Annotated in this window: 45 protein-coding genes (1 of these 45 running past the window's edge); 19 read left to right on the forward strand and 26 right to left on the reverse strand. The window is 42.3% G+C overall.

All coding sequences use genetic code 11. The features are described 5' to 3' along the window. Positions 1-118: 118 nt before the first annotated feature. The 6 genes from KXD93_RS27280 to sucD all read right to left on the reverse strand — a co-directional run bounded on the left by KXD93_RS27280 (position 119) and on the right by sucD (position 6,646). Positions 119-592: a hypothetical protein gene (locus tag KXD93_RS27280; RefSeq protein ID WP_258140709.1), complete on the reverse strand. Its 474-nt coding sequence runs from the start codon at positions 590-592 to the stop codon at positions 119-121. A 119-nt stretch (positions 593-711) separates the two neighbouring features. Continuing rightward, on the reverse strand, positions 712-927 hold the full coding sequence (locus KXD93_RS27285; RefSeq protein ID WP_258140710.1) for a cysteine-rich CWC family protein: 216 nt from the start codon (positions 925-927) through the stop codon (positions 712-714). 113 nt (positions 928-1,040) lie between these two features. Beyond that, positions 1,041-3,413, reverse strand: coding sequence for a ribonucleoside-diphosphate reductase subunit alpha (locus KXD93_RS27290; RefSeq protein WP_258140711.1), 2,373 nt, complete (start codon positions 3,411-3,413; stop codon positions 1,041-1,043). Positions 3,414-3,517: 104 nt separating this feature from the next. Further along, positions 3,518-4,489: a ribonucleoside-diphosphate reductase small subunit gene (locus tag KXD93_RS27295; RefSeq protein WP_258140712.1), complete on the reverse strand. Its 972-nt coding sequence runs from the start codon at positions 4,487-4,489 to the stop codon at positions 3,518-3,520. 442 nt (positions 4,490-4,931) lie between these two features. Continuing rightward, positions 4,932-5,297, reverse strand: coding sequence for a methionine-R-sulfoxide reductase (locus tag KXD93_RS27300; protein ID WP_258140713.1), 366 nt, complete (start codon positions 5,295-5,297; stop codon positions 4,932-4,934). A gap of 476 nt (positions 5,298-5,773) precedes the next feature. Beyond that, complete coding sequence (sucD, locus tag KXD93_RS27305) at positions 5,774-6,646, reverse strand: succinate--CoA ligase subunit alpha (protein WP_258140714.1); 873 nt, start codon at positions 6,644-6,646, stop codon at positions 5,774-5,776. Between the two features lie 191 nt (positions 6,647-6,837). Here sucD and KXD93_RS27310 point away from each other — a divergent pair, with 191 nt between their 5' ends. Further along, the gene (locus tag KXD93_RS27310) at positions 6,838-7,842 is read left to right on the forward strand and encodes a hypothetical protein (RefSeq protein ID WP_258140715.1); all 1,005 of its coding nucleotides are present in this window, start codon (positions 6,838-6,840) and stop codon (positions 7,840-7,842) included. Between the two features lie 139 nt (positions 7,843-7,981). Here KXD93_RS27310 and dctA read toward each other — a convergent pair whose 3' ends face one another. The 3 genes from dctA to KXD93_RS27325 all read right to left on the reverse strand — a co-directional run bounded on the left by dctA (position 7,982) and on the right by KXD93_RS27325 (position 11,111). Continuing rightward, positions 7,982-9,232 carry a C4-dicarboxylate transporter DctA gene (gene dctA, locus KXD93_RS27315; RefSeq protein ID WP_258140716.1) on the reverse strand — a complete coding sequence of 417 codons (1,251 nt, stop codon included), beginning with the start codon at positions 9,230-9,232 and terminating at the stop codon, positions 7,982-7,984. A 126-nt stretch (positions 9,233-9,358) separates the two neighbouring features. After that, positions 9,359-10,138 (reverse strand): hypothetical protein, encoded by a 780-nt coding sequence (locus KXD93_RS27320; protein ID WP_258140717.1) that lies wholly within the window; start codon positions 10,136-10,138, stop codon positions 9,359-9,361. A 193-nt stretch (positions 10,139-10,331) separates the two neighbouring features. Further along, the gene (locus tag KXD93_RS27325; RefSeq protein ID WP_258140718.1) at positions 10,332-11,111 is read right to left on the reverse strand and encodes a hypothetical protein; all 780 of its coding nucleotides are present in this window, start codon (positions 11,109-11,111) and stop codon (positions 10,332-10,334) included. A gap of 342 nt (positions 11,112-11,453) precedes the next feature. On the opposite strand from KXD93_RS27325, the gene leuS reads away from it, so the two are divergent. The 3 genes from leuS to KXD93_RS27340 all read left to right on the forward strand — a co-directional run bounded on the left by leuS (position 11,454) and on the right by KXD93_RS27340 (position 17,938). Next, positions 11,454-14,258, forward strand: a complete 2,805-nt coding sequence (leuS, locus tag KXD93_RS27330; protein ID WP_258140719.1) for a leucine--tRNA ligase — start codon at positions 11,454-11,456, stop codon at positions 14,256-14,258. A gap of 200 nt (positions 14,259-14,458) precedes the next feature. Further along, complete coding sequence (locus KXD93_RS27335) at positions 14,459-16,954, forward strand: TonB-dependent receptor (protein WP_258140720.1); 2,496 nt, start codon at positions 14,459-14,461, stop codon at positions 16,952-16,954. Positions 16,955-17,074: 120 nt separating this feature from the next. After that, complete coding sequence (locus tag KXD93_RS27340) at positions 17,075-17,938, forward strand: ankyrin repeat domain-containing protein (protein ID WP_258140722.1); 864 nt, start codon at positions 17,075-17,077, stop codon at positions 17,936-17,938. Positions 17,939-17,956: 18 nt separating this feature from the next. On the opposite strand, the gene KXD93_RS27345 is transcribed toward KXD93_RS27340, so the two are convergent. Then, positions 17,957-19,756 (reverse strand): MutS-related protein, encoded by a 1,800-nt coding sequence (locus KXD93_RS27345; RefSeq protein ID WP_258140723.1) that lies wholly within the window; start codon positions 19,754-19,756, stop codon positions 17,957-17,959. Between the two features lie 180 nt (positions 19,757-19,936). Here KXD93_RS27345 and rlmH point away from each other — a divergent pair, with 180 nt between their 5' ends. From rlmH to KXD93_RS27365, 4 genes are all read left to right on the forward strand, one after another. Further along, entirely contained in the window at positions 19,937-20,410 is a 474-nt protein-coding gene (gene rlmH / locus KXD93_RS27350; protein WP_258140724.1) for a 23S rRNA (pseudouridine(1915)-N(3))-methyltransferase RlmH, read from the forward strand. Between the two features lie 117 nt (positions 20,411-20,527). Continuing rightward, on the forward strand, positions 20,528-21,454 hold the full coding sequence (locus KXD93_RS27355; RefSeq protein ID WP_258140725.1) for an aspartyl/asparaginyl beta-hydroxylase domain-containing protein: 927 nt from the start codon (positions 20,528-20,530) through the stop codon (positions 21,452-21,454). An 85-nt stretch (positions 21,455-21,539) separates the two neighbouring features. Continuing rightward, positions 21,540-22,460 carry a cation diffusion facilitator family transporter gene (locus KXD93_RS27360; RefSeq protein ID WP_258140726.1) on the forward strand — a complete coding sequence of 307 codons (921 nt, stop codon included), beginning with the start codon at positions 21,540-21,542 and terminating at the stop codon, positions 22,458-22,460. Positions 22,461-22,474: 14 nt separating this feature from the next. Continuing rightward, complete coding sequence (locus tag KXD93_RS27365; protein WP_258140728.1) at positions 22,475-22,930, forward strand: immunity 26/phosphotriesterase HocA family protein; 456 nt, start codon at positions 22,475-22,477, stop codon at positions 22,928-22,930. Between the two features lie 80 nt (positions 22,931-23,010). Here KXD93_RS27365 and KXD93_RS27370 read toward each other — a convergent pair whose 3' ends face one another. The 3 genes from KXD93_RS27370 to KXD93_RS27380 form a co-directional block, all read right to left on the reverse strand. Next, positions 23,011-23,535 (reverse strand): DUF5606 family protein, encoded by a 525-nt coding sequence (locus tag KXD93_RS27370; protein WP_258140730.1) that lies wholly within the window; start codon positions 23,533-23,535, stop codon positions 23,011-23,013. A 95-nt stretch (positions 23,536-23,630) separates the two neighbouring features. After that, positions 23,631-24,068 carry a peptidylprolyl isomerase gene (locus KXD93_RS27375; RefSeq protein ID WP_258140731.1) on the reverse strand — a complete coding sequence of 146 codons (438 nt, stop codon included), beginning with the start codon at positions 24,066-24,068 and terminating at the stop codon, positions 23,631-23,633. Positions 24,069-24,170: 102 nt separating this feature from the next. Continuing rightward, complete coding sequence (locus KXD93_RS27380; protein ID WP_258140732.1) at positions 24,171-24,857, reverse strand: hypothetical protein; 687 nt, start codon at positions 24,855-24,857, stop codon at positions 24,171-24,173. A 200-nt stretch (positions 24,858-25,057) separates the two neighbouring features. Between KXD93_RS27380 and KXD93_RS27385 the strand changes: the two genes are divergently transcribed. Beyond that, positions 25,058-26,239 carry an asparagine synthetase B gene (locus tag KXD93_RS27385; RefSeq protein WP_258140791.1) on the forward strand — a complete coding sequence of 394 codons (1,182 nt, stop codon included), beginning with the start codon at positions 25,058-25,060 and terminating at the stop codon, positions 26,237-26,239. Positions 26,240-26,488: 249 nt separating this feature from the next. Here KXD93_RS27385 and KXD93_RS27390 read toward each other — a convergent pair whose 3' ends face one another. The 6 genes from KXD93_RS27390 to KXD93_RS27415 all read right to left on the reverse strand — a co-directional run bounded on the left by KXD93_RS27390 (position 26,489) and on the right by KXD93_RS27415 (position 32,110). Next, positions 26,489-28,594, reverse strand: a complete 2,106-nt coding sequence (locus KXD93_RS27390) for a putative porin (RefSeq protein ID WP_258140733.1) — start codon at positions 28,592-28,594, stop codon at positions 26,489-26,491. After that, positions 28,594-29,406, reverse strand: a complete 813-nt coding sequence (locus KXD93_RS27395; RefSeq protein WP_258140734.1) for a purine-nucleoside phosphorylase — start codon at positions 29,404-29,406, stop codon at positions 28,594-28,596. Before KXD93_RS27395 ends, KXD93_RS27390 begins: the two co-directional genes overlap by 1 nt. Further along, positions 29,369-30,526: a tetraacyldisaccharide 4'-kinase gene (locus KXD93_RS27400; protein WP_258140735.1), complete on the reverse strand. Its 1,158-nt coding sequence runs from the start codon at positions 30,524-30,526 to the stop codon at positions 29,369-29,371. Before KXD93_RS27400 ends, KXD93_RS27395 begins: the two co-directional genes overlap by 38 nt. Positions 30,527-30,640: 114 nt before the next feature. Continuing rightward, entirely contained in the window at positions 30,641-31,009 is a 369-nt protein-coding gene (locus KXD93_RS27405; RefSeq protein WP_258140736.1) for a type II toxin-antitoxin system VapC family toxin, read from the reverse strand. Next, complete coding sequence (locus KXD93_RS27410) at positions 31,003-31,266, reverse strand: hypothetical protein (RefSeq protein WP_258140737.1); 264 nt, start codon at positions 31,264-31,266, stop codon at positions 31,003-31,005. Before KXD93_RS27410 ends, KXD93_RS27405 begins: the two co-directional genes overlap by 7 nt. Before the next feature lie 73 nt (positions 31,267-31,339). Then, the gene (locus KXD93_RS27415) at positions 31,340-32,110 is read right to left on the reverse strand and encodes a Type 1 glutamine amidotransferase-like domain-containing protein (protein WP_258140738.1); all 771 of its coding nucleotides are present in this window, start codon (positions 32,108-32,110) and stop codon (positions 31,340-31,342) included. Positions 32,111-32,370: 260 nt separating this feature from the next. Between KXD93_RS27415 and KXD93_RS27420 the strand changes: the two genes are divergently transcribed. The 3 genes from KXD93_RS27420 to KXD93_RS27430 all read left to right on the forward strand — a co-directional run bounded on the left by KXD93_RS27420 (position 32,371) and on the right by KXD93_RS27430 (position 34,835). Further along, positions 32,371-33,123: a hypothetical protein gene (locus tag KXD93_RS27420; RefSeq protein ID WP_258140739.1), complete on the forward strand. Its 753-nt coding sequence runs from the start codon at positions 32,371-32,373 to the stop codon at positions 33,121-33,123. Positions 33,124-33,254: 131 nt separating this feature from the next. Then, a complete protein-coding gene (locus tag KXD93_RS27425; protein WP_258140740.1) occupies positions 33,255-33,956 on the forward strand; it encodes a PspA/IM30 family protein in 702 nt (233 codons plus the stop codon). A 132-nt stretch (positions 33,957-34,088) separates the two neighbouring features. Beyond that, the gene (locus KXD93_RS27430; RefSeq protein WP_258140741.1) at positions 34,089-34,835 is read left to right on the forward strand and encodes a hypothetical protein; all 747 of its coding nucleotides are present in this window, start codon (positions 34,089-34,091) and stop codon (positions 34,833-34,835) included. Positions 34,836-34,996: 161 nt separating this feature from the next. Here KXD93_RS27430 and KXD93_RS27435 read toward each other — a convergent pair whose 3' ends face one another. The 4 genes from KXD93_RS27435 to KXD93_RS27450 all read right to left on the reverse strand — a co-directional run bounded on the left by KXD93_RS27435 (position 34,997) and on the right by KXD93_RS27450 (position 45,370). After that, a complete protein-coding gene (locus KXD93_RS27435) occupies positions 34,997-37,369 on the reverse strand; it encodes an ABC transporter permease (RefSeq protein WP_258140742.1) in 2,373 nt (790 codons plus the stop codon). Positions 37,370-37,507: 138 nt separating this feature from the next. Next, complete coding sequence (locus tag KXD93_RS27440; protein WP_258140743.1) at positions 37,508-39,940, reverse strand: ABC transporter permease; 2,433 nt, start codon at positions 39,938-39,940, stop codon at positions 37,508-37,510. Between the two features lie 86 nt (positions 39,941-40,026). Next, on the reverse strand, positions 40,027-42,456 hold the full coding sequence (locus KXD93_RS27445; protein ID WP_258140744.1) for an ABC transporter permease: 2,430 nt from the start codon (positions 42,454-42,456) through the stop codon (positions 40,027-40,029). Between the two features lie 478 nt (positions 42,457-42,934). Beyond that, complete coding sequence (locus KXD93_RS27450) at positions 42,935-45,370, reverse strand: ABC transporter permease (RefSeq protein WP_258140746.1); 2,436 nt, start codon at positions 45,368-45,370, stop codon at positions 42,935-42,937. Between the two features lie 258 nt (positions 45,371-45,628). Here KXD93_RS27450 and KXD93_RS27455 point away from each other — a divergent pair, with 258 nt between their 5' ends. Continuing rightward, positions 45,629-47,101: a serine hydrolase domain-containing protein gene (locus KXD93_RS27455; RefSeq protein ID WP_258140747.1), complete on the forward strand. Its 1,473-nt coding sequence runs from the start codon at positions 45,629-45,631 to the stop codon at positions 47,099-47,101. An 86-nt stretch (positions 47,102-47,187) separates the two neighbouring features. Continuing rightward, positions 47,188-48,096, forward strand: coding sequence for a serine hydrolase (locus tag KXD93_RS27460; protein WP_258140748.1), 909 nt, complete (start codon positions 47,188-47,190; stop codon positions 48,094-48,096). 86 nt (positions 48,097-48,182) lie between these two features. On the opposite strand, the gene KXD93_RS27465 is transcribed toward KXD93_RS27460, so the two are convergent. Beyond that, positions 48,183-48,533, reverse strand: coding sequence for an MmcQ/YjbR family DNA-binding protein (locus tag KXD93_RS27465; RefSeq protein WP_258140749.1), 351 nt, complete (start codon positions 48,531-48,533; stop codon positions 48,183-48,185). A 1-nt stretch (position 48,534) separates the two neighbouring features. Beyond that, complete coding sequence (locus KXD93_RS27470; RefSeq protein WP_258140750.1) at positions 48,535-49,668, reverse strand: acyltransferase family protein; 1,134 nt, start codon at positions 49,666-49,668, stop codon at positions 48,535-48,537. A gap of 125 nt (positions 49,669-49,793) precedes the next feature. Between KXD93_RS27470 and KXD93_RS27475 the strand changes: the two genes are divergently transcribed. The 4 genes from KXD93_RS27475 to KXD93_RS27490 all read left to right on the forward strand — a co-directional run bounded on the left by KXD93_RS27475 (position 49,794) and on the right by KXD93_RS27490 (position 53,843). Next, on the forward strand, positions 49,794-50,606 hold the full coding sequence (locus KXD93_RS27475; RefSeq protein WP_258140752.1) for an alpha/beta fold hydrolase: 813 nt from the start codon (positions 49,794-49,796) through the stop codon (positions 50,604-50,606). Positions 50,607-50,698: 92 nt separating this feature from the next. Then, complete coding sequence (locus tag KXD93_RS27480) at positions 50,699-51,913, forward strand: BamA/TamA family outer membrane protein (protein WP_258140754.1); 1,215 nt, start codon at positions 50,699-50,701, stop codon at positions 51,911-51,913. Between the two features lie 128 nt (positions 51,914-52,041). After that, a complete protein-coding gene (locus KXD93_RS27485) occupies positions 52,042-52,398 on the forward strand; it encodes a response regulator transcription factor (protein ID WP_258140756.1) in 357 nt (118 codons plus the stop codon). A gap of 1,085 nt (positions 52,399-53,483) precedes the next feature. Continuing rightward, a complete protein-coding gene (locus KXD93_RS27490) occupies positions 53,484-53,843 on the forward strand; it encodes a response regulator transcription factor (protein ID WP_258140757.1) in 360 nt (119 codons plus the stop codon). A 53-nt stretch (positions 53,844-53,896) separates the two neighbouring features. Here KXD93_RS27490 and KXD93_RS27495 read toward each other — a convergent pair whose 3' ends face one another. Next, entirely contained in the window at positions 53,897-55,024 is a 1,128-nt protein-coding gene (locus KXD93_RS27495; protein ID WP_258140758.1) for a hypothetical protein, read from the reverse strand. A gap of 256 nt (positions 55,025-55,280) precedes the next feature. Between KXD93_RS27495 and KXD93_RS27500 the strand changes: the two genes are divergently transcribed. After that, a protein-coding gene (locus tag KXD93_RS27500) for a tetratricopeptide repeat protein (protein ID WP_258140759.1) crosses the window boundary here: on the forward strand, positions 55,281-57,671 show its 5' portion. The gene runs 696 nt beyond the window's last position; only the first 2,391 of its 3,087 coding nucleotides appear in the window; its start codon is at positions 55,281-55,283; the stop codon falls past the right edge of the window.

The following is a 57,671-nucleotide window of genomic DNA, read 5'->3' on the forward strand; positions in this document are numbered from 1 at the left end:
CGTGTTTTTGCCTGCGTTAATCAAAATCGAGCATACGAAAATAATTATCATAAATTACTTGCATAGATCATAGAAATCGAAGTTTCGAAAACTTCGTAAGTTTTTCAGGAGAGGTCTCTTATTTTTTAGTGAAGGTAACCCGGTCGTTAAACTTGGCGTTAAGAATAGCTGATTCATCAAGCACAAAACTGGTGCCTGTTGCGTCCTTTACTATCCCATCCCACCAATTGTCGCCATTGGCCATATTGATCGTAAGTTCTTTTGATGTAGGATAGAACATCCAGGTACCGGTAAAATCACCATCACCCTGGCAAGTTGACTTTTTATAAACCATTATGTTAGGGTTATTAAAGGTAAACACGCCGGACGCAAGGCAGTCGACGGCTTTAGGTGTCCATGTTTTTCCGCTATCTGGTGTTGTTTCTACTTTGGTAATTGAAAATGTGCCGCTGATAGCGGGCGCAGGGGCTACGTTCGGGTCATCTGCAGATTTGCAGCCACTGAAAGTACCGAACATCATCAGTACAGCAAATATCACTACTACAGCAGCGCAGGTTTTGGTAAAAGCATTTCTCATAATTGGCGTTAACATATTTGTTCATTTAGGTCAGGTAAAGATAATACTTTGGTTTTAATTACCTTACGGAATGCACAGGCTTCTGTTTTTGGTAATTCCTATCTTACCAAAATGAAAAAAACCTTTTGCGGTGTTTACCTTACATCCGTCACCAACATCCCCCTATACTCCTGCTGCAACTCCAGCAAACATTTTGCACACATACAACCCTCGTAGTTCTCGGCAATGTATTGCACCTCATTTAAATTAAGCTGCACAATACTGCACTGGCACTTGGTGTAGGAGTTTGCCTTACATTCAATGCGGTCGCCGCAGCGGTCGCAGGGGATGATTTCGTGCTTGGTATTCATAACAGGCCTAAAATAAGCAGAGACGCAATAAATCGCGTCTCTGCTTTGTAATTATAATTTATCGTCTCAAAAAGACTCAAATCCGGGAACGCAAGTGCTGCGCTCCAATAGTATTATGCTGAACAGGTAACGCAACCTTCTTCCATCGAGCATGATGGACCTGCAGGCACGTCGTTGGCAATTTCTGCAACCACTTCCGGGATTACAGCGTCCATGTTTTTGCCACCCTGGTTTTCAACTGTAAATTTAACCGCTTGCGATGCTGCCTGTGTACGCAGGTAGTACATACCTGTTTTAAGGCCCTTCTTCCATGCGTAAAAGTGCATTGAAGTAAGTTTTGACGCATTTGGCGAGTTGATGAACAGGTTCAACGATTGCGACTGGCAGATATAAGCGCCACGATCGGCAGCCATATCAATAATGGTACGCATCTTTATTTCCCAAACAGTTTTGTAAAGTTCCTTGATCTCAGCAGGGATCTCTGCGATATCCTGGATCGATCCGTTTGCAGTGATGATCTTATCCTTCATGCTGCCGGTCCATAAACCAAGGTTTACAAGGTCGCGCAGTAAGTGTTTGTTAACGATCACAAACTCGCCGCTCAATACCCTGCGGGTATAAATGTTTGAGGTATATGGTTCAAAGCATTCGTTGTTACCAAGGATCTGTGATGTAGAAGCGGTTGGCATTGGCGCAACCAATAACGAGTTACGTACACCATGGTTCATTACATCTAAACGCAGGTTTTCCCAATCCCAACGGCCGCTTTCAGGTTTTACATCCCAAAGATCGAACTGGAACTTGCCTTGTGACAATGGAGAGCCCTTGAATGTTTCATAGGCACCATCTTTAATTGCAAGGTCCTTCGAAGCAGTCATTGAAGCAAAGTAGATAGTTTCAAAGATCTCTTTGTTCAATTTCTTAGCGCCTTCACTTTCGAATGGTAAACGCAGCATAATGAACGCATCCGCTAAACCTTGCACACCTAACCCGATTGGACGATGACGTAAGTTTGAATACTCTGCTTCTTTAATCGGGTAGTAGTTACCGTCGATGATCTTGTTAAGGTTTAAAGTAGCCTGGTAGGTTACTTCGTATAATTTATCATGATCAAACATGCCATCTCTAACAAAGCGTGGCAATGCCAATGAAGCAAGGTTACAAACAGCTACTTCGTCTTTAGATGTATATTCAATAATTTCGGTACAAAGGTTTGAGCTTTTTATAGTACCCAAATTCTGCTGGTTCGATTTTCCGTTGGCAGCATCCTTGTATAACAGGTAAGGGGTACCGGTTTCTACCTGGGCATCAAGTACAGCGAACCAAAGTTCCTGTGCCTTCACCACCTTGCGGGCGCGGCCTTCCTTTTCGTATTTCTTGTATAGTTTTTCGAAATCCTTACCCCAGCAATCAGCTAGTCCAGGTGCTTCGTGCGGACAGAATAAGCTCCAATCCTCATTAGCTTCTACACGCTGCATAAACAGGTCAGATACCCAAAGTGCATAGAACAAATCGCGGGCGCGCATTTCTTCCTTACCATGGTTTTTACGCAGGTCAAGGAATTCAAATATATCAGCATGCCACGGCTCAAGGTAGATAGCGAAAGCACCTTTACGCTTGCCGCCACCCTGGTCAACATAACGGGCTGTATCATTAAATACACGCAGCATTGGGATAATACCGTTGCTGGTACCGTTTGTACCGCTGATGTATGAGCCTGTAGCCCTTACATTGTGGATACTCAAGCCTATACCACCAGCACTTTGTGAGATCTTGGCAGTTTGTTTTAATGTATCGTAAATTCCGTCGATACTGTCATCCTGCATGGTCAACAAGAAACATGACGACATTTGTGGTTTCGGTGTACCGGCGTTAAATAAGGTCGGGGTTGCATGAGTGAACCAGCGCTCGCTCATCAGGTGGTAAGTTTTGATAGCGCTTTCCACATCTTCTTTGTGGATTCCTACGGATACACGCATAAATAAATGCTGCGGGCGCTCGGCAATTTTGCCATCAAGCTTTAACAGGTATGATTTTTCAAGGGTTTTGAAACCGAAGTAATCAAAGCCGAAGTCACGGTCATAAATAATGCTGCTGTCTAAAAGCTCGGCATTTTTTTCAATTACTTCCCAAACATCGTCGGCAAGTAAAGAGGCATCCTTACCTGTTTTAGGGTCAACATAGTTATGCAATAAGCGCATAGTTTCTGAAAACGACTTGATGGTATTTTTATGCAGGTTTGATACTGCAATCCGCGAAGCCAGCAAAGCATAGTCAGGATGCTTGGTGGTTAATGAAGCTGCTGTTTCTGCAGCCAGGTTATCCAACTCAGATGTTGTTACGCCATCAAATAAACCTTCAATAACCTTCTTTGCCACATCAATCGGGTCAACCAATTGAAACCCGTAACACAACTTTTCAATGCGTGCTGTAATCTTGTCAAATTTTACCGATTCTTTTTTTCCGTCTCTTTTTATTACAAACATGTTTGACCCCCTTTTTACTCCCTGCCACCGGCAGAACTATTATTTTAATATTTAACCCTTGATATTTCTAACTAATTTCTGATTTCCAGTCTCTTTTTAACTAACTAAAAATCCTCGTCTAACGAAAACGCCTTGCTTTCCTGCGAATTTAACACGCCGCTTTTTTGGTAATCTCCTACCCTTTTTTCGAAGAAGTTGGTTTTCCCTTGCAGTGAGATCATTTCCATAAAGTCGAACGGATTTGATGCACCGTAAACTTTATCGTAACCCAATTCGCCAAGCCACCTGTCGGCCACAAATTCAATGTACTGGCTCATCATTTTGGCATTCATACCAATCAGGTTAACCGGCAGCGCATCGGTAATAAATTCCTTTTCTATTTCAACCGCATCGGTGATGATCGCGGTTGCCGCTTCCTTCGAAAGCTTGTTTTCCAGCATTTTGTAAAGCAGGCAGGCAAATTCGCAATGCATACCTTCATCACGCGAAATCAACTCGTTGCTGAATGTTAAGCCCGGCATTAAACCACGTTTCTTTAACCAAAATATTGAGCAGAAGCTTCCGGAGAAGAAAATACCTTCAACAGCTGCAAAAGCTATCAAACGCTCGGCAAATGTCCCGTTGTTTATCCACCTTAATGCCCACTCTGCCTTTTTACCCACACATGGTATGGTATCAATAGCATGGAACAGACGGTCCTTTTCAGCCGGATCCTTTATATAAGTATCTATCAGCAGTGCATAAGTTTCTGAATGGATGTTTTCCATCATTATCTGGAAGCCATAAAAACAGCGTGCCTCAGGCAATTGCACTTCGCTCATGAAGTTAACGGCCAGATTCTCGTTAACTATGCCATCACTTGCCGCGAAGAACGCCAGCACGTGCGATACAAAGAAACGCTCGCCATCGTTCATGTTTTCCCAGTGTTTCATATCATCACTAAGATCTATCTCCTCGGCGGTCCAGAAACTGGCCTCACACTTCTTGTACATTTCCCAAATTGCGGGATACTTGATAGGGAGAATAACAAAGCGGTCCTTGTTCTCTCTTAGCAATAATTCTGTTTCCTGTTCCATGCGCTCCTTTTATTTTTTATTAGCCCTCGGGCTATCTCTTCAAAACATTTTAATGCGTTGGCGTTAGCCGACAACAATACCATAGCGTTAGTTTTTGCTGTGTGATAAATGGTGTTTACCACTTCTAACTACTTAAATATCAACCTCACCAGTCCCTGCCAAACTATTTTAACCTTAGTATATCAAACCACGTTTTTGCGTGGTTTTCTTTTGTCATTACCGACTAGGACATCAGCAATAACACATAGCGTTGAATGAACTTATAATCAAATATAGGGTATGCTGTTTTATGATGATAATCTAAGTTTTTAACACCCGCTATAAGTTATACACAAAAGATAACTTAACATTAACATTGGACGTTTTTGGGTGCATAAAAGCTGTTAAAATCGGGTGTTAAAAACTATTTCAACACCCGCTAAAAAACTTTTTTTTGAACTGATTAGTCTGCCTTTGGAACAAATTTCATCGACACCGAATTTACACAATGGCGCGTATTTTTCGGAGTAAGGTATTCGCCTTCGAAAACGTGGCCCAAATGAGCGCCGCAGTTGGCACAAACTATTTCCACACGGCGACCATCGGCATCTGGCACGCGTTTTACCGCGCCCGGGATCTCATCGTCAAAACTTGGCCAGCCGCAATGTGATTCAAATTTTGTTTCGGATGTATAAAGCGGTGTATCGCATCTTTTGCACACATATAGGCCTTCTGCCTTATTATCAAGCAAAGCGCCGGTAAAGGGGCGTTCTGTTCCTTTATGTAATATGATATATTCTTCTTCGGGTGTTAATTTATTGTATTCCATTGTATTTAATTAGTGAATTAGCGATTTGTTGAATTAGTGATTGGGAATTAATGATGAATGGAGACTTAGTGAATCTTTTAAAACATCTTTCTTTCGGTCTTTACTGACTCCCGGGCTTTCCCAACTTCTTATATAAATATACGACAAATTGGGCGGTTATTTTGTTTGGGAGAGGGAATTGACAGTGGGTTGACATGGTGAAAAATCGTTAAACAAGAACATAACAAACCATTGCCATTGCAAGGAGGAACGCCGAAGCAACCGGCAATTGTCTGAACCATGGTTCACTTGATTTAAGGATTTCCTGATTTTTTTCGGCGGACTGGATCATGGGAATCTACCAATCAAGTGAATCACGGTTCAAAAAGAATTGCTACGCAATGACATATTGAAGAGGCCGGCAACAAAAAATCCCGATCAATTGACCAGGATCTTAGTTTCATTTTCTGTTCCCCCTTTAGGGGGTTAGGGGGCCTCTACTTCGCTAATTCTTCTGCAAGCGCAGCACCAATCTCAGCCGGTGATTCTACAACCCTGATTCCGCACTCACGCATAATTTTCATCTTTGCTGCTGCTGTATCGTCGGCGCCACCAACAATTGCACCTGCGTGGCCCATACGGCGTCCCGGAGGCGCTGTTTGGCCTGCAATAAAGCCAACAACCGGTTTGGTACCGTTTGCCTTGATCCACTGAGCTGCTTCGGCTTCCATGCCGCCGCCAATCTCACCTATCATGATGATGCCATGTGTTTCAGGATCGTTCATTAAAAGCTCCACCGCTTCCTTGGTTGTTGTACCGATGATCGGGTCGCCGCCGATACCGATAGCTGTAGTGATACCTAAACCCGCCTTAACAACCTGGTCAACCGCCTCGTAAGTTAAGGTACCTGATTTTGAAACTACACCAACATGTCCCTTCTTAAAGATAAAGCCCGGCATGATCCCGATCTTAGCCTCGTCGGCAGTGATGATACCTGGACAGTTAGGGCCGATCAAACGTGTGTCGCGTCCCTTAATATATTCCTTCACCATAATCATATCCTTTGTAGGGATACCTTCGGTGATACAAACAATAACTTTTATACCTGCTTCGGCTGCTTCCATAATTGAATCAGCTGCAAATGCAGGAGGTACAAATATGATAGATACGTTAGCACCAGTTTCTGCAACTGCATCGGCAACGGTGTTAAAAACCGGCCTGTCTAAATGCTGCTGACCGCCTTTACCCGGGGTTACACCACCAACAACCTGCGTTCCGTACTCAATCATCTGCGAAGCGTGGAAACTGCCTTCTTTACCTGTAAAACCCTGAACTATAACTTTGGAATCTTTATTTACGAGTACACTCATTGGATTTTTTTATTTGTAGGGCAAAGCTAAAGTTTTTGCGCGAATGTCAAACCCCGTAATTACTTAAAGGGGAACTTTTTTACATGGAGATTAAAGTACCGAAGCGGCAGTAAAAACCAAAGTTTTTCAACATCGAACATGATATTTATATCCTTTTTTTATTTTAGCAGCACACTACATACCTAATACTTATGAAAAATAGCAATAAAACCATTGTATGGCTTATAGCCTTTTTATTTTGCACTACAGCTACCCATGCGCAATTGGGCGGCTTCGGTAAAAAACTATTAGACAAAGGAACCGAAATGGCTTCGGGTGGCAGCTTAAACAAAATTCTGAAACAGCCCCAGGCTATAACCACCAGTTTTAAAGATGTAAACAAAACGGGCTCAAAACCACCATCGTTTATGGAGGGGCAGGAGGCGCAGCCACTGTACCTGTTGCCCAAAGCACCCAACGGAGGCTTTAAGCTTTGTGCCGGTTTTTATGAAATGACCAACAAAAGCTATTGCCTGCATGCCGGCACCCGTGGACCAAGCAGCGGGGACGGTTATATGCTTGCACCTGTGCTTGGGCCGAAACGTGATGTTGTAATATTGATATTAAAACATGCCGAAACCCATCCCGATGTAAACAAGCACAGTATCCAGATCTTACTATGGGCTATCATCGCCCGTACCCGGTTTGCCGATTTTGGCAATGATATAAAACTTACCGCCACCAGCCTATTATCTCCGCAAGAGCTGCTAATGCTGGAGGGCGGCGCTTTGGGCGTATTGCCTGCCAGCGTCATGGACAAAGCTAAAAACCAGCTTCCACCTGCCGCGCAAAGCGTTTTCGAGGCTGAAAACAATATCAGGCAACTGGCAGCATCAGGGAATTCATCCTACGAAGAAATGGAGAAATATGCCATGATTGCAGGTTTAGCGCCACAGCCTGATCCTGAAGTTCCATCAGGCATCTGGTCGCTGCATCCGGATGGATATTATATCAGGTTTTACCCGCATAGCTATTCAAAAACAACCGTACAGATCTATGTGCCGCAGGAATTGATCAGCAGCAAACCCAATCTTGTATACGATGCCCCCAATGGCATTGCCTGCCCGGCAAACGTAGGCGCACAACGCCTGGCCCAAACCAACGAGCCGCTTAACCCGGATTATACAAAGAAATTAAAGACGCCGTGTAATCTGTAAATATTCATCCTGATAAAAAAACATTCTGAACATAGTGAAGAATCTTATACGATAGACAAGTCGCCCCTATACATACCCGCGTTTATATCGCACGCAGAAGATTCTTCGCTCTCGCTCAGAATGACAAAATATGCTTTTTTCAACCATCCCCTTTCAACGCAGCGGCATTCACCGCTGCGTTAAACTCTCCTTCACTCTTCGCTATTACAATGGTAGCAACCCCGTTCCCAATCATATTGGTGATAGCCCGTGCTTCTGACATAAACCTATCCACCCCAAATAATATCGCCACCCCTTCAACAGGGATAATTTTTATAGCGGCCAAGGTTGATGTAAGGATAATAAAACCACCACCCGTTACTGCTGCGGCTCCCTTTGAGGTGATCATCAATATCCCGATAAGCATTACCTGCTGCTCCAGCGTGAGCGGAACATGAAAAACCTGCCCCAGGAATATAACTGCCATAGAAAGGTATATGGTTGTACCGTCGAGATTAAAGGAATACCCGGTAGGGATCACCAGCCCAACAACAGATTTTGAGCAGCCGAACTTCTCCATTTTATCGATCATGCCGGGTAAGGCGGTTTCGGAGGATGATGTCCCCAGCACAAGCAGGATCTCATCTTTTATAAACTTTAAATACTCCCAGAGGCTGAACTTATAAATGCGGCAAATAATGTTAAGCACCACAAAAATGAAAAGGAACATGGTGATATACACCGATGCCATCAAGAGGCCCAAAGGCGCCAGCGTTTTTACCCCATAGGTGCTGATGGTGTAGGCCATGCCGCTAAATGCGCCGATTGGCGCTAAACGCATAACCGTACGCATGATATTAAAAAACACCTTCGAAAGCTTATCAAACAGGTTGATGACCGTTTCACCGGTTTCTCCCATCTTACTTAATCCGAAGCCAAATAATATTGCGAAGAAGAGGATCTGCAAAATATCGCCTTTGGCAAAGGCATCAAATACGTTTGAGGGGATGATATGGGTTATAAAATCAACCCAATGCATTTCCGCGGCCGCCTTTTGATACGTTGCCAGTTTTGCAGCGTCGGCTACAGTATGATTTACAAAGCCATCGCCAGGCCGCACTACATTGGCCACTATCACACCGATTACCAAAGCAAAGGTTGAAACTATCTCAAAATATAATAAAGCCTTGCCACCCACCCTGCCCACCTTTTTCATATCGCTCATCCCGGCAATACCCAATACAATGGTAAAAAATATGATCGGCGCTATCAGCATTGTGATCAGGCTGATAAACATTTTGCTGATCGTCTGCGCCGTTGGACCAAAGGATTTAAAGCAAAGGCCTACAACAACGCCCAGCAAAATGGCAACAATTACCTGGAAATTCAGGTTGAGAAAAAGTTTCTTCATCAGTCAATTATACGAATATTCAGCGTGTTATAATAATACCGGGAAGTTTTACGCCGCAGTCATTATGTTTCAACAAAAAAGCTCTCCGGGAAAATCCCGGAGAGCTTTTCAATATTTTATATTTCCTTATCCTACAACGCCCGTAAGCAGGTTAACGTTGTACGTTTTGCCGTTGATGGTTATAGAAACTTTATGGCCGCCTAAAAAGGTAATGGTACCAATATAGCTCCAGCTTCCGGTTGTTCCGGTTCCGGTTGTAGTAAAGCTTGCTGAGCCAGCTACAATGTCGTCCTGGTTTGGATCGAGCACCAATGATGACAGGACGTAACTAAAAGCACGTGTACCGCTTTTCTTTGTTCCGGTTTTATAGCTGTAAGTGCCTGCCGACCCCAATGTACCTTTTAGTATTAATTTCGAATTGTTGTCTGCCGGGTTAATAGCCAACAACGACAGATCCTCGTTTATTTTTGACACCAGCGAGAACGATGCTGTCGACAACGAAATAGTAAGATTATCCTTAGTGGTGTAACCGGTTACCATGTCATTTGTACAACTGAATGCGAAATATAAATGCCCCGACACCGAAGCTGTGGTATCGCTGCCCGGATCACTGGTTTCATTTACTGTAGTATCTATAACCAGTCCGCAAAAGGGATTGCTTAAATCGTGCAACAGTTTACCGTGGCTTTGCTTCACTGCAAGGCCGCCCGGTGCGTCTAAACCCTGGCCTACATTAACGCCGCCATAGCCGCCGAATAAATTTTGTGCAAGATCAAGCGCAACCTGGCTGCTTACCTGGGCGGGCGTAAGTGCATTGGCGGAAGAGGTGTCGGACTTTTTACAGGCTGTATAAATAACCGCCATGCCCGCAACAATTGCAATGGAGAGTAAAGTTTTTAATTTCATGGATAAGGATTTTTTGTGATAAAATTTAATTGGGTATTGTTTGTGCCCCTTATACGTAAAGATCGGAATAAAGTTCAATTTTCGGCAGTAAAAGTTACATATCTAAGTAGCTCATTTTTTGGACGAACGGCCAACAAAAAAGCTCCCCGCGGTAATACCGCAGGAAGCTCCATATAACTATTTAAAAACTGTATTAAGCTGGGGTTACTGCACCTGTAAGAAGGTCGATAAGGTATACCTTGCTTAAGAAGGTCATTTTAGCCTTGTGGTTACCCAGGTAAACAATGGTACCGCTGTAATCCCATGCAATACCCTTGGTGCTTAGCCCTTTTGATTCAAAAGTTGCAGTACCGTCGGTTATATCGTAATTGTCATCAGCATGGATATACAGGCCCTTGAAGGTATATATATTATGTACAAAAGTTGAGCTCTTTGGCTTGTTGGTATAGCTAAAATCAGCCCATGATTTCAAAGTTCCGTCTAACGAAAAATTTGAGTTATTACTGTTTAAGCCGCGTACCTTATAATTCTGAGTAACTAAGAAAACGAACGCATAACCAGGTCCCTTTCCGGCTGTAGCTATTGAATCTGCAAGATTGTAACCTGTGGTTTTGTTATTGCTGCAAAAGAAGGTATAATTAACGCTTCCAATTGTTTCTGATTTAAGCGTATCACCCTGGTTAAATTTAACATCAAGGCTGTTGTCTATATAAAAGCCGCAACCTATTGCGCTTTGTGTTTTAAGCTTTGGTGCCGCAGATGTAAGAACTGTGTTGGCTGCAACGCCATCCTTAATGCTTGCGCCGCCGTATGCCCCTGATAATGATTGAACAAGATTTGTGGCAATAGCTACACTTGCTTCGTCAGCAGTGGTTTGGGTCTTAGCCGGTGCATTTTCCGTTTTTTTACACGCCGAATAAAATAATGCCACAGCCATTAGTAATGGCAGCGCGCTGCGTAGGTTTGGTTTCATATTGGTTTGAGATTTGGTTTGAATAATTTATCGAATTAAACCTACACATTTGAGAACGACAATTATAAATTATTTGTAAAAAAAGTTATTCAATACTTAATAATTATAACTTTTAACTACCAGATAACTAATACTTTATAATTGAGCAACATCGCCAAAAATTCCTCTTAGAGTTAAATACACTTACTTGACACGACCCGCATATTTGAAAAAAATATTTTTAGGCCGATAATAATTTCACCACCACCTAAATTGACACCGCTTTTTACAACTTCGCATTACCTTTACAGCCCTTACAACTAATTTTCTTAATTTCGCAGCCTCATACGCGTAAATAATAAAATGGACTATCAATTTAAGGATATAGAAAAAAAGTGGCAAAAGTTTTGGGCTGATAACCAGACCTTCAAGGCTGAGGATAAAACCACCAAACCCAAGTATTATGTACTGGATATGTTCCCCTACCCTTCAGGTGCCGGGCTGCATGTTGGCCATCCGCTAGGCTATATCGCTTCTGATATTTTTTCACGCTATAAAAGGCTGAAGGGCTTTAACGTGCTGCACCCTATGGGTTACGATAGTTTTGGTCTTCCGGCCGAGCAATATGCCATTCAAACAGGTCAGCACCCAGCCATAACAACTGAAGCTAATATTGCCACCTACCGCCGCCAGCTGGACCAAATAGGTTTTTCGTTCGACTGGAGCCGCGAAGTGCGCACCAGTTCGCCCGATTATTATAAATGGACGCAGTGGATCTTTATGCAGCTGTTTAATAGCTGGTACAATAAAGATGCTGATAAAGCGGAAAGTATTGACAAGCTGGTTAAACATTTTGAGCAAAACGGATCGATTGGAATAAACGCCGTATGTGATGACGAGATCTTAAGCTTTAGTGCTGAAGAATGGAAGGCGATGAGCAATCAGGATCAGCAGGCTGAACTTTTAAAATACCGCCTTACCTACCTGCGCGAAAGCACCGTAAACTGGTGTGCCGCGTTGGGTACCGTATTGGCAAACGACGAGGTAAAGGACGGCTTTAGCGAGCGCGGCGGATACCCTGTTGAGCAAAAGAAAATGATGCAGTGGAGCATGCGCATTACCGCCTATGCCGATCGCCTGTTAAAAGGCCTTGACACCATTGACTGGCCGGAACCTTTGAAGGAAATGCAAAGGAACTGGATTGGTAAAAGCGTGGGTGCGCTTGTCAGATTTCAACTTGAGAAAGAAACTAATCTCCAGTCTCTAAACACTAATCACTACATAGAGGTATTTACTACAAGGGCTGACACGATCTTTGGTACTACATTTTTAGTATTAGCACCCGAGCATGAGCTGGTGACTTCATTAACTACGCCGGAACAAAAAGATGATATTGAAGCCTACATCGCGCAAGCAAAAAAGAAATCGGAACTGGAAAGGATGGCTGACGCCAAGACCGTTTCGGGTGCTTTTACCGGAAGTTTTGCATTGAACCCTATTAATGGCGAGAAGGTGCAGATCTGGATTGCGGATTATGTTTTGGCAGGATACGGAACCGGCGCTGTGATGGCTGTACCATCGGGCGATCAACGTGATTACCTGTTTGCAAAGCATTATAATTTGCCGATAATCCCGATCATCGACATACAAAAAATTGAGACTGAAGCCGACCCAACCAAGGAAGGACGTTATATAAACTCTGGGTTTATAAATGGCTTAACTTATAAGGAAGCTACTACTGCCGTAATTGCCAAACTGGAAGACATTGGCGCAGGCAAGGCGAAGGTAAACTTCAGGATGCGCGACGCCATATTTGGCCGCCAGCGGTATTGGGGCGAGCCTGTACCCGTTTATTTTAAGGATGAGCTCCCTTATTTAATTGAAGAAAAGGACCTGCCTTTGGTATTGCCGGAAGTGGATAAATATTTGCCAACTGAAGATGGTGAACCGCCATTGGCTAGAGCAAAGGACTGGAACTACAATGGCTTTGAATATGAATTAAGCACCATGCCCGGCTGGGCAGGCAGCAGCTGGTACTGGTACCGGTATATGGATGCCCATAACGATGCAGAATTTGCTTCGAAGGAAGCCATTGAATACTGGAAGGATGTCGACCTTTACATAGGTGGTAGCGAACATGCGACGGGCCACTTGTTGTATAGCCGTTTCTGGAATAAGTTTATGAAGGATCTTGATCTTGTTGTTGAGGAAGAGCCATTTAAAAAGCTGATTAACCAGGGGATGATCCAGGGGCGCAGTAACTTTGTGTATCGCTTGATTGATGAAGAAGGCAGAGCAACAAACACCCTGATATCGCATGGGTTAATTAAGCAATACAAAACATCACCGTTACATGTGGATGTTAATATTGTTGACAACGAAGTACTTAACATCAATAAATTCAAAGAGTGGCGCCCTGAATATGCCGATGCAGAGTTCATCCTCGAAAACGGCAAATACATCTGCGGTGTTGAAGTTGAAAAAATGTCGAAATCAAAATTCAACGTGGTTAATCCCGATGATTTGATTGAGCGTTACGGTGCTGATACCTTGCGGATGTACGAGATGTTTTTAGGTCCGCTTGAACAAAGCAAGCCATGGAACACCAACGGTATTGAGGGTGTATTTAAATTCCTGCGTAAATTCTGGAGGTTATTCCATAATGATGCCTGGGAATTCAGCGTATCAACCAATGGGCCGTCAAAAGCTGAGCTGAAATCATTGCACAAAATCATCCGTAAGGTTGAGGAAGATGTAGAGCGATTTTCGTTTAATACCTCTGTGTCTAGCTTTATGATAGCGGTAAACGAACTTACAGATCTGAAGTCAAACAATAAGGCAGTGTTGCAAGATTTGGTTGTGATCCTTTCACCCTATGCCCCACACATCTGCGAGGAACTATGGACATTGCTGGGCAACGAAGCGGGAACACTATCATACACAGCGTTCCCTAAATTTAACCCGGCGTATTTGGTGGAGGACGACTTTGCTTACCCAATTTCGATAAACGGCAAAACAAAACTGAACCTCAATATGCCGTTAAGCCTGGAGCCTGCGGATATTGAAGCCATAGTTTTAGCCAGTGCCGATGTTCAAAAATACCTTGACAATAAAACCCCAAGGAAGGTAATTGTTGTGAAGGGAAGAATTGTGAATATTGTGCTGTAAAACTCGATCATCATGCTGAAATAAATTCAGCATTACAATGTTATTCAAGAGGCGCAAAGCATTGCGCCTCTACACTTTGTGTAAATCACACACATCGCTTTGCAACTAATTTGTTACAGTTATAGCCCGTTGTAAAATAATCAGCTATAGCTTGTAACATTTGAACTATTTTCGCCTCCAATTACAAAAATCATCAAAAAATGAAACGTTTTTACATAATTATAGTAATATTATGCTCTTTTTTCACCGCTCATGCCCAACTGGGTGTAGGCGGTGGCGGCTCGTCAATTGTCGGAAAGATTTCCGGTAATCTGATCGACTCGATTTCAAAAAAACCAATGGATTATGCTTCTGTAGGTCTGTACCACAGTAATGGTAAGTCCCCTATTACCGGTGTAATTACCGACGAAAAAGGAAATTTCAGACTTGACAACGTTAAGCCAGGCAGCTACAAATTAGTGATCACCTTTATCGGTTATCCTGACAAAATTATTGACCCTGTAGTAACCACTGCCGGAAAACCCGATAAAAATTTAGGTGTGTTATCTGTGTCTCCGGGAGCGCATACGCTTAAAGAAGTTACGGTTACGGGTCAAAGCGCTTTAATTGAAAACAGGATTGATAAGATTGTTTATAATGCTGAAAAAGACATAACGGCCGCCGGTGGCAACGCAACAGATTTATTAGGAAAAGTACCGCTGGTTACCGTAGATATTAACGGTAACGTATCGGTACGCGGTGATGCCAACGTGCGTGTGCTGATCAATGGCAAACCGTCCGGCGCGACTTCAACCAGTCTCTCTGATGTGTTGAAAGCTATCCCCGCTTCGCAAATTAAAAGCATCGAAGTTATTACTTCACCGTCGGCAAAATATGATGCGGAAGGTTCGGCAGGTATCATCAATATAATCACTAAATCGAAAAATGTTTCGGGTGTGAGCGGATCGGTGAGCGCTGCTGTTGGTACAAGACAAAACAATGGTAACTTCAACCTTAACTACAACAAAAACCGTTTTAATTTTTCGGCCAACATAGGCGGTAATTTAACATGGCCACAAAATTCGATTACCAGCTTCGATCAGCAGATCGATCTTGATACCATTCATACGCATACCACCAGCAATGGTACCAGCCGGGTTACCCGACATGCTACTAACAGTTCTGTGACTGCCGGCTATGAGTTCAATGCGTTTAACAGCATCAGTTCATCGTTCAAGCTATTGGACTTTAATTTCAACACAAATGGCAATACGTCGATTCAGTCTGTAACTCCTTATGAGAACCACCTGATGCAGCATAATGAGTTCAGTAACTTTGACTGGAACTTTGATTATACCCATAAGTATAAATTGGAAGGCGAAGAACTTGACCTGTCTACCCAATGGAGCCATGGCAGCGGGACAACCAACTTTACCAACACTTATACGGCTGTTTTTAATGATATTCAAAATAACCTGAACGGTAAAAACAATGAATACACCATTCAGGCGGATTATACCCTGCCTATCAGCAAAACTTTAAAACTGGAAGCTGGTGGTAAAAGCATTTTCAGGAGAATAAACAGTACGTCAAACTATTATGACGACACCAATAATTCCGGCGATTTTACATTTGATCCCTTGCTGTCAAACGTTTACAAGTACAATCAAAACGTATTTGCAGGCTACACCGTGTTTACTATCACGCTGCCAAAGAAATGGTCTGTTTTAGCGGGTGTAAGAGACGAGAACACAGATATTAAAGGCGAACCAATTAATGCCTCACAAGACCTCTCTACATTCAACCAGAGCTATAATACATTTGTACCAAGCTTAACTATTCAAAAGGCACTTAATGCCAAGCAAACTATTAAGCTAGCTTACAGCAAACGTATAACCCGCCCAAGCTTACAGTTCCTAAATCCGTTTGTAAACCAGGTTAATATTCAAAGCCAAACCCAGGGTAATCCAACATTAAACCCGGAAGTTTCACAGACCGTTGAACTGGATTACAACGCTTTTATCGGTACATCAATATTAAACCTTTCAGGTTATTACAAACATACCAACAACCTCATTGAAAACATTGCCAAACCAATATCAGTAGTGGTTGACGGTATAGCACAGGGCGGTACATTAACTACTTACCAAAATATCGGTAGCAATAACTCAATTGGCGGCAGCGTTTTCGGAACCATTAATCCATTTAAAGCCTTAACTATTATAATGAGTATTAATGCCTACACTTATAAACCGGACCCTTCTGGGGTGTTCCATCTTGATCAAACTCAAAATGGCACTTATATCCAGTATAGTGGCTTCGCACGTGCTAGCTTAACCTTGCCGAATGATTATGTTGCAGAAGTATTCACTTTCGGCAGTTCTTCAAAACATACTATTCAAGGTACAACCCCAACATTCAGTATATTTGGTATAGGCGCTAAAAAACAATTCATGGAAAAGAGACTTGCACTGGGTCTAAATGCCATTCAGCCTTTCAGCGAATACAAGAGTTTCAACTCAAAGCTGGAAAGCCCGGGATTTAAACAATCCAGCAGCTTCCAGATGCCATTCCGCTCGTTTGGTATCACTTTTAGCTACACTTTTGGTAAGTTAAGCTTTAGCAACCCAACTCAGTCTAAAAAAGGCGTTAATAACGATGACTTAAAACAAGGCGACCAGGGTGGTGGCGGCGCTCCGGCCGGTGGCGGCAGATAATTTGCCCTTAATTCTACAATAAATATATAGGAGCCTCTGCCAAATTGCAGAGGCTTTTTTAATGCATTAACGGTATCGGAAACTGATAAAGATTTCTTTTTATATTTGATAAATCAAACAATGAAAAACACCGACATCACCGATCCGCAATTCCTGCAAGCCGTTGAGGCGATTGATGCCGGTGATATTAATGAGCTTGAAACTATCATTACCAAATATCCCCGATTGGTTAAGGAAAGGTTACAAACTACAGAACCCGGTTATTTTAAAGACCCGTACCTGCTTTGGTTTGTTGCCGATAATCCTATCCGCATAGAAAAACTTCCTCCCAATATTGTGGAGATAACCAGCCTGCTTGTACAGGCGGTAAAGCGCGAAGCCCCCGATACCTATCTTAGACAAATTAACTATACCCTGGGATTAGTAGTCACCGGGCGCATCCCGCGCGAATGTGGCGTACAAATAGCAATGATGGATTTGCTGATAGATGCAGGAGCAGCCCCTGCAGGCACCATGGGGGCATTTGCACATGGCAATATTGATGCGGCTCAGCATTTAATAAACCGTGGCGATAAACTTACCCTGCCGGCTGCGGTTTGTCTGGAACGTATGGACGACATTAATCGTTTAGGCATAGTTGCAAGCGCTGGTGAAAAGCTAACCTCGCTAACGGCGGCAGCATTCTATGGTAAGTCTGATATTATAAAACTGCTATTGAAAATGGGTGCCGATCCTAATGGTTATTCCGAACACAACAGTGGTTTTCATAGCCATGCTACACCATTACACCAGGCTGTTTATTCGGGTTCGCTTGATGCCGTAAAAATATTACTTGAAGCCGGCGCCAAACCGGATGCTCCCGACAAAATTTACAATGGAACACCTTTGGGATGGGCAAGGCACATGCAAACCGATGATAGTTATGATGAAGCAGGCAAAAATAAATTTGCGGTGATTGAAAGCTATCTGCTTTCTTTGTCTTAACTCGTGACTCTTGACTCCCTACGCCCCTACATCAATCCCTATTTGCTTCAGCAATAACGATGCGTTGAATGTTTTACATTCGCCGTGCTTTATTTTGTAATCAAACAGCATTTCGCCATCCTTTACCTGGATGTCGAAATAGTAATTACGCACGTAATCCGGGTGATCTTTTTCAAGTTCCGCAATTTGGAGGTCGTGGGTGGCGACTATGCCTACGCCCTTCTTCTTTATCAGTTGCTCGATCACGGCTTTTGAACCGAGGTATTTATCAACTGAATTTGTTCCTCGCAGCATTTCATCTATCAAAAAGAAAACTTTAGGCTCATTCTCCACGGCGGTCAGCAGCATTTGCAGGCGGTCGAGTTCAGCTTTAAAGGTTGAAGTACTTTCGTTTAGCGAATCCTTAATGCGCATGTAGGTTTTTATGGTGATAACCGATACCTGCATTTCATCCGCACAAACCGGCGCCCCACATAAGGCCAGCACACTGTTAATACCTATGGTTCGTAAAAATGTACTTTTACCAGCCATGTTCGACCCTGTGATGATATCAATTTTATAGGTATTATTCAGCTCATAATCATTCGCTACGCGGTTTTTTATATTGATCAGCGGATGTGCCAGGCCCTTAGCAGTTAGGGTATAATTTTCACCATCAACTATTTGCGGAAAGCTCCATTCGGGGTAATTGATGTGAAGTGAGGCGATGCTGTTTAAAGCTTCAAATTCGGCTATTACGTCAAACGCCGTTTCAAGGCTTTGCTGATTGTTCCGCTTCCAGTTTTCAATGGCGATAATCTGTTTAAGCGCCCAAAGAGAAAATACATTCAGGATAAATCCCACTATCATAATTGAACTATAGCCAAGCTTATTGATCAGCCGCGATAATTGTTCAATCTTTTGAGCAGTCCCTTCGGTTTTCAGGTGTTGCGCCATTTTGCCGCAGCCGGGCGAACTCCACTCCTCTTTTTCGATAGCCTGGAATACTATTGTATAGTTACCCAGCGTTTGCCCGATCTTGTCGGCTATAGCAGCTGATTTTAGGATATAGCTACCCTTTGCAGTAAGAATACCAAAATTAACAATTGCTATGGCTATCGCCGCGAGAGAAACAATCGGATAGAAAACAGCGGCTACAATTGCAGCTAACAGTAAGTATGGGGCTATCTTAATATAGGCTGATAGCGCTTTTTCGCCTGGCAATTCAAGCGGCCTCCGCAAATAAGTAAAAAGATTGTTTAGCTGGCTGGCATTTGTGCCGTTTGCAAAAAGCAGCTTTGCCTGGAAATCCAGCTTCCAGCTATTTTTTGTACCCAGTTCCTTTAATGATGCCTGCCGGTTTAAAACAACATCCTTCTGTGCAGGAGCTGAAAGCCATTCCGCCAGCAAGCTTTTACCCAAACCAGTTGCCGCGCGGTTGATCATTTGGAATAAAGTGGCCTTTCCAAAAATATCCAGATCTGCAGTGTAACCATGCTTGTCATCGGCGAACCCGCTGCCATTGTCATAAATATTTGATCGGTTAGTTATGCTGCCAATCTCGTTTTCGGTTACCTTTTTTAAGGCCTTAAAATAATCCCTTCGCCCTATAAAAAAGCTCTGTTTTGATACCAGCCACGTAAACCCCAGCATCAGGATTACAAAAAGGACAATTAACAAACCGATGCCAATGGTTTTTACTGACAAATAAATAGCTACCACTACCAGGGCAAAAATCACCAGGCGCAACAGCGAATATTTATTGATCAGTTTTTCATATTTATCTATTTCCTGCTGGGTTGAGTTGGCTCGTCGCTGGTAGTCGGTTAGTATACTCATTTAGTTGTAGAGGTTGTAAGGGTTGTAAAAGTTGTAAAGGTTTGACCCCCTATATCTTTCCGTTAACTTCGGCAATATTACAACATTTCAATCTTTTAGCTTTATAACAATTCAACAATCCCTAACTTTGCTCCTTTAACTCTTACAACAACTACAACTTTTACAACCATTATAACCAAAATGAAAATCACCTTCCTCACAGTCGGCAAAACCGAAGATGCTTATTTAAAGGATGGAATTGAAAAGTACGTAAAGCGTTTAAAGCACTACACCAAGCTTATTATTATTGAAATTGATGAGCTAAAAAACACCAAAGCCTTAAGCCAGGAACAACAAAAAGTAAAGGAAGCCGAACTTATCCTCAAAAAGATCACGCCCACAGACCATGTGATCCTGCTTGACGAAAAAGGCATGGAGTTTAGCTCCCAGCAATTTGCCGCCTATATTGACAAAAAAGCCATCAGCGCAGTTAGCAGCCTTGTTTTCGTAGTTGGCGGACCATATGGTTTCGACGCCTCTGTTTATGCACGGGCAAATGATAAACTGTCGTTATCCGCAATGACCTTTTCTCATCAAATGGTACGCTTGTTTTTTATTGAGCAATTATACCGCGCCTATACCATAATTAAGGGGGAACCCTACCATCATCCCTGACAATAGCCTGACTTATTCACCGATATAGTCAGCACACTGTCAAAATATATTATAATTAAAACAAATATGCCCTCTGTGTAGCGTATTGGCCTATTTTTGATGAAAATGGGCCAGCACATGCATCAGGTAGTAGCAGAACTTATATCGGTTAAATTCATATTATTCTACATTTTAATAATATCCACCATAATTGTTCACTACCGTGGCAAGGTTCGGTTCAAGTTTTTCAGGCAGTTAACGGACCATTCAACCTTTATGGCGCCCATAAATATGCCGATGTATGCTTTTTCAGGCGTAGAAAACCAACCGTATATCAAGCAATCCAACTTTCCGCAGCTTAGTCTTTTACGGGATAACTGGCAAACCATCCGCGATGAAGCTTTAGAATTGGAGCGTGAAGAACTGATAAAAGGGTCGGACAAATACAATGACATGGGCTTCAACTCCTTTTTCCGCAGGGGATGGAAGCGTTTTTATTTAAAATGGTATGATGATTTTCATCCGTCAGCAAAAAAATATTGTCCAAAAACTATTGAACTAATCCAGGGCATCCCTGAAATAAAAGCAGCCATGTTTGCCGTATTACCTGGCGGCAGTGAACTGCTAATGCACCGCGACCCTTATGCAGGTTCATTACGCTATCACCTGGGCTTAATAACACCTAATTCTGATCAATGTCATATAGTGGTTGACGGCCAGAGCTATGCCTGGAAGGATGGCGAGGATGTGATCTTCGACGAAACTTACATCCATTACGCCGAAAACAAAACCGACATAGACCGTATCATTTTGTTTTGCGATGTGCAGCGCCCGGTAAAAACCATGTTTGCCCGTGGCTGGAACAAGTTCTTCGGCTGGTTTATTATGGCGGCTGCTGTATCCCCAAATATGGGCGAGGACAAAACCGGGAACATCAATAAGGCATTCAGGTATGTATACTCCATCCGTTTGCTGGGCAAGCGCATAAAGGCTTATAATTACAATTTATACTATGTGGTTAAATATGCTTTGATGGCTGGTATTTTGTATTTGATATTCAGATAATTTCGATTATTTAAACAGGGTTTCATTTAATTTCTTTCAGACTTTCCGACTTCCGGACTTCCGGACTTTTTCTTACTTTTGCCGCATGTCAGGTCACGATCATTCACACCATCACCACCATGATCATGCCCCGAAGCTTGATCATCTTAATGCCGCCTTTATCTGGGGTATCATTTTAAATTCAGCTTTCGTAGTTATCGAAGTAGTTGCAGGCTTGTATACACATTCCCTGTCGTTGCTTACCGATGCCGGGCATAACCTAAGCGATGTTGCCAGTTTGGCATTAGCCTTGCTTGCATTTAAGCTCACCAAGGTAAATTCCAATAGTCAATATACTTACGGATATAAACGATCAACCATCATCGTATCGTTCTTTAATGCGTTGATATTATTTGTTGCAATAGGTTTTATCATCTACGAGGCCATTATGCGCTTCATGAATCCGGAAGTTATTGCCGGCGGCACCATGGCATGGGTTGCGTTTATTGGTATCGGCATAAATGCCTTTACTGCATGGCTTTTTGTAAAAGACAAGGATACCGACCTGAACGTTAAAGGCGCTTACCTGCACATGGCCATCGACGCTATTGTATCATTCGGCGTGGTTATATCCGGTGTGATCATCTATTTCACCAAATTGTACTGGATAGACAGCGTGGTATCATTAATTATAGCTGTGGTTATTTTAAGGGGAACATGGAGCTTGTTAAAAGACAGCCTGCGCCTTGAAATGGATGGCGTTCCCAAGGAAATGGATTTGGAGAAGATTAAGATAGAACTAATGAAATGCAAAGGCGTTATTGATGTGCACCACATGCACGTTTGGGCATTAAGCACTACAGAAAATGCACTCACCGCCCATTTGGTTATCAAACCGGAATTGCTCCCAACCTTTAACAATATCAAAAAGGATCTGCGCCACCGCCTGGAACACATGAGCATCAACCACGCAACCTTTGAGCCGGAGATTGAGGAAGAGGATTGCAAGCAGTTGAATTGTGACTGATAAAATCTTAAATAATGGCTATTAGAAAAGTAGGTGCATTTTTTGAGATTATTTTATCGAATGGAAAATACGCTTATGGAAGAATACTGGAAAAAGCCAATTACGCATTTTACGATATCTATTCAAATACCAGAATAAGCGACATTAAGGAAATTCAAAACAAAGACATTCTCTTTATCGCCGCTGTTTATAAATATGCTATAACTAAAGACCGCTGGAGAAAAATAGGTCAACTTGATTTGGAATCCAAATTACGGGTATTACCGTTAAAGTTTATCGAAGACCAATTATACCCGGGAACCTTCAGCCTTTACGATCCTAATACGGGAGTCATTTCGCCAACCACAAAAGATAAATGTCTTGGTCTGGAAAGAGCTGCCGTATGGGAACCGACACATATTGAAGATCGGATAATTGATTATTATGAGGGCAAGCCCAACAAATGGGTGAATCAATTGGAACTAAAATAATTTGAAATGAAAAAGCCGAAGAATATTCTCCGGCTTTTTCATTTCAAAGACACAAAATATTGCGTCTCTACAAATAATCTTTATGCTTTCTTAGCAGCGGGCTTTTTAGCCTTTGGTTTTGCAGGTACTGCTTCTTCAGTTTTTGCAGCTGCCTTAGCAGGTTTTGCAGGTTCCTCTTCAACAACTACCGGAGCTTCTTCAGCTACAGGTGCGGCACCCGGATCCTCTTCATTAAACAAAGGAAAATCCTTCAAGATCTGGTACCAGTTGATGATCTTTTTCATATCCGAAGCATAAACCTTCTCTTCGTCATGATCCGGCGCAACTTCCCTGAAATATTCACGGAGCTTTTTGCCATCTGCCTTTGCATCCGGAATTCCGGATGTGGTTTTCATCCTCTCAAAAACATCAACAAGCTTGATATCATCATCCAAACCAAAAATGGTTATCTCGTGAAGCGATGCAAGCTTAGCTGTAGACAAATTTGCTATCAGCTTGGCTTTCTGCGCATCAAGACTCTCTAAAATATAACCTGTTTTATTTTGAGCCAATGCTCTCCATAATCCCGGCTTGCCCGATACGGCTACAATTCCCTGTAAATTCATTTATGTATGTTGTAAGGGTTGTAAAGGTTGTAAAGGTTGTAAAAATTGCAAGGGCTTAACCACTACAACAACTACAACCTTTACAACCTCTCCAACTATTCTTCAATAACGTCTATTCCTAAAATTTTATCGCCCTGGCGAATTGCATCAACAACTTCAACATTTTCAACCACCTTACCGAATACGGTATGGTTACGGTCAAGGTGAGCGGTGTTATCGCGGCTGTGGCAGATAAAAAACTGTGAGCTGCCGGTATTACGGCCTGCATGAGCCATTGATAATACACCACGGTCGTGGTATTGATTGTCGCCGGTTAATTCGCAATCTATTCTTGTTCCTGAACCACCAGCACCTGTGCCGGTTGGATCGCCACCCTGGATCACGAAATTAGGGATCACCCTGTGAAACGTTACATTGTTATAAAAGCCTGACTTTGCCAATCCAAGAAAGTTTGCTACCGTGTTAGGTGCGTCCTTATCATAAAACTCGACGGTCATGTCGCCTTTTTCGGTTTTGATTATTGCTTTGCTCATTTTTTCTAAAATAGTAGGCAAAGGTAGTAAAAGGAGGTGAAAGCCAAAAGGCAAAAGGTTAAAGGTTTTTTGGAGGTGAAAGCAGGGTGTAAAAGGTAATCACTAAAAAATTTGGCCTTGCCGGACATCGGGTTTAATGGCGGTGTGTTTAATCAACCATTCTCCTATAATACGTATCGGTGATTCTTTATCTGGAGCCCATTTAAAAGCAAAATGATATCTGTTTCCTTTTTGAGCTTCTATTAACCAGTCAGAACCGTCCATACCAAAATTACTTCCAGAAGGCTTAATTTGCCAAAAGTGGTTTTTATTTAAAAGCCTTTCAAATTGTTTAATTTTTCGTTTTGAAAGGGGTGTTATTTCTATAGTTTTCGAATGTAAATCTTTTGTTTGAATATAAAACTTATCGTTTTTATCAAATATCGTAATTATATAATGACGTGGGCGAAGAGCTGAAAGCCAAACAAAACGGTAAAATGTTTTATAGTTTGCTGACGGCAGCAATACTTCCCTCTCTCTATAAAATAGATTTGAAAAAAAAGCTATACGTCCTGTGTCAACCGAAAACTCAATTGCTTTTCCAAAACTTTGATTATCCTTTGGTTTTTCTCCCAAATGATTCATGTTCCATGAATATATTGCCGAGTCTATAAAACGCCTGTCATCAAAATAAGGTCTAATTGCTATAGTATCTTTCCTGGACACATATGTTGAGTCTTTGGTTTGGGCGAAACAGTTTAAAACTGCAAACGCAATAAGGATGATAAGTGATAAAGTCTTTTTAAGCATCGATTCATAAAGATAATAATTTGACCTCGACTTCTAAAAATGTGTCCGCCGCTATTTTCAGTAATACATTTATAGTTTATTCGTTACATTTGGATAAAGCAACAAGCAAAGTGATAAAGAACTTTTCCATAAAATACCTTTTACCTTTCGCCTTTCTCCTTTTACCCATAATAACCAGGGCTGCCTCCATATTAATCCCCATGGATGAGGAGCAAAAAGATCACCTTAAATCGTATGGCATTGCTTTTTGGACTTTGAAAAACGGCGAGGAAATTGATTGGCTGCTTAATTACCGCGGTGGCAGCTTTATGCTGAAGTATGATAAAAAAGTGGAGGATGAATGTAAGATCCGCGGGGTAAGCTATGAAGTTTTGGCTGATGCAAAAGTGAACCAGATTCTGACCGAAGTGAGCGATCCGTCTGTAAACATGGATGTGGTTAAGCTGGAAAAGGCACCTAAAATGGCTGTTTATTCGCCAAAGAATAAGCTTCCCTGGGATGATGCCGTTACGCTGGTTTTGAAATATGCCGAAATCCCTTACGATGTAATATATGATGAGGAAGTAATAAAGGGCGACCTACCCAAGTACGACTGGCTGCACCTGCACCACGAAGATTTTACCGGGCAATACAGCAAGTTTTACGGTGCATTCAGGTACGAGCAATGGTATAACGACGATATCCGCATCCAGGAAGAAACGGCGCACAAACTGGGCTTTAAAAAAGTATCACAGATGAAGCTGGCGGTTGCCGAACACATCCGCGATTTTTGCGCCGGTGGTGGTTTCCTGTTCGCCATGTGTTCTGGTACAGATACTTTTGACATTGCGCTTTCAGCCGCCAATACCGACATCTGCGAACAGATGTTTGACGGCGATGCAGCAGATCCCGGCGCGCAATCAAAATTGGACTTCAGCCAGACTTTTGCTTTTCAGAATTTTACGCTGGATATGAACCCTATGTCGCACCAGTTCAGCAATATTGATGTTACTACCACACGGACAATAGAACGGTCAAGGGATTTTTTCACCTTATTTGATTTTTCAGCAAAATGGGATGTGGTGCCCAGCATGCTCACCCAAAACCACGACAAGGTGATAAAGGGTTTTATGGGACTTACCACCGCATTCAACAAAAATCTGCTTAAGCCCGGCGTAACCATCATGGGCGAAATGAAAAGCAATAACGAAGCCCGATATATTCACGGTGAATACGGCAAGGGCCAATGGACATTCTACGGTGGCCATGATCCCGAAGATTACCAGCACATGGTTGGTGACCCGCCAACCGATCTTAAACTGCATCCTAACTCGCCTGGCTACCGGCTAATATTGAATAACGTGTTATTTCCTGCTGCGAGGAAGAAAAAGCAGAAGACGTGAGTTAGTTGATTGGAGATTAGTTGACTAATGACCAGTTAATAAGAGGTTAGAGGGAAACCTTCACCCGGTGCGCTCCGTATCAAATGCGATCTATTTTGTGTAACTTAAGCTTCATGCTCCGTCAGTTGAAAACTGACGCAATGCCTTACCACGAGCTGAAAGCTCGCGGGAGCAATGCTACTTTTTCTTTCGGACTTCCGGACTTTACTGACTTTCGGACTTTACAGACTTTCGGACTAAAACTAATCTCTAGTTATAGAACGTCCATGACACCCCTATTTTCAAGGCCGCATCCTGTTGCGGATACCGGTTTACTGTGTAATAGCCTTTGCTGAACAGCCCCTGGTTGGCATAATCGTACATTATAAAAAGGTTGGTGCGCTGCAGTGTGGCTTTAAGAAACACGGTAGCCACCGGGTACGACGAAAACATTACGTTTGGTCCGTTATAGAACTGCCCCAAACCGGGTGCGTATGATGGCGCACTATACGTACTGTTGTAACGCACATCAACCCCGATGTTTGAATACAGCACGTTAAATAACAATGTTTTATAATACAGGCTGGCGTAGTTATAAACCTGCGGCGTGCGTAGTGTGCTTTGGTAATCGGTTTTCTGATAAACAATATAATCGTCAAAATGCCACCTTCGCCAGGCTATACTTTTGCCAAAGCTGACCTTTATAAGGTTAATGGGCGATGAGAGCTGCGCCGGATGAGCATCTATACCATTATCCTGTGCAGTAAAATACAAATAGTCGTTTATTAAAAAGTATTCCACCTTTAGGTCCAGCTTTAACGGGCTGTTGATGTAATTAAAGGATACGCTGTTTGTTTTTTGATTGCTGAACTTGTTATGAAAAATAAAATGGTTCGACACCCAGCTTGTATAAGCCAGCGGCGCCGTGCTGCTTTGCGAATAGCCCTCCAAAATTATCTTCCCCGCTTTGTTATTACCAGCGAGTGTGAGCTTGGCATCATATAGAAAGTCTCCAAAGTCGCGCCCCTGTACAATTTGCTGCACATTTCCTTCCAGGGCAGCCCTATCGCTTAACTTATAGCTTAGCCGACCCTTTACCGTCAAATCCTGGAACGAGGTTGCCTGCTGTTTTATGGCTCGCACAACCTTGCTTCCATATTGGTCTAAAGTGGTATCGCTCACAAACTGGCTATAACTGAAAATATCCTGCGTAAGCCCGACATCAAGCTTTAATTCATTTTTTATTGCCTTCTCCTTCTTACTTCGCAGGTAAAAACTATAGGAGAAATCATTCTGCAGGTGCTTGACCGAAAGTGAATCGCGCGACCGGTTTGAGCTGAAGTAATAATCGGGAAATACATTGTAATTGTCATCCCCGTTTTGCAGGTACTCGTATTTCAATGCATCGTATTTTATGGTGTAAGCTAAACGCTGCGTGGGCAATATGTTTGCCTTACCCTTTCCGGCAACCGTACTATCTATATGCCCGATATAATAAGTTTGCTTCAAATAAAACGATGCGCCCTTCCAATTTTCGTATGATGCAGGCAGCCTTACCGGCAGTGTGGATTTATCAATAGAGCCGGTAACAAAAATGGAGTCGTTCAAGATCGATCCCGTCACTGGCGCTTTTATGTTGTTATATATTAAATTGGTGAGCAGGTTATACCGCTTACCCTTTGATTCGTACCAGGCAAAGCCTGCTGCATTAACATCACTTACATTTTGCGACAGAACGCTGTTGTTGCTATAATATCCCCGCGATCCGGTAAAATTCAGGTTAAAGCCAACATTTAGTTGCGGGTTAACATTTTGTGCGTGCGTTATCTTAAAGATCTGCTCCTTAACGCCTGTGTACCCTACCAGGTAGAGCTGCGTAAACGGCACCCGGGCCCGGTAATAATTTATATTTTCGGGCCGCAGCATATAGGGATCCAGTTCGTGCAGGCCAGTTTCAAAGCCAATGGTGTGTGATGGCTCAAAGAGCAGGCTGCGGGCAGGTAAGCCGGTATTACCCAAGCTTATTTTAGGGCTGCGCGGTTGCAATAAAGGGCTATAGTTTTCATAGTTATAAAGCCCGGTATCCAGCGGAAACAATACGGTGCTATCCCGTAAAAAGCGTTCACTGGTAACCCTAATTAGTTTTGAGTTAAAAACAACGCTATCTTTTCTTCTTTCCTGGTTTTTGCGCAATGTATCCATTTGCTGGTCATCGGTGAGCTTTTTACCGCCGTTCCTGGTACTGGTATCCCGCAGATTAACACGTCGCTGCGGATCACCAGGGTTTGTGTTCGGATTTACCGGAATTTGCGCAAAAGCTGCCTGTGTAAAAACACATGCCAAAAGCAAAAGGAGGTATTTTATTTTCTGAGGCATTAACCAGCTATCAATTCTTTAAGTATCAACGTCATTTTTGGTTCCGCATCGTGAGCCACGGCCAGTATTTCTTCCAGCGACACCGGCTTTAGTTCGTCCGGAAACCCTTCGTCGGTTACTACCGATATGGCAAAAACGGTTAAACCCGCATGGCGCGCCACAATTACTTCAGGCACGGTGCTCATCCCAACAATGTCCCCACCTATTATCCGCAAGTACCGGTATTCGGCTTTTGTTTCCAGGTTAGGGCCCGTAACTCCAACGTAAACTCCCTTGTGGCAGGTAATATTGTTTGCCTTTGCAATATTTAACGCTTTAGCTGTAAGTTCCCGGTTATACGGCTCGCTCATATCCGGAAAACGCGGCCCAAGGTCCTCATCGTTACGCCCAGTAAGCGGATTTTGCGGCTGCAGGTTAATGTGGTCGTTAATTACTACCAGGTCGCCTTTTTTTATATCCGGGTTTAATGAGCCGCTGGCGTTTGAAACAAACAGCGTTTTTATACCCAACATCTTAAGCACCCGCACCGGAAAGGTGATCTGCTGCATGTTATAGCCCTCATAATAGTGCAAACGCCCTTGCATGGCAACAACGTTAACCCCATTTAGCTTACCGAAGATCAACTTACCCGAATGAAACTCCAAAGTTGAAATAGGAAAATCAGGGATATTTGAATACATCAGTTGTTTTTCAACCTCAATTTCATTCACGAGGGCACCAAGACCTGTGCCTAATATGATGCCTACTTCGGGCTGAAAGTCGCCGATGCGGCCTTTAATGTATGATGTGGTTCTCTGAATGCTCTCTAACATAATCTAAAATAATTTTATCAAACTGCGGGCCGTTGCCGTTCAAAAATTCAACCCTTATCGGCATCATAAAAACAGGTAACGTATCGCCGTTTGACAGCCCGGCATTCAGCCAGGATTCATCTAAACGCTGCGCATCCTTTTCTGTTGTAACAATTATTTTTTTTTGTGACGGATGGGCTGCGAATTCAGCGGCAAGTTTACTGATATTTTTTAAGGTAAACAGGTGATGGTCGGGATAATTGTGATGAATGATGTGCGATGTACTCCCCTGCAAATGCTGCAACAGCGGCTTCGGATTAGCAATCCCGGTTAACAGGAACACCGTGGTATCCCCATCTATCGGCACAGCCACCGGGTTACCCTGCAAATCACTTAATTGCTGGTAGGCTATCGAAGTAAAAAATAACGACTGATAAGGCAGCGGTTCAATTTTGTAAGCGAGGGCATTAAGTTCATCATTGGTAAGCGTTGGCGGGCATTTGGATATGATGATCACCTGCGCACGCCACCTGCCGCTCATAGGCTCGCGCATATTTCCGGCCGGCAATAAAAAATGGGGCTGATTGATGCGGGTATAATCGAACAATAAAATACTGAAGCCTGGTTGAACAGCGCGGTGCTGGTAGGCATCGTCCATTAATATTAAATCATGATTGGGCAATAACTTGTTTAATCCGTAAACCCTGTCTTCACAAACAGCAACGGTAATATCCGGGAATTTTTGTTTGAACTGTGCGGGCTCGTCACCTATTTTTGAGGAAAGTCTTAAGACCTGAGTATTGAGTCCCGAGTCTATAGTAACGGGACTTTCTTGATTCTTGACTCCTGACTCTTGACTCAAGACTTCCGACTCAAGACTCAAGACTAAATATCCCTTCGTCTTCCTCCCATATCCCCTGCTTAACGTTGCCAGCTTATAGTCTGATTTTAGTAAACGGATAAGATACTCCGTCATCGGGCTTTTGCCTGCACCGCCTACTTCAAGGTTGCCAACAGATATAATTGGTTTGGTGAACCGGTAGCTTTTAAACAGCCCGGCATCATAAAACCAGTTACGCATAATAACCACCAGGCCATAAATTAACGAAAAAGGTAGTAAAAGCCAGCGCAGGTATTTCATAGTCTGCTACAAAGATAACCGGGATTTTTCACTTTTTGTCTGTTTTTAACGGCGTTCAAGAGGAGTTTGTCGTTAATGGATTTTAACGATTAGAGGGGATGAGAAAAAACTTAGTTATATTAGTTTTAACCCGGGAATAAATCTAAAATCTTTTTTGTTAAGTGTATAAAGCGGCAAATGGTGGTAAAGTGCAGTTGCGGCAATAAGTGTATCGGCAATTGCTGGTCGATGGCTTAATGTATACGTTTTAAAAAGGTCGATAAAAATATCTGAAATATCTGAGTTGATCGAAATTATAGTGTACTTATCAAGGTGATTATTTATTCTTTGAAAGTCAGCTTTGTCTCTCGCTCCAGCCATGAATTCAGCGGCCGTGACACTGCTTATATAAAAGGTATCAGATTTAATTTGTTGGATTTCATTCTGGACTACGGAATTTCCCCTGTAAATCTCGATCAGAATATTGGTATCGAATATTACCATTTAGAAGGCCACGCTTTTGATCTTATTTCTTCAATTGAAGGAAAATCCGAATTAGCACCAAAGTCTTCAAATAACTCCTTTACAGATATCTTCTTACCTGCCGGAGGAGACGGATATGATGAATCGTCAGCGCTTGCCAGTTCTACGACAATAACCTCGACCTTTTTTCCAAAAAAACGCTCAGGCATTTCAATGCTGTGATTCTTTTTATCAGGAATAAAAGTTTGCTTGTACACCATAGCATCCATTTTTGACATACACAAATATACAAATTTCGAAATGCTTTTAAAACTTACTGAGTTTCTCCAATAAAACCTTTCGCCTTTAACCTCATTTCAAGACCTCTCCCACCGGCAGCAACTTCTCGTCCACCTTCCCATCTATAACAGAAACAAAATAAGTATTGCTCTTTTCGTCGCAGGCAACGGATTTGATATACTTTTCGTTTTCAAAAACTATCCCTGCGAGGTCGTCAATGGCGTAGCCGGGGTTTAGCTTACCTTTTAAGATGTTTTCGAAGTAAAGCGGTTTGCGCAAGGGTTCGCTGTGATAGTGCGGGCAATGGCTGGTTTGGATAAATCCCAGTCCCTGTACAACAGAAAGATCCTTAGGCCTTGAATCGGTGGTACCGCCCTGGAACCAGCATAGCGAGCCCGCGCTTCCGCCGGCCAGTACAATGCCCTTATTATAGGCTTTTCTTAAAACTGTGTCTATCCCCTGCGCCTTCCAGATCGCCATCATGTTGAGGGTATTGCCGCCGCCAACTACAATGGCATCCATGCTCAACAGGTTATCGTCAAATGTCTTTTTCTCGGTGTAAGATGCAACGTACGAGCGCTGCACATAAGGCCGCATTGGCAGGTCCTCGCAAGCCTGGTACCAGGCGAGGATATAATTGGCATTATCCCCGGTGGCTGTGGACAGGAAACAGATCTTAGGATTTTGCTTTTTTGTGAGGCTGATTACATACTGCATAAACAGCTTGTTGTAGTTTCCGCCATAAGCAAAAATGGTGCGGGTTGCAATTGCTTTTGTGGGCTGCTGCGCCATCGCCGATAAACAGCAAGCAAATAACAGTGTAATAAAGTAGATCTTTTTCAAATTAAAAACGATTAATGGTTTATATGCCTAAAACACCCGTTTTACAATAATAAGAAATAATTTCCACCCAAATATTTACCTATCCACCAAAACTAATCTCTAACCTCTGGTCTCTAATCACTAAATTATTTCTTAAATAATTTGTAACATTGATCCACATCTATATATCTAAATCACGTAAATAAAAAACAAACAACCAGCCGGGCCACGGTAAATAAAAAGCTGCGATAGCCGGCAAAAAAATAAATCACCAAAACATCATGAAAAGAATCTTTATAGCGCTAACCTCGTTAGTATTACTTGCTTCTGCATGCAACCAAAACCGGCCGCAGCAAAACAATGTAACTATTGAAAATAACACTACTGCAGGCTTTGATGTAAACAAGCTTGCCCAGTTTGTTAAAACCAGCACAGATCCGCAAACACTTGAAAAAGCAATTAACGATCCCGCTAATCATATCAACAACCTTGATTTGGATAAGGACGGGAACATCGATTACCTGAAGGTTGTGGAAGGCGATAACAACAAACTGCAGGTAAAAGACGACATCAGCGATTCCGAATCGGTTACCGTTGCCAGCATTAATGTAAGCCCCGATAATAGCAACAATACCGCTGATCTGAGCATCCAGGGCAACCCTAATTATGTGGGCTATAACAATTATTACCACTCATCATTTTCGTTTACCGACGTTTTATTGATGAGCTATCTATTGCGCCCACATAGTTATTATGTGCCAATGTACCATTATGGTTATTATCCGCCGTCATATACACGCACCCGTACGTACAGCACGTTCAGGCCAACTTCATCTTCTTCAATGTCATCAAGAATGAGCAATAGGAGAAGCCTTAGCAGTCCAACAAGTTCTCAACGGTCGTTTGGCACCCGCAGTTCGGGCAGTACTGTACGTAGCGGTGGCTTTGGCAGGAGCAGCAGCTCTGGCAGAAGCAGCAGTTCCGGCAGAAGCAGCTTCGGAAGAAGTCGTGGCGGATTTGGAAGAAGACATTAAAAAAATACGAATTGTCGTGAATTATTTCGACTTTCACGAATTAATAAAGACGGTTTCTATAACGAAACATCATAATTACAAATGCGTTATCTATTTAAACAAACAACATATAAAATCTAAAATTTAAGAAAATGAGCATATTCGACAGGTTATTCCGCATAGGCGCAGCAGAAGCAAACGCCGCAGTTGACAAGTTAGAAGATCCGTCAAAAATGGCTGATCAGATCCTGCGTGAGTTAAGAGCAAATTATCAGCAGGCTATCCAGGGCGAAGCCGAAATAAAGGCTTTAGCCTTACAACACCGCGCAAGCGAATTACAGTACCGCAACACAGCAGATGACTGGGAGAAAAAAACAAATGAGCTTTTAGACAGGATAGAAACCAAGCAACTTGATGAAGCCAAAGGTACCGAGCTTGCTAACAAAGCCGCAGAAGCACATGTAGCAGCTACAAACGAAGCCGACCAGTTTGCGAAAATGGCCGAAAAGGAAGAAAGCGCCGTTGCAGTAATGGATCTTAAAATAAAACAAATTAAGGACCAGATTGCCGAAACCGAAAGCCGCGCACAGTTGATCAGCTCACGCGCTAAAACTGCCGAGGTTTCTGAAAAGATCAACAAGACCCTTTCAAACGTTGATACCGATGGTCTGATGGCCACCCTTAACCGCATGGACCAAAAGGCTTCGGCACAGGAATTCCGTGCTGCAGCTTATGCCCAGCTGGAGGATTCAACAATGTCAACCGAGCAAGAGATCAACAAGGCTCTGGGCGTTGGCTCAGCATCAAATGCACTGGAAGCTATTAAAGCTAAAAGGACCAAGTTGTTGAATTAATCTTCTCAAATATATCACACTTTGTCATTGCGAGCGTAGCGTGGCAACCTCGTCGTATGCTTATCCATCATACGTGGCGATGGGATTGCTTCGTCGTACCTCCTCGCAATGACAAATTTTCAAACCTGCATCATGTTTTTAACAACTGATAATAAAAAAACTTTCAAAGCCATCATCCTTTTAAACGAGATGATAAACGGCACGCATAAATTTCAAACTGTTGCCAATGGCGACGACAGCGTGCTGGAGCCTTTGTTTATAGAACTAATGTCCAAGGGCTACGTAACTACCTCGGGTATGAATTACGTGGTTACCGCAAAGGGACAGGAAGTATTCGACACCTTTATGAAACGGTATACCGAATATCTTAAGGTGTATGATATTTTCTCATACGTCGATCTGGAAAGCGGCGAATTTGCTTTTGCCCGTTATTTTGATTTTGATACCGATGATGCCTGGATCGACTTTACAAATGATGAGCGTTTTGATGACCTGCGGATAGCGGTTGCTATCTTTAAGAAGATCGATCCGGCCGAAATTGTATTCATGTCGTACATCAACGAGAATCGTTTTGACACCACTTCGGCAGGCTGGCAGATGGATCTGATTTCGGACAATGAATGGAACGCTATAGAAGAGATTTGCAGCACCGCCATTAAGCCCGATGAAGTTGGTGAAGATGCTATGGTTGACATGATCGGCCAGGGCTCCGAACTGATGATAAAACTTCTGGAAGAAGAGCAAAAGGAAAATCAAAATAACAATAACAACAATGGTGGCGGTACTATTGTGGAAGAAGAAACGGTAACCTACTACGAACCATATTACGATCCTTACTATGTGTCGCCAGTGTGGTTATTGCCGTTGTTTCTTTGGTAGGCCTTCTTTGTCATCCTGAACGAAGTGAAGGATCTTCAATGAGCGAGTGGTTTGCGCGGGACAAGTATACGATATACCTGTTCCGCGTTTATGTCCTACGGAGAAGATCCTTCGCTATCGCTCAGGATGACAAAATAAAATAACGACCTGCTTAAAACTACCTACTCATTCTTCAAACTCCGCACCGGGTTAGCCAGTGCTGCTTTTATTGATTGCACGCTTATGGTAAGCAGCGTAACAATTATTGCAGCCACCGCCGAGATGATAAATACTCCAGGGCCAATAGTTATCCGGTAATCATACTTCATCAGCCATTTTTGCAAAAAATAAAGGGCAACTGGCGATGCTATTACGCAACTGATGATCACCAGCACTACAAAATCCTTTGACAACAACATCCACACCTGGGTTACAGTTGCACCTAAAACTTTACGCACGCCAATCTCTTTGGTGCGCTGCTCAGCAACAAAGGCAGCCAGGCCGAACAAGCCGAGGCAGGATATAAAGATAGCGAGGCCTGCAAATACGCCGGCAAGTTTACCAACCAGCACTTCTTCACTAAACTTGCGGTTATATTCATCATCAACAAAACTGTATTGATATGGGAATGAAGGACTATATTTATTAAAGATCTGTGTTAATTTTTCAACTGCCTGATGTGTATTAATGTTAGGCTGTAAGCTGTACATTAAATAGTCGCCATTGCCATAAGTAAACATGGTTGGGTCGGCAGCGGCAAACGGGGAGTTCATTAAAGCATCTTTTACCACGCCTATTACTCTGTATTGCTTACCGTTCTTTTTAATTATTTGATTCAGCGGATCTTTTAAACGCAACCGTTTTACCGCGGTTTCATTAAGAATAGCGTTCGCCGTATCTGACGGGCCGTTCGACATAAAATCCCGGCCCGCTTTCATTTTCATTCCCAATGTTTTAAAGTAATCACCGGACACGTTAATTGATCCCATTTCTACTGTTTCACCGGGATATTTACCTTGCCAGTAATCCAGGTTCATGTGGCCCTGAACTGCTGTTGCCGGGCTTGATGCCGTAGTAACCGATTTTACCACACCACTTTGCAAAAGGTCATTTTTTAGCGCCTGGTATTTAGTGTACAGGTCATCATTCATATCCGAGGTCATTAACCGGCTAATGTTATAACCTGTAGGCCTGTCTTTTGCAAACTGAATTTGCCTGTAAATAACTACAGTACTGATGATTAGTGCGATAGAACAACTAAACTGTGTTACCACCAATATTTTGCGGGAAATGGCGGCCGATCTGCCAACTTTTATAGTTCCCTTTAAAACCTTAACCGCGTTAAATGATGAAAGATAAAATGCAGGCCTGCTCCCGGCTAGCATTGCGGTAGTAAATACACAGCTAATCATTATCAGCCAAAAAACAAAACTGTTAAGCGGAATGCTTATAGTGGTGCCTGTAAGTGAGTTAAAAGCAGGCAGTGCTAATTGTACAAACAATATGGAAAACAAAAATGAGATAAAAGTAATAACTGCCGACTCGATTAAAAACTGTAGGATCAGGTCCTTCCGTTGTGAGCCAATAGCTTTCCGTACGCCAACCTCCCTTGCTCTTTTCTCAGAACGGGCGGTTGACAGGTTGATGAAATTAATACAGGCTATCAGCAACACCAATACACCAATTATGCTGAAGATGCGAACATATTGGATGAATCCGTCAAGAGCCTTCCCATTTTTATAATCACCGTAAAGATGCCAGTCTAACAAAGGCTGCATAATTACGCTTGAGTTCATTGCGTTTACATTGGTGGTTTCACTTTTTTCGATGTTTTTTATTTTAGCCGATACGTGGGCATAAGTAATGCCCGGTTTTAACTCCGTAAATATTTGGAAACCATTATCTCCAAAGCTGCCAACACGGGCCTGTTTTATGCCGTTATGAATTAACTCTGCATAGCTGAAAGGAATAATGTAGCTGAACTGCATGCTTGAGTTAGCCGGCAGGTCTTTTAAAATGGCGGTAACTTTTAAATTATCTTTATTATCAACCCTAACCATTTTATTTAATGGGTTTACATTACCAAATAATGCTCTAGCAATTGATTCGGAAAGAACAATAGAATAGGGTTCTTTTAAAGCGCCTTCAGCATTTCCCATTATCAACGGGAACCTGAACATTTTTAAAAAGTCACCTCCAACCTGGAATCCAACAGGATATAATTTTTTTTCGCCAACGATAAGGCTGTGGGGAGATGTCCAGTCGGCCTCGGCAACATGCTCAAATTCAGGAATATTATTGCGTAAGGCATCAGCCAGCTTTAGTGAGGTGCTAGTGAAAGTAAGCGTATCGCCATTGCTGTTAAAATTACGGCGCACCTGGTACAGCCTATCCGCATCGGGCAAAAACCTGTCAAATGAGTACTGGTAATTTACCCAAAGGGCAATCAGCAAAGCAACGGCCATGCCGGCACCTAAACCAATAATATTAAGCGCACTGTAAACCTTGTTATTAAGGATATTGCGCCATGCGATTTTTATATAGTTCCTTATCATGTTTATTAGTTGATGGTTCATAGTTCATAGCCAAAGGATTTGTCTGAATCAGAATTTCCAGAATTATAAGACTTTCAGAATATATCCGCGTCATTTTGCTCATTCTTAAATTCTGAAAATTCTGATTCAGACTGCCTACTATTCACTTTTAAGGGCCCTAATCGGGTTGGCTATTGCTGCTTTTATCGATTGAAAACTTACTGTTGCCAGTGCAATCACTATTGCTACTATCCCTGCTCCTGCAAAAATCCACCAGCTGATTGGTGCGCGATAGCTGAAATCCTGCAGCCATTTGTTCATAGCCCACCAAGCAATGGGTGAGGCGATTACTATCGACAGTGCCACCAGCTTCACAAAATCAAACGAAAGCAACCTGGTGATGCTTTGTACACTTGCGCCCAATACTTTTCTGATGCCTATTTCCTTGCTGCGCTGCTCAGCCATAAAGGCGGCCAGGGCAAACAAGCCAAGGCAGGCAATAATGATAGCGAGGATGGCGAAACTGGTGAAAATTTGGCCCATTTGCTGTACATCGGCATACATACTGGCAAAGCGTTCGTCCATAAACGTGTAGCGTAAAGGCTGTGCCGGCGAGATACCCTTCCAAAGTGAGCTTATTTCCGCAATGGTGCTGCGCATGTTACCGCCGTTTATTTTTACCGAAACAATTGAATTGCTAATGCCATACGAAAGACAAAGTGCCTTGATCGGATCACGCAGCGATTCAAAATTAAAATCCTTAATCACGCCAATTATTCTTATTTGGTCAGTTCCATGCGTAATTGACTTACCAACCGGATCCTTGAGGTTGAGCTGTTTTGCCATTGTCTGGTTGATGATAACACCCTGGTTTTGCACATTGGCCGAGAAATTTGAGCCGGCCAGCAGCTTTATGCCAAATGTTTTAAAGTAACTATCATCAACGGTCCAGAACTGCGTATCAATGCCCGATTCGATTTTTGATTTCCCATAGTTGAACATGGTGTTACCATTCCTTTTTGTGCCGGCAACCGGAAGGTAATCACTAACAGAAACGCTTTTTATCGATGATAATTTAAGTAATTCTTCTTTCAGCGTTTTCACGCCATTATCGCCTAGCGTATTTGTACCCTGCAGCATCAGCACCTGGTCCTTATTATAACCCGTATCCTTATTGAGGATATACTGCATCTGGTTATAAATAACAAAGGTACTGATGATCAATATGATGGATGTGGTGAACTGGAAAACCACCAGGCCATTACGCAACACCGAGTTTTTGCTCCCTGTGCTGATAGAACCCTTCAGCACGCTGGCTGGTTTAAATGACGAAAGATAAAAAGCAGGGTAGATTCCTGCCAGTACACCTACTATCAATGCGCTTGCCAGGATGATCAGGATAAATGAAGGCGACAGCCACGGCATGCTCAGCGTTTTTGAGGCCAGTATATTAAAATACGGCAATATTGCCCAGGCAAGTACTAAGCCGGCCGCAAATGAGAGAACACTGTACAACATTGATTCGGCCAGGAATTGATTGATAAGGCCACCCCGGGTTGAACCAACCACTTTGCGCAGACCTACCTCCTTTGCACGATTTGCCGATTTTGCGGTAGACAGATTGATAAAGTTAATGCAGGCTATAGTTAATATAAACCCCGCAATTGCACCGAACAACCAAATAAAGCGAATATCGCCACGGTTGTTGGTTTCATCATACATATTGTATGATTTTAAATGAACATCACCAATTGGCTGCAATTGAAATGACAGCTTGTTTACTTCTGTCCGGGCATCCTTATAGCCGCTTTTTAGCAGGTTGGGTAAAATGTAATTCTTATCAATATCCGCAGTTATTTTCTTTTCAAGCTGCGCAACGTTCGCCCCCGGTTTTAACATAACATAAGTGGGGTAATTGCTGGCGTCCCAGGTCTGCTGCTCCCCGGGCCATTGGGCCTTATCCGTAAGGGTAAGCATAAAATCATACTGCAGGTGTGATGTGGTTGGGAAATTCTCCATCACACCGCCAATTCTATAAGGCTTTGTTTGATCTCCATTTAAAAACATCACTTTGCCAACAGGGTTCTGATTCGGAAAGTATTTATCCGCCTTCCGTTTTGAAATAACCATGGTGTTTGGCTCGGCAAGCGCTTTCGCCCTGTCGCCGTACACCATCGGCAGCTTTAGCATGTCCAGCAATTGCTGATCGGCATAAGTAAAGCCTTCTTCGTGGGTATTCTCTACCTGGTCGGCACGCCTGAGTTCATTGCTGCCGGCACCCCAAAAAAGAGAATTGGGCATTAAACGTGCAGATTTTTCAATTTCAGGAAAATCCGCCTTTAATGCTGCGGCCATTGGTGCAGGGTAATCAGTTCCCCGTTCCATTTTTCCATCGTGCGTATAAACTTCAATAACCCGATAAATACGGTCAGCATCGGGGTATGTTTTATCATAGCTCAGCTCATCCTTAATATAAAGGCCGATCAATAAACAGGCGGCAATGCTCAACGCAAAGCCACCAATCTTGATGGCTCCATACATTTTTTGCTTATTCAATTGCCGCAAAGCAATTTTTAGATAGTTCTTTATCATTTTAGTTTATTGGTTCAATTGTTCATTAGTTCATTGGTAACACGTGGAAATAAGTTTTATCCCATATTAACTAATCTCTAATTAACTCACTCCGTTTTAAGGCTCTTCACCGGGTTCATTAAAGCTGCCTTTATTGCCTGGAAGCTGACGGTAAACAGGGCTATAAACATGGCTAATATTCCGGCAAGGGCAAACATCCACCAGCTTAACGGGATGCGGTAGGCAAAGGCCTGCAGCCATTTACTCATTCCGTACCAGGCTATTGGTGTTGCAATTACAAATGATACACCTACAAGTATTAAGAAATCTCTTGATAAAAGCTGAACTATTCCTGATACACTTGAGCCCAGCACCTTGCGGATGCCAATCTCTTTGCTCCTTTGCTCGGCGCTGAATGCCGCGAGTCCAAATAAACCAAGGCAGGAGATCAGGATAGCTACTAAGGTAAATGAATTAATGATCTGCGACAGTACAATTTCCTTTTCATACTGTTTTTGCACCTCGCTGTCCAGGAACGAATATTCAAAAGGTACTGCGGGCAAGTCCTTTTTCCAGATTGCACCAATTTGGCTTAATAATGCCTTGTAATCCTTGCTGTTTGTTGACACCACCATACAATTTAAGTCGGAGGGATCTTTGTCATATACCAGCATAAAGGGGCGCACATCTGCATGCAATGAGTTATAGTTAAAATCCTTCATCACACCTGCAACCGTAACATATGATGCCGGGTTGTTGCCATATTGTGAATACAGCTTCGCACCTATAGCAGTTTGCTCATTTAGGTTCAATCTTTTTGCGAGCGTTTGGTTTATAAGCACCTTACCTGAATCTTCCCGCATAAAGTCCCTGCCGGTTAGTAGTTTAATGCCGTTTGTTTTTACAAAATATTGGTCGCAGGCTATGTTTTGCGCATCAATAGCTGTAGCCATATTACCGCCTTCCGGATAAACGCCATGGTCATGCATTACAAACTGGCTCAGATAATTATCAGCGCTGCTAACGGCTTTGATATCCGCAATCTGCCGCAGATCATTTGCTAGTACAGTCATTTTGTTTTGTGTGTCGTTGGTATAAAAATTAAACACCAGTTTTTGGTTCACATCAAACCCAAGGTCCTTCTTTTTAATGAAATTCAGCTGGCTATAGATAATAATGATGCCGGTGATCAACACGATTGATAACACAAACTGGAACACTACCAACGAACGGCGAATCCCGGCCGCAGAAACCTTGCTGGTAAAATTACCCTTGATAACCTTTATAGCCTCAAATGCCGATAAATAGAACGCAGGATAACTACCGGCAACTAATCCGGTAACCAACACCAGCGAACCCAGCATTAACCAGAGCCGGTAATCGGCAAAAAAAGCAAGTTTGATATCAGCCTGGGTTATATTATTAAGATAAGGCAACACCATCCATAATAACGGTAAGGCAATAATTACACCTATGAAAGATAATAGAAATGATTCGCCAAGGAACTGCTTGATCAGGTCATATTTTCCAGCGCCTATAACTTTACGTACGCCAACTTCCTTTGCCCTTTTTGAGGCCCTTGCTGTTGAAAGGTTCATGAAGTTGATACAGGCGATCACCTGGATCATCACCGCGATTAATACAAGGATGAAGAGGAATGAGGGATCAGCAGTTTGAGATGGTTCTATATCGAAGCCTCCTGTGGTATGAATAGCAGTTATCTGTTGCAAATGAAGCTCCTTGGTCATACCTAACGTCTTCATTTCCTGCCCGGCATGCAGATTTAAAAATGCAGGCAGTTTTTTCTCCAGTGTCTTTGCATCAGCCCCGGGGCGTAGTTTTATATAAGCATATAAAAAGTTGTTACCTGCCCATTCAACATTATTTGCGAACGAAAGCCCGGCAGCACCGCTTTTCATAGAGATAAACATATTGCCCTCCAGGTGCGATTTGCCCAGACTTTCGTCAATCACGCCGGTTATTTTAAAATCGTGCTTGCCGTATGAATCGTTGATATTTATCAGTTTACCAAGCGCACTTTGGTTCCCAAAAAGCTTTACTGCAGTAGGTTTCAGCAACACTATTGAGTAGGGTTCATCCAGCGCATGTGGTGCATGGCCCTCCACAAAGTGATAGCTGAACATGTCGAAAAAGGTTGAATCGACATAAAATGCACCTTTTTCATAAAACGATTGCTCTTTATAGCGCAGCAAATGCTCCTTTGCGCCCAGCATATCTGTTTTAATAACCCGCACATAGTTTTGGATTTCGGGAAAATTGCTCTTCATTGCAGGTGTAATGGGCGGCGAAGATGCGGCACCATGGTGTCTGTCACCGGTTAATGTCAGGTCCGTAGTAACGCGGTAAATATTGGCTGCGTCCCTGTGCTGTTTATCATAACTGTACTGACTTTGCACGTATAACAAAATGTACAGGCAGCATAGCGTACCGGCGGCCAGTCCGAAAATATTTATAAAGCTGAACGTTTTATTTTTCAGCAGAAAACGAAAGGCAGTTTTAAGATAGCTTTTTAACATAATGTTCAATCATTAGTTCACTTTTTCATCAGTATATTGGTAGCCAGGTGAGAGACCTGCTTCCTGATTTTAATTGACTAAGAAAATGCCAAAGGATTAATTAGCTAATTACCAATTGTTTATATTTATTTAATCGATTTTATTTGTCCGGTTTTGATACAGTTGATGTCCGGTTATGCTTGAACCCCGATCGGTCTGCTCCGTCCGCAAATAGCAATACAGATTTGTAAACAAATCCTGTAATACCTATACAACGAATTCAGTTAGTTCTAAGATGAACATACAGTTGATTATTAAAAAGATAAGGATTAAATAGCTTGTTGTTTGTTTGTGGTGTCCTGAATATGGAAAACACCTTCAGTCCTCCATATTCGGGCACTTTTTTCTTTCGCTTCTTTTTTATTTTTGACGACGATTATCCCGCCAATGGGTTTGGATTTTAGTCTTTGAACGCTTATCGTGCTAAATTAATTTACGATCATTCGCCTCTCAAACTTTTAACGGGGTTCATCATGGCTGCTTTAATCGATTGAAAGCTTATGGTCAATAGGGCTATAAAGATTGCCACGATGCCCGACAATGCAAACATCCACCAGCTTATCGCGATACGGTAAACAAAATTTTGCAGCCAGCGGTCCATCAAATACCAGGCGACGGGAGATGCGACTACCAATGCAGCCAGCACCAGGACGACGAAATCTTTGGAGAGCATTAGGGTAATATTGCTGACACTTGCGCCAAGCACTTTCCGTATCCCGATCTCTGCGGTTCTTCTTTTAGTGGTAAATATGGTCAGGCCAAATAATCCAATGCAGGAAATAAAGATAACAATGATTGTTGCTGCGTTAATCAGCTTTGCTGTCCGGTAATCCTTTTCATACAAAAGCGCTATCGATTCATCAAAAAAACGAAAGTCAAATACCTCCCCCGGATACATCGCCTTCCATGATCTTTCGATCATTGCCAGGGTTGTCTTCAATGCTGCCGCCTTTTCGCCGCTGACTGTCAGCTTAACGGCGAGGTCCTGCTGCACCTTTGGAATATTCACGATACAAACGGGTTTGATGGTTTCGTGGAAGGATTTTTCATGAAAGTCGGCAACTACGCCCACAATGGGGTAAGGCTTGTTTTGATAATGCAGCATTTTTCCGATAGCTTCCTGTGGTTCACGAAGCCCAAGCAAGTGCAAAAAGGTTTCATTAATAACATATTCCTTCAAGCTGTCCGCCGGTAAAAGGTTCCGTCCGGCAAGCAGCTTCATACCGTATAGCGACAAATAATGTTCATCTCCTGACAATTCAGGTATACGGGTCTCAGCTCCGTTTATCCCGTTCAATTTCAGCGCGATGTTGCCATCTCTGCCGTCCATAGGCGTGTACTGTTCGCTGGCTACCATATTTACGCCCGGGATCTGTTTCAATTGTTGTGCAAGTACATTCATTTGTTTTGCAGGAGCCTTACGGCTGGTTGGCAAGATAACAATGGCATCGGTATTGAAACCTATCGCTTTGCTGCGGGTATAGCTTAATTGCTGGTGAACAACCAGGCTGCCGATAATAAAAACAAGCGACAGGGTGAATTGAAAAACAATTAATCCTTTTCTCAGCCACCAATGTCGGCCACCGGGGGTTGCAGTACCCCGCAGGCTTAAAGCCGGGGCGTAGGCCGCTAATGTCCTTGCAGGGTACAGGCCCGCAAATAAGCAAGTTACCAGCGTTATCGCTGATATGAAAAGAAGGGTATTGGTTTCCATCAGCCTGAAACTGACTCCAGGGGGAATAAATGCCTTAAATACAGAAAGTACTGGGTTAACCGATAACAAGGCAATGATCAAGGCAAAAAAAGTTACCAGAAATGTTTCTATAAGGAACTGCAGCATGATACCTGTCTTGCTGCTTCCCATGATTTTCCTAACCGCCATTTCCCGCGTGCGCTGAATGGATTGGGCGGTGGCAAGGTTGACGAAGTTAACCAGGGCGAGCAGCAGTATGAATACAGCGGTGCCTATCATTCCATATACAATGGGGAGGTCAGCCGTGCGGATCGGATTTTCCACAACATCTGCATCAAAGTGCACTTTGGTAATTGGTTCCAGCCACAGGTTGAGTTTGACATCCGGGTTTTTCGGGGCATAGGCTTTAACGATAGCGGCAAACCCGGCATTTACCTTGTCCTGACTGGTACCCGGAGCCAATTTAACAAAAGCCTGGGTGGACATATGGTTCCAGTCGTCGGCAAAAGCCTTTTTCAGGAAACTGTTTTGCACGGTACTGTAAGAAATAAAATCGGTAAAGGCGAAGTCTGTATTTTTCTTCCAGTCTTCAACAATTCCTGAGATCTGTACGCGGAGCGAATCGTCATAAACAATCTCCCGGCCAAGCAAGCTCCCGGGATCAACGTAACCAAAATATTTTTGTGCCCGGCTCAGGGTAAGCACTACTTTATAAGGCTGATTTAAAGCAGTCTCTTGATTTCCGGCAAGCCAGTGGTAACTAAATATCTTGAAATATTGAGGCTCTGCTACTATTGTGCCCGGATAGTACGCTCCGTCGATTGAACTGTCAAACTTTTTGACCCGCTTATTGCCGTCAGGCACAGTTATTTTGGCATAATACATGCTTACTGCAGAAATCGCTTCCACGCCAGGAAGTTCACGACGGGTAGCAGCCACCGACGAAAAGGGCACTTTACTCATGACGTCCTGATCGCCAGCAGCAAAATGAGAGGTAGTCATCACCCGGAAGATGCGATCCTTATCCGGATGGAAGGTATCAAAGCTTAATTCATAACCGGAGATCAGGTAAATGACTACGCAAGCGCATATCCCTAAAGCCAATCCAAGAACATTAATTGAGGTATATATTTTATTGCGCCAGAGGATGCGCCAGGCTGTCTTGAAATAGTTGGTAAACATTTGAATTGGCTTTAAGTGAACGGCTTAAAATAGACTATCAAAATAACCAATAAATTCGATGCCAAATAATAACTTTTTAATTATAAGATACTTATAACAAATTAACATAGAAAGCTGTATCGAAAACGAACAGAATGTGTCCGGTTTTATTGCCTGGTGACTAGGGGTTGACCTGTCCTGAAATAGCTATTGATGCAACGTTTCCAAACGATACGATGTCGTATGGATATGACGAAAAAATTACTATTATCAGTTATAATGCTGATCATAACAAATAGATGGGCCAACGCCCAGGATATCCCAGCCAAATTAGATAGTTTGTTTAATTATCAATACACATCCCGGCAGTTAATCGGGAATGTATTGGTTGCTGAAGATGGGAAGGTATTATATCAAAAATCATTTGGCTATGCTGATATTCCTAACAAAATTCCAAATAACGACCAGTCAATTTTTGAGATAGGGTCCATTTCCAAAACCCTTACCTCAACCGCAATTTTACAGTTAGTACAAAAAAAGAAGATCGGTTTAAATGACCCATATAAAAAATATTTTCCCGGTTTCCCCTATCCGGATATTACTATACGGAATTTGCTTTCCCATACTTCGGGTTTGCCAAGAGACAGGTCGGATGTTTTTGACACACTGAGGAAAATACAGCCCGAAAGGATGTTTGATTATCATGATATTTTACCGGCATTGGAAAAATATCACAGGCCTTTAATTTTTAAACCGGGTGATAAATGGGCGTACAGCAATATTGGTTATAACCTGCTGGCAGTATTAATAGAAAAAGTTACTAACCTGCCATTTAATGTTTATATGAAAAAAAATATTTTTATCCCGGCAGGTATGGCGGATACCTATGTTAAAACCCTGTCCGATCCTAAAAACAGCCATTTGGTTAAAGGTTACTTTCATGACAAGCATTATCTAAACGAATTAAAAGAAGCAGACCCTAACTGGGAAAAAGGCTATACACTATTTGTAGGTGAAGGCTACGTGTTCAGCACTACACCCGATATGTTAAAATTTGACGAGGCTTTGTACAACAATAAATTAGTATCGGCCGCATTATTGGCTGAAGCATATAAGCCAACTATATTAAATAATGGCCAAAAGGCAATTGCAGAAGGAGGCGGAGCAAGTAAGCTTTCCTACGGCTTGGGATGGTTTATTTTGAATGACACCACGGCAGGCCGGATCGTACTGCATTCGGGTTATAATCCTGGCGTATGGACTATCTTTTTTAGAAATATTTCAAAGAAGCAGAGCGTTATTATTTTGTCGAATGGGGAGATGGGACGCAATTTTGAAAGGGGCCTGAATGCTATGAACCTGTTAAACCATAAACACCTGGTAGCCAATAAACTATCAATGGCCGGGGTTTATATTAATACCTTATATGAGCAGGGACCCGATGCTGCTATTATACGGCTAATTCAAATGAGAAGCGATACCGCGAATTTTTTTTATGCCGAGGGGCAGATGAATTATTTAGCTAACGAGTTGCTGGATAATGGATTCACCGATAAAGGCCTGGAAGCATCTAAGATTACTGTTTTGATGACGCCAACGGCTGCCTGGTTGTATAAAGCTTATGGTGATTTGCTGCTTAAAGCAGATAAAAAACAAGATGCCGTAAAAATGTATAAAAAAACACTGGCTTTAAAGCCAGACGATAAGGGAGCAAAAGAAGCCTTAATGAAATTAGGAGAAAAAGAGCATTAATGAAATTAGGAGAAAAAGAGCATTAATTCATTCTTAAATCTTATGAATCTTAGTTCTTACCTTAGATGTTCCAATAACAGCCAAAAATGAAATTCAAATTCCTTTCCCTTCTGTTAATCGTTACTTCAACCGCTTTCTCCCAAACAGACGCAAAGCTCACCGCCAAACTACAGGATGCCATTAAAGGCTTTAACGGAAACGTAGGCATCTATGTACAAAATCTTAAAATGGGAAAAACTGTTGCTATAAATGCTGATACTTTATTCCCAACCGCCAGCATGATAAAGGTGAGCATTCAATGCGGTTTGATGGATAAAATTGAAAAAGGAGAGATACAATACAACCAAAAATTGGTTTACCGTGATTCGTTGTTATATAAGGGTGAAGATATTTTAGGATCATTTAAGGATGGGGATACGATCGAAGTCAGCAAGGTCGCATTGTTAATGATCACCATGAGCGATAACACCGCCAGCCTTTGGCTACAGAAGTTGGTTGGCGGCGAATACATCAATAACTGGCTTGATCAAAACGGCTTCAAGGTGATGCGCGTTAACTCCCGTGTTCCCGGTCGCGAGGCTATCCGTGCAAAATATGGCTGGGGGGTTACTACACCATACGAAATGTGCCGGTTGTTCACCATGATAAGAGATGGCAGGGCCGTAAGCGAGGCTGCAAGCGAACGCATGTACCGCAACATGGGCCGGATCTTTTGGGACGAGAATGCACTGTCGCAAATTCCGCCTTACATCCGGAACATATCAAAACAAGGTGCTGTAGATGCATCGCGATCTGAAACCGTATTGGTAAATGCTCCGCATGGTGACTATGTTTTTTCCATCATCACCAATAACAATAAGGACCAGCGCTGGGTAAAGGATAACGAGGCTGATGTGCTGATTAAAAAGGTATCGGCGTTATTATGGAACTACTATGAACCCAACAGTAAATGGAAACCACCCGTTGGGATTGATAAGTATATGCTGAATGAATAGTTGATTAGAGATTAGAGACCAGAGTTTAGAGGTTGGTTTTTATTTGGCGGGAAACCTGGATTAAGGGTATATGGTTACATAATAATTTACTTAACCCCAATCTCTCTTTTAACCTTTACCGGTAGCTTTTCGGCAATTAACCGGTACGATTGTTTTAAATAATACTCCCATTCCTGCCGTGTGAGCCTGCTGATATCATCAATTTGCACCCATTTGTAACGGGCAACATATTTCTGTGCCGAAAAGCCATCTTTGGAAATAATCTCTTCGAAATCCTCCGCGGGTACTTTAACAGCCGCTGAAACCGGTACCTCATCTGGAGACGTGAATAAAAAGGTTTTGCCGCCAACGTTAAAGCATAAATGCGAACCCAGTTTTATACCTTCCGTTACTCCGGGAAATTGGTTGCAAAGGGTTTGGAGGTCTTCTATGGTCATATTATACCCGGTTTAGTATTTTATATTTTACTACCCATTTTGCTGCAATAGCGCGGCAGGGTTTTTCTACAAAAATAAATATCAGGTAGCTTATTGCAATTGCTAACGCGAGGGTTGACACAAATATAAATACCATACTTAGCGCAGTGTGATATGAAAACAAAGAAGCCATAGTGATTAGCAATGGCATGTGTATTAAGTAAAAACTATAAGAGATATCGCCAAAAAAGGTAAATATACGATGCTCAAGAAATTTAGCGGTGTTTTTGCTTGCAAGTGCGGTGACGATGATAATAACTGAACCGATCGCAATGATATAATTGCTCCAGATAAATTTATAAGGCCACGGCCATGCAAGTATTGGGTTCAAAAACTCCAGCGTATTGTTATAAAAAAACAGAGCCAATAATAAGATTGCCCCGGTATAAATCCACTTCCATCCGCTTACCTTTAAAACCATTTGATGCTTGTATTTAGCAAGTAGAATTCCCAAATGAAATATTGGCAAGGGCCAGTAATCACCCCGGCAGGAACAGGTGGTTACCAGGACGAGAAACAGTAGGTTACAAGACAAGTTTTCTTTTGCAGCTACCCTTATTAAAAAAGGCAGGAACAGGGATATGTTCATTTCAATTATCAGCGACCAGATTGGCGGATCGATAAGTGACTTTTTAAATTGAGGGCCGATGAGCAAAATTGTCTTTAGCAATTCCAGGAAATTTTCTTTATTCCACGGCCAGGTCCAGAAGCTTTGGATCCATCCTGAAAAAGGCGCCATGCTGGCTTTGTTAAATACAAATTGCTTTAATATCACCGAAAAAACAATCGCGAAAATTAATGCAGGGTAAATCCGAAAAATTCGTTTTAGGTAAAACCCTGTAAGTTTCAGCGGCCTTTTATCATCAATAAAAGGCAGGCTGAGTACAAAACCACTCAAAACAAAAAAAAACATCACGGCCGCGTTGCCATTAAAAAATGTTATTAAAGGAGTTGAGTTAATTACCGGAACTGATAGTATAGTTGCTTTTATTCCTAAAAAATGGCCAAAGAAAACCGTCAATGCAGCTAACCCACGTAAACTGTCTAATTGCCTGTACCGGCGAGGATTGTCGGTACCGTGGATTATTTTTTCCATTTGCTAAAGCTGCATAATAATAACTCTACGTGCGCGTTGCTGAATTAGTTGCTTAACAGCAGGCAGCATTTGGCTTTTTTATTTTATAATAATAACTTACCGCACCAACATCTTCAAGAAAAAAAATGAGAAGGAACGCCGTTATATTAATTGCCATTGCCGGCCTGTTGCTTTGCAGTGCAAGGCTTTTTGCCCAACCAACTGCCGATGGCAATTATTATACATCTTTTGATAATACAAAAATTTATTACGAGGTTAAAGGCAATGGCTACCCTGTAATTTTACTTCACGGTTTTTCAGGCACTTCGCAGGGCTGGAAAAGCGGCGAAATGTACAATGATCTGCTCAAGGCTGGTTATAAAGTGATTATACTGGATATGCGGGGTAATGGCAAGTCAGACAAGCCGCATATCGACGCGGGCTATTCGAATGACGCTGAAGCAAAGGACGTGATAGGCCTGGCTACCGAGCTTAAGCTAAAAAACTATGATGTTGTGGGTTACTCACGCGGATCTATTATTTTGTCAAGGTTGTTAGTTTTAGATAAGCGCCTGCATAAGGCGGTAATGGGTGGCATGGGCGATGCGTATACCAATCCGGAATGGCCCCGACGGGTACACGCCTACAAGGCATTAATGGGCGACACCAGCCTGCACGATGTTGATGACATGGTGAAATATATCCATTCACAGCCATTTGACGTATTAGCCCTTACCCTGCAGCAAAAATGGCAGCCGTCAACCAGTAAAAAGGAATTAGCTACTGTAAAGATTCCCGTGTTGATTATCCGCGGCACCTCGGATATGGAAAATGGATCAGAAACCGGATTGAACAAAATGATGCCCCGTTCAGAACTGATGTATGTTCCCGGAAACCACAATACGGCCAGCAGGAACACCGAATTTTCAGCAGCCGTGCTTGGTTTTCTGAAGAATTGATATCCATCAACCGGGAACCAAAAGGATGCTGTAAATCAAATTATTACGCGTGCGTTAAAACAATAGGTATCTTTTTTCCTTTTTAGTTGATTATGAGTAGAATTTTATTATTGTTTTTTTGCTGTTTGTTACCTTGCGTATTGTTGGCTCAAACGCCTAACGATACCGCTAATATAAAAGTAGATACAACGGGCCAACGTGACCTTTTAGATATCGGCACCTCTTTATTTAAATTAAAAAAGAGGTCGGACAACACCGAAAAAAAGCAGGTGTATTTTTCAATCCTGCCTATCTCAACGTCGGTACCCGGCGGTAGCAAGGCGTTGGTTACCTCTACAACAGCCGGCTTCTATTTGGGCGAAAGGAAAACCACTTATATCTCCAGCGTAACGTTTGCTCCATATTTTAACTTAAAAGGAAGATACGGACTGCCTATTCATTCCAGTATCTGGACACCTGACAATGCTTACAATATACAAGGCGATACCCGCTTTTTAGTTTACCCGCAGTACACCTGGGGCCAGGGTGGCAGGCGGCAGGAGGCCGACAAGCTCCTGGTGAATTTTAATTATATCCGCTTTTATCAAAGTGTGCTTAAGCGGATAAAGCCTTATTTTTACGTGGGCATTGGTTATAACCTGGATTATTATTTCGGCATAAGTACGAAAGACAGTGGCTCACCGGTTACGTTGCGCGACTTTACACAATATCAATATGGAACAGATGGAGGGAATTCATTTTCATCGGGCCTTACATTAAACGCCGTTTACGATACACGGCAAAATTCCATCAACCCGCTACCCGGCATATTTGCCAGTTTTATTTACCGGCACAACGCCGGGTTTATGGGTAGTGATAACAACGCACAATCAGTGTATATGGACTTTCGAAAATACATTTCACTGACTGATGCCGGGCCGAAAAGCGTGATCGCCATGTGGGCCTATTACTGGACAACCATTTCACACGGTACCCCCTTCCTTAGTTTACCGGGAATTGGAAATGACCCTTATCAGCGATCAGGTAGAGGAATTGAGCAAAACCGCTATAGAGGTGAAGCACTTATTTATTATGAAGCAGAATATCGCCGGGATATAACAGACAACGGACTATTTGGCTTTGTTTTGTTCGCCAACTTTAATTCAGCCAGTGAACCGAATAGTCGCAAATTTGTTTATATTAACCCGGCCGCCGGTGGCGGTCTGCGTATAAAGTTCAATAAAAAATCCGCTACGAATATTGCTCTTGACTATGGTTTCAGTAAAGGTTACAACGGGTTGGGAATTGGATTGGGAGAAGCTTTCTAAGTAACATTTTTAATATATTAGCAATAAATATAATTATTATTACATAAATAGGTTATATTTATCCTCACAAGCCCTTCCCATATTTATTTTGCATTCATCCACTTTTTTAGATTTAAATTTAGCTTTGCATGGCAAAACGCATTTTAGTATTGGATGATAACCAGGACATACTGGATATAGTTCATGAAACATTAACCTACGAAGACTTTGAGGTGCAAAGCACCCCAAGTAGCGATAAGGTTATCTCGTTAGCAGAAATATTTATACCCGACCTTGTTATCCTCGACTACCGGGTTGCAGGCGCAAACGGCGGTGAGATTTGTATGCAAATTAAATCACACCCTCGATTTAAAGATGTTCCGGTTATTATTTACTCAGCTTACATAAATGATAATAGCGAATTGCTCGCCTACGGCTGCGATGCAATAATTAACAAACCATTTGACTTATCTGAATTGGTAGAAAAAGTTAATAGTCTGATATAAAGTAAACCAATCAGGGAGGCTTAAATCAATGTCGCGATGCAATTGAACCAAAGTGTTGAATATTATTAATTCAAAAGAAATTAACTATTGAACTAATACAATTTTAACACACGGAAATTAATTATAATTTAACCGTTATTTTCTTCTTTTTGTAACTTTATCGCTATATTTGGTTCAATAGTTAAGTAAAGACATACCCCTATTTATGGTCGCTTCATTAGGCACTGATGCCAAAACTGTCTCAGGATATAAACGAATGTATTATTGCCCTAAATGCAAGGGCCAGGTTACCGACCGTGTCCACAGAAGTTGGTTTGTGAAATTCTTTTTATTTTGGCTTCCGGCAAAAAGATTTTTTTGCTACGCCTGCAAAACCAAACACCATTTTTTTAGCTAAGCTGGGCAAAACCCCCAAGGCTGGTTAGTGAAATAATATTTGAATGATTCCAAATATTATCGGCTAATATTTTCTATATTTAAAGTGCGTTTTAAATTTGATAAATTTTGGCTGAAAAAAAACTTAAAAAGAGGGGATACTCCTGTACTAAGTGTGGCACTCCCTTTCACTTCCAGGTGCATAGAAGTTGGTTCATGAAAAAGCTCTCCTTGATATTGCCCCTCAAGAAATTTTATTGCGCAAAATGCAAAACCGGATCGTACGTGCTTTTGAAAAAAGAATCAGCGGCATAATGATTGGCCGGTAGCAACCCCATAACATATCTCGAATACCAACTGCCTTGCCGAACACCAGCATTGTAATTCATTTTTATTATAGCGGTTGTTTTGAACAATAGTTTAGAAATCTGAACATATTTCCAGAAAACCCAACAATAAACCGCGATATCCTTGTTAATATTTTATTTTTAGTGTAAAAAGTTATGAATCGCTATCCCGCTATAAAAACGCTTTTCTTAACCTGCTTGCTATAAATATATTCAGCATGTTAATAAAACTAGTGGCACCGGTGACGAATATGGTATAATAATTGTTGGCTTCACACATAATTATTATTGTATTTTGCCGAGATTTAACGGTATAGCTAATTATTATACCTTTTATGAATTACCTTTTAACCACTATTTAAAATGCGCAGGATATTAGCGGTGGACGATGACAAAGACATTTTGGATGTTTTACAATTTATTTTAGAAGATTCAGGATATGAGGTGGAAACCCTGTCCGACGGTCATTTCCTGTTTGAAAAGATCAGGGAAAAAAACCCTGATTTAATTTTACTTGATATTATGCTAGGCAATTTAGATGGCCGCGATCTTTGTAAGGCTGTTAAAAGCACGGTCGACACGCATGAAATTCCAGTAATTTTGATCTCGGCTAGCCACGTTGCAGGCTCTAACGGTCAGATAGGCGCCCCGGATGCCTTTATCGCAAAACCATTCGACATTGACGACTTGCTGAATGTAATAAAAGGCCAGTTAGCCGCTTAATATCGGATCTTACCGATTGAGGGGATGACTTCCGTAATTTTTCGCCTGCAGATTTAATCGGCTGCCTTTTTAACGCCTAATTCCTTTAGCTCCCTATCAATTCTTGCATTCCACTTTCGTTGCATGATTATATCCGTACCGTGGCGGGTTTCGGTATCATATAATTTTTGTAAATTGCTCATTTCGCGATATGCATCCAGATATGCTACATTAATCGGCCCGTCATAATTGGCCGTAGATAATGTTATTTCGTTAAGCATTCGTTTAAAATGCCCGGCAGCTATTCTTGAGATATCAAAATGCCGCTGCTCGTGATTTAATGTATAATCATTCCGGCTACCAGTTTTAGCCCAGGCCGCGCTTTTCGGCAGGCAAACTTTAATTGCCAGGCGCAAGTTGATCACTCCCTTTACAACTTCGGTACGCTCATCATAGCCGAGTGTGGGAAATACTTCCGCTTCGTACTTACTGTTTGGAACTATCGATTGAAAATCGGACCAGGTTAGCGGGCGGCTAACGCTGTAATAAATACTGTCCCCCTCTGGTTTCTCGTTATAATCAGAAAAAGTTATTTTAATTCCGTGGGCCAGTTTAATATTTGTATTAACCTGTGCATTCATCCAATTATTGAGATATAGAAGCCCGCCTTCCAATGCCTGCCGTAAAAAGGGCTCAACATTAGCCGCCCGTGTGGCATCACGGGTATAAACCACTCCCCCTTTATATTCAGCTAATGCAAGCGGTTCATCTTCTCCCCTGTCTATATCAAACGAAAAAGCAAGGCTAACACGCCCCTCCACTTTGTTACCCGGGAATTCAGTCTCCATTATATCAACTTTTTTGAGTGCGATAATTACAGGCCGTAGCCCCTTATTTTTTGGCAAGCTATGGTCAATAAACCAGCTGATTGCAGTTAATGCCCCGCCCTGCAAATCAACCGGATATGTTTTGGCCGTTGTACCGATTGTGGTTAATGAAGGCATCAAATGCGCAACAGCGCCGCGATCTTGCCGCTCATCTACTACTTTAGAGACATAAAATTCCGTGGGGACTATCTGTAACTTTTCATCCGCCAAAACAATATTCCCATTTTGGGCCTGAACCGATAGAAAACCAGAAAGGACAATCAAAAGCAAGATAAGGCCATGCAAGTATTTAATTTTAGGAAATAAGTTGATCATTGCAAATAATAACGTTGCCGGTAGCGACCTATTGCATTGCAATTTCATGAAACAACCTGAGAGCGAGTATAATACACCGGCAAACCAATGCTGCTTATTTTATCGTTGCCTTTTTAACAATTAGTAAAGTTTTCCACAACTATACCATGCAATATTTACTATTCGTTAAAACCGATGTTCTCCACACTATGTGAATTACTTATGTGGAATACTCTTTTGCGTTTCGTTATTTTCGCAAATCGTTAGTTCGCTCCTTATGATAAAACTAAAATACATCTCCTTTCTTGTACCTATATTTCTCGTTATAACTGCCAGCGCACAGCAGAACCCCGCATTTGACATTCATCGCACTTATCATGCTGCTACAGAACTGCTTGACAAGGAAAAATATGTTGCCGCTGCAGAACAATTTCGTTTGGTTGAAACATCAAGAGTTAAAACAACCACACAGCCAAAGTTTGAGTCTGAAGTATCTTTAATAAAAGAAAACTCCCAATATTATGAAGCTTTATGTGCGCTTGAGTTGGGGAATGATGATGCTGAAAGCTTGTTTTTACGTTTTATAAAGGAACACCCGGAAAACCCGTTAACCAAGCTTGCCTATTTCCAGATCGGCCGCTCCTACTCACGCCAGGGAAAATATACCGACGCCTTACGCTGGTTTGATAAGGTGCAGGCTGGCGAACTAAGCGGACGTGAGAATATCGAGTATAAATTTCGTAAAGGCTACGCATATTTTGAAACAAACGACTATAAAAATGCCCAACAACTATTCAGCGAAGTAAAAAATACGCACTCACCATTTACCGATGATGCTGTTTATTATTTTGCTTACATAGCTTATTTAAATAAGGATTATCATCTTGCGCTCGTCAATTTCGAAAGGTTAAAGAACTCAAAAAAATATATCAGCAGCTATCCCTATTATATTACAGCAGTTTACTTTCTTGACCAGCGGTACGACGATGTAATTAACTACGCAGTTCCAATTGTAAAAAGCACCCACCAGCAGCACGAAACCGAAATGCTGCGCATAATTGCCGCATCTTATTTCGCAAAGGCTAACTATGATAAAGCTGCTGAATACTATTCACGCTTTGAGGATGAGGACCAGGGCCGCACCCAAAACACGCAGGACAGCTATCAGATGGGCTATACCTATTTTAAGGTGGGCAACAATGCAAAGGCAGCAACCGAACTGGAAAAGCTACAACAGGGGAATGATGTGTTTAGTCAGAACGGTAATTACACACTGGGTAATGTGTTCCTAAAAATGAACAACAAGCAAAATGCCCGCAGCGCCTTTTTTGCAGCATCGCGGCTTAGCTTTGACAAGCAATTACAGGAAGACGCCTTATATGAATACGCCAAGCTATCATACGAGCTTGATTTTAATACCCAGGCGTTGGAAGCCACCCGTGCTTATTTAAAAAACTATCCGCGCTCAACCCGCACCGACGAGGTTAAAACCTTGCTGGGCGAGGAACTGCTTAACTCTCATAATTACAAAGAAGCCGTTGAGATCCTGGAGCCTATCCCTAATAAATCTGCAAGTGCCCAGGCTGCCTATCAAAAGGTAACCTATTACCGCGGCCTTGAATTTTACAATGAACGCGCTTTTGAAAATGCGATTGGGATCTTCTTACGCTCGTTAAAAAACCCGGTTGACAATAAAATTGAAGTGATGACCACCTACTGGATGGCTGAAGCTATGTACGAGGTGCGGAAGTATGGCGAGTCGGTTGAGAATTTTGAGAAGTTTTTAGACTTCCCGGAGGCCAGCCAAACCAATGTGTACAATTATGCTAATTATGCTTTGGCCTATGCAGCATTTTATGGCGAGCAATACAAAAAGGCTGCAACCTATTTCCAGAAATTTTTACAGGGCGAGGAAACCGACCCTAATACCATTAACGATGCAGTCACCCGCCTTGGCGACAGTTATTTTGTAATGAAAAACTATGGCAAGGCCATGGAATACTATAACCGCATAATTGACAAGCACTCATCAGGCGAGGATTATGCCTTATTTCAGCGCGGGATGATCCAGGGATTACAGGGATCTCCGGATACTAAAATAGCTACGCTTACCGATCTGTTGAATAAGTTCCCGAATTCGGATTATGCTGATGATGCCTCCTTCGAAATTGGTTATACCTATTATGTAAAAAATGAGGGTGACAAGGCAAAAAGCGGATTAGCGGCAATGATCCAGAAATACCCGACCAGCAGCTATGTGCCGAGGGCATTGATTACCACTGGGCTTATCGATTATAATGCCGGCAACGATTCATTGGCTGTGACTTCATTTAAGCAAGTAATAAAAGATTATTCATCAAGCGACGAGGCCAAGCTGGCGTTAAAACAGGTTGAAAAGATCTATACGGATAAAGGCGATGCACAAACGTTTATTAACTATGCTGCTACCACACCTATCGCTAACTATACTACGGCCGACCAGGAGAACATCATGATCACCGCAGCCAATAACCTGTATGTTAAAGGCGATTGGCAGGGAACAGTTGGCGCAGTAAATGCCTATTACGATAAATTCCCGAACAAGCCGATCTACGAAAAACAGGCAAGATTTATCCGTGCGCAAAGCCTGGTGAATTTAAACCGGCTTGACGAGGCTGTTACTGATTAT

Origin of the sequence: Mucilaginibacter phenanthrenivorans (assembly GCF_024721155.1) — a bacterium.
Taxonomy (GTDB): domain Bacteria; phylum Bacteroidota; class Bacteroidia; order Sphingobacteriales; family Sphingobacteriaceae; genus Mucilaginibacter; species Mucilaginibacter phenanthrenivorans.

Excerpts from the sequence above, each read along its gene's own strand:
- KXD93_RS27405 (WP_258140736.1), bottom strand. The coding sequence starts at position 31,009 with ATGGTAATATTCGATACCAATATTCTGATCGAGATTTACAGGGGAAAT.
- KXD93_RS27430 (WP_258140741.1), top strand. The coding sequence starts at position 34,089 with ATGTTTTTAACAACTGATAATAAAAAAACTTTCAAAGCCATCATCCTT.
- KXD93_RS27450 (WP_258140746.1), bottom strand. The coding sequence starts at position 45,370 with ATGTTTACCAACTATTTCAAGACAGCCTGGCGCATCCTCTGGCGCAAT.
- KXD93_RS27465 (WP_258140749.1), bottom strand. The coding sequence starts at position 48,533 with ATGACCATAGAAGACCTCCAAACCCTTTGCAACCAATTTCCCGGAGTA.
- rlmH (WP_258140724.1), top strand. The coding sequence starts at position 19,937 with ATGAAAATCACCTTCCTCACAGTCGGCAAAACCGAAGATGCTTATTTA.
- KXD93_RS27365 (WP_258140728.1), top strand. The coding sequence starts at position 22,475 with ATGGCTATTAGAAAAGTAGGTGCATTTTTTGAGATTATTTTATCGAAT.
- KXD93_RS27335 (WP_258140720.1), top strand. The coding sequence starts at position 14,459 with ATGAAACGTTTTTACATAATTATAGTAATATTATGCTCTTTTTTCACC.
- KXD93_RS27295 (WP_258140712.1), bottom strand. The coding sequence starts at position 4,489 with ATGGAACAGGAAACAGAATTATTGCTAAGAGAGAACAAGGACCGCTTT.
- KXD93_RS27470 (WP_258140750.1), bottom strand. The coding sequence starts at position 49,668 with ATGGAAAAAATAATCCACGGTACCGACAATCCTCGCCGGTACAGGCAA.
- KXD93_RS27455 (WP_258140747.1), top strand. The coding sequence starts at position 45,629 with ATGCTGATCATAACAAATAGATGGGCCAACGCCCAGGATATCCCAGCC.
- KXD93_RS27340 (WP_258140722.1), top strand. The coding sequence starts at position 17,075 with ATGAAAAACACCGACATCACCGATCCGCAATTCCTGCAAGCCGTTGAG.
- KXD93_RS27385 (WP_258140791.1), top strand. The coding sequence starts at position 25,058 with ATGGATGAGGAGCAAAAAGATCACCTTAAATCGTATGGCATTGCTTTT.
- KXD93_RS27435 (WP_258140742.1), bottom strand. The coding sequence starts at position 37,369 with ATGATAAGGAACTATATAAAAATCGCATGGCGCAATATCCTTAATAAC.
- sucD (WP_258140714.1), bottom strand. The coding sequence starts at position 6,646 with ATGAGTGTACTCGTAAATAAAGATTCCAAAGTTATAGTTCAGGGTTTT.
- KXD93_RS27320 (WP_258140717.1), bottom strand. The coding sequence starts at position 10,138 with ATGAAATTAAAAACTTTACTCTCCATTGCAATTGTTGCGGGCATGGCG.
- KXD93_RS27495 (WP_258140758.1), bottom strand. The coding sequence starts at position 55,024 with ATGATCAACTTATTTCCTAAAATTAAATACTTGCATGGCCTTATCTTG.
- KXD93_RS27325 (WP_258140718.1), bottom strand. The coding sequence starts at position 11,111 with ATGAAACCAAACCTACGCAGCGCGCTGCCATTACTAATGGCTGTGGCA.
- KXD93_RS27490 (WP_258140757.1), top strand. The coding sequence starts at position 53,484 with ATGCGCAGGATATTAGCGGTGGACGATGACAAAGACATTTTGGATGTT.
- dctA (WP_258140716.1), bottom strand. The coding sequence starts at position 9,232 with ATGAAGAAACTTTTTCTCAACCTGAATTTCCAGGTAATTGTTGCCATT.
- KXD93_RS27445 (WP_258140744.1), bottom strand. The coding sequence starts at position 42,456 with ATGTTAAAAAGCTATCTTAAAACTGCCTTTCGTTTTCTGCTGAAAAAT.
- KXD93_RS27310 (WP_258140715.1), top strand. The coding sequence starts at position 6,838 with ATGAAAAATAGCAATAAAACCATTGTATGGCTTATAGCCTTTTTATTT.
- KXD93_RS27460 (WP_258140748.1), top strand. The coding sequence starts at position 47,188 with ATGAAATTCAAATTCCTTTCCCTTCTGTTAATCGTTACTTCAACCGCT.
- KXD93_RS27360 (WP_258140726.1), top strand. The coding sequence starts at position 21,540 with ATGTCAGGTCACGATCATTCACACCATCACCACCATGATCATGCCCCG.
- KXD93_RS27480 (WP_258140754.1), top strand. The coding sequence starts at position 50,699 with ATGAGTAGAATTTTATTATTGTTTTTTTGCTGTTTGTTACCTTGCGTA.
- KXD93_RS27410 (WP_258140737.1), bottom strand. The coding sequence starts at position 31,266 with ATGTCAAAAATGGATGCTATGGTGTACAAGCAAACTTTTATTCCTGAT.
- leuS (WP_258140719.1), top strand. The coding sequence starts at position 11,454 with ATGGACTATCAATTTAAGGATATAGAAAAAAAGTGGCAAAAGTTTTGG.
- KXD93_RS27390 (WP_258140733.1), bottom strand. The coding sequence starts at position 28,594 with ATGCCTCAGAAAATAAAATACCTCCTTTTGCTTTTGGCATGTGTTTTT.
- KXD93_RS27485 (WP_258140756.1), top strand. The coding sequence starts at position 52,042 with ATGGCAAAACGCATTTTAGTATTGGATGATAACCAGGACATACTGGAT.
- KXD93_RS27395 (WP_258140734.1), bottom strand. The coding sequence starts at position 29,406 with ATGTTAGAGAGCATTCAGAGAACCACATCATACATTAAAGGCCGCATC.
- KXD93_RS27370 (WP_258140730.1), bottom strand. The coding sequence starts at position 23,535 with ATGAATTTACAGGGAATTGTAGCCGTATCGGGCAAGCCGGGATTATGG.
- KXD93_RS27345 (WP_258140723.1), bottom strand. The coding sequence starts at position 19,756 with ATGAGTATACTAACCGACTACCAGCGACGAGCCAACTCAACCCAGCAG.
- KXD93_RS27375 (WP_258140731.1), bottom strand. The coding sequence starts at position 24,068 with ATGAGCAAAGCAATAATCAAAACCGAAAAAGGCGACATGACCGTCGAG.
- KXD93_RS27400 (WP_258140735.1), bottom strand. The coding sequence starts at position 30,526 with ATGAAATACCTGCGCTGGCTTTTACTACCTTTTTCGTTAATTTATGGC.
- KXD93_RS27420 (WP_258140739.1), top strand. The coding sequence starts at position 32,371 with ATGAAAAGAATCTTTATAGCGCTAACCTCGTTAGTATTACTTGCTTCT.
- KXD93_RS27380 (WP_258140732.1), bottom strand. The coding sequence starts at position 24,857 with ATGCTTAAAAAGACTTTATCACTTATCATCCTTATTGCGTTTGCAGTT.
- KXD93_RS27290 (WP_258140711.1), bottom strand. The coding sequence starts at position 3,413 with ATGTTTGTAATAAAAAGAGACGGAAAAAAAGAATCGGTAAAATTTGAC.
- KXD93_RS27475 (WP_258140752.1), top strand. The coding sequence starts at position 49,794 with ATGAGAAGGAACGCCGTTATATTAATTGCCATTGCCGGCCTGTTGCTT.
- KXD93_RS27300 (WP_258140713.1), bottom strand. The coding sequence starts at position 5,297 with ATGGAATACAATAAATTAACACCCGAAGAAGAATATATCATATTACAT.
- KXD93_RS27280 (WP_258140709.1), bottom strand. The coding sequence starts at position 592 with ATGTTAACGCCAATTATGAGAAATGCTTTTACCAAAACCTGCGCTGCT.
- KXD93_RS27440 (WP_258140743.1), bottom strand. The coding sequence starts at position 39,940 with ATGATAAAGAACTATCTAAAAATTGCTTTGCGGCAATTGAATAAGCAA.
- KXD93_RS27285 (WP_258140710.1), bottom strand. The coding sequence starts at position 927 with ATGAATACCAAGCACGAAATCATCCCCTGCGACCGCTGCGGCGACCGC.
- KXD93_RS27355 (WP_258140725.1), top strand. The coding sequence starts at position 20,528 with ATGCATCAGGTAGTAGCAGAACTTATATCGGTTAAATTCATATTATTC.
- KXD93_RS27425 (WP_258140740.1), top strand. The coding sequence starts at position 33,255 with ATGAGCATATTCGACAGGTTATTCCGCATAGGCGCAGCAGAAGCAAAC.